Below are 57,671 nucleotides of genomic sequence, written 5' to 3'. Positions count from 1 at the left end.
AACCAGCGCTGTATCATCCAGCTCGCCTTGCAGCCACTGGCGTGACGGCTGGCCGAAGATGGTGCGGCCTACCGCGAAACCCTTCACCCACGGCGCTTGCGCTGCGGCGGCGAAACCGGCTTTCAGCGTCTCTTCCGGGGCATCGAGGCCCAGCAGCAGAATGCCGCGGCAGTGCGGGTCGTTCTGCTCGATCAACCCGCTGATCGCCTGCCAGCTTTCGGCAGACAGCGGCGGCAGTTTCCACCAGTCTGGCTGAATGCCAAGGCTGTAGAAGTGGCTCAGCATGTCGTAATAGTAGGATTCGTTACGGTCCGGATTGCTCTCCGGCAGAATCAGCTCCAGCAGCAGTTCGTGCCCGCTCTTGTTACAGCCATTCCACACATCGAGCACCAGCTCATCCTGCTCTTTGCGCAGTTCCGCGCTGTCGTGCGGATGGTAGAACACCAGACATTTCACCACGTGCTCGGCTGGCCAGTCGACCAGCTGTGAGCCGATGTTGCCGTGTTCAAGGCGCAGCGGACGTGAACTTGGCAGCTCAATTGGTCGCCCAATCCACCAGTTTTTACCGGTAATCGCGTTCAGCGCTTTCTGGCCGTAAGTGGTGTCCGCGAGGATGCCGCTCTTTTCATTCAGGCCGGCTTCATTGGCCGCTTCTTCTGCGGCACGCAGCAGCAGCAGTTTCAATTCTGGGATGCGCGCTTCGCTGACGCCCGCTTCGCGCGCCATATCAGCCAGCTGTTTGCGATGGTCGAAGGCGAACACATTCAGCTCTGGCCACTGCTGTTTACGCGTGGTGACGCGATGCAAGTGATTGAGACGTACATCAAGATCCGGACGTTTCACCTCTTTATCGCGGCTTAGGAAATCATCCAGCTCTTCTTTGGTCGGCATCGCCGGTGCACAGCCGTGGCGCGAAACCACCAGCGCGCCACAGGCGTTCGCGTAACGGCACGCTTGCTCCCAGCTTTCATCATTCAGCCAGCCGCGCAGCAGGCCCGACATAAAGGCATCGCCCGCACCCAGCACGTTCAGCACTTCAACGCGCACGCCGCTCTGCAGTTTGGTCTGTTCCCAGCTATCCGGGATCTCGCCCTCAAACACCACGCAACCCAGCGGACCGCGTTTGCACACTAATGTGGCCTGGCTCGATTTACGCACATTTTTCAGCGCGGTCAGCGTATCGGTGCTGCCACCAGCGATATGGAACTCTTCTTCCGTTCCGACCACCAAATCGAAATAGTGCAGCACTTCCTGCAGCTGTTGCGTCACTTCGCCCGATTCAATGAAACGCGTTTCGCCGTCGCCGAGTGAGGTCAATCCCCACAGTACCGGACGATAATCGATATCCAGCGCGGTGCGCAGGCCGTTGCGTTTGGCGATATCCAGCGCTTTCAGTACGGCGGCGCGGGTTTGCGGATGCGAAAGGTGCGTGCCGGTGACGGCGACCGCACGTGAAGAGGTGATGAAATCTTCGTTAATATCTTCCGGCACCAGCCCCATATCGGCGCAGTTGTCGCGGTAGAAGATCAGCGGGAAGCTCTCTTCATCTTTGATCCCAAGGATCACCAGCCCGGTCAGGCGCTGCTTATCGGTAATCAGGCCATCGGTATTGCAGCCCGCTCGTTGCAGCTCTTCACGCAAAAAGCGGCCGTTATGCTCGTCACCTACGCGCGCCAGCATCGCCGATTTCAGGCCCTGAATCGCCGTACCGTAGGCCACGTTGCCGGAAGACCCGCCGAGATATTTGTTGAAGCTGGTCATATCTTCCAGGCGTGATCCAATTTGCTGACCGTAGAGGTCGACGGCGATGCGTCCGATACAAATCACATCAAGCCGCTTCTGTTGTGTACTCATACCTATTGTTTCCTTCTGTGATAAGCAGACACTGCGGGCGCTGCCGCCCAACGTCGAGCGCTTTGCTTCCGGGTTCTCAAGGTGCCTGATTGGCTTTGGTCGCAGTATGAGGAATAAAAATTCCAAATTCAATATGAAATGAAACATCCATCACGATTTTGTGAGCCAGGTAAAACTCTGACCAGGCCGCAAAGCAGCGTTGGAATCTTTCGGAGTTTCAGTGATAGTCAGGCTTGTGAGCCAGGTCTCAGGAAATTGCTGGCGAATCAAGGAAGCTACTGAAGTGAAATGAAATTTCGTTATGACCTGCAAATGACCTGTTACTGTTCCACTTTTCCCCCTTTCGCGGCTTGCGCAGCCCACGTTTCATTGCTGAATTTGATCTCCATCGCAAAATGAAATGTTTCTTCTGTAATCGTGTTTAATGAAAAAAATATTTGTTTATAATCGCCTCACGTTTCACTTAATCCGCGGGCGCCGTGAACGGCAGTTTTTACCCGAACCGCGATGTACCTCGCCGCAGGTACCAGCATGTAAAGGAAGAAGCATATGGGCACAATCAGACTCACCACGGCACAGGCGCTGGTAAAATTTCTTGATAACCAATACCTGAACGTTGACGGCGTTGAAACCAAATTTGTGAAAGGCATTTTTGCCATTTTCGGTCACGGCAACGTGCTGGGATTGGGACAGGCGCTGGAGCAGGACAGCGGCGATCTGGTGGTGCATCAGGGCCGTAACGAGCAGGGCATGGCGCACGCTGCCATTGGCTTTGCCAAGCAGTCGCTGCGTCGTCAGATTATCGCCTGTACCTCATCGGTCGGTCCCGGCGCGGCCAACATGATTACCGCTGCTGCCACCGCGACCGCCAACCGCATTCCTTTACTGCTGCTGCCGGGCGATGTGTTCGCTACGCGCCAACCGGATCCGGTATTGCAGCAGATTGAACAGAGCCACGATCTCAGCATCAGCACCAACGACGCGTTCCGCGCGGTGAGCAAATACTGGGATCGCGTCAGCCGTCCAGAACAGCTGATGACTGCCTGCATCAACGCCTTGCGCGTGCTGACCGATCCGGCGGAAACCGGCGCGGTGACGATTGCGCTGCCGCAGGACGTGCAGGGCGAAGCCTGGGACTTCCCGGAATACTTTTTCCAGAAACGTGTGCATCGTCTGGATCGCCGCTTGCCAACTGCCGCGCAATTAGAAGATGCGCTGACGCTGATTGCGCGTAAACACAAGCCGCTGATCATTGTCGGCGGTGGCCTGAAATATTCCGATGCCGGGGATGCGCTGCTGAAATTTGCCGAGCGCTTCAACATTCCGTTTGCCGAAACTCAGGCCGGTAAAGGCACCATCGTTTCCGATCACCCGCTCAATGTCGGCGGCGTGGGCGAAACCGGCTGCCTGGCGGCCAACCTGCTGGCGAAAGAGGCCGATCTGGTGATTGGTATCGGTACGCGTTACACCGACTTCACCACCGCGTCGAAATGGATTTTCCAGAATCCGGACGTCAGTTATCTGAACCTCAACGTCAGCAACTTCGACAGCTACAAGCTGGATGCGGTGCAGCTGCTGGCGGATGCGCGTGAAGGTTTAACCGCGCTGGAAAGCGGGCTGCAAGGTTTCGAAAACCATTGGGGCGGCCAGATTGAGCTGTCGCAAAGCAAGCTGTTGAAAGAGACGCAGCGCGTCTATGCTGCCACCTATAACACCGACGATTTCATTCCGGAAATCGCCGACCACGCCGATCGCGAAGCGCTGTTTGCCGAGTTTGAGCGCCTGACGAAATCGGTGCTGACGCAGAGCAGCGTGCTGGGCACCTTAAACGAGCAGCTCCCAAAGGATGCGGTGATCGTCGCGGCAGCGGGCAGTCTGCCGGGCGACCTGCAGCGCGTGTGGCGCACCAAAGATTACAACTCGTACCACGTTGAGTACGGCTACTCCTGTATGGGTTATGAAGTGAACGCCGCGCTGGGCGTAAAGCTGGCGCAGCCGCAGCGTGAAGTCTACGTCATGGTTGGCGACGGTTCGTTCATGATGCTGCACTCCGAGCTGGTCACGTCGATTCAGGAAGGGGCGAAAATCAACGTGGTGCTGCTGGATAACATGACCAACGGTTGTATCAACAACCTGCAGATGGAACACGGCATGGACAGCTTCACCACCGAGTTCCGCTTCCGTAATCCGGAAGGGGGCAAGCTGGATGGCGGCTTTGTGCCGGTGGACTTCGCGGCGATCGCCGGCGGTTACGGCTGCAAAACCTACCGCATTACCACGCTGGAACAGCTGGAAGCCGCGTTGATCGACGCGCAGAAGCAGACCGTTTCCGTGCTGTTCGACATCAAAGTGCTGCCAAAAACCATGGTGCACAAATACTTCAGCTGGTGGCACGTCGGCGTGGCGCAAACCTCTACGTCAACGCGCACGCAAGAAGTGGCCGACAACCTTAACGTGCATATCGAACAAGCACGTAAGTATTAAAACCTCTTTTAGGCCGGAGCTCTCCGGCCTTGTTTTACCCTAACTTATCCGACTCTACAGGTGTAATTATGACGCTCAAACTCGGTGTAATTGGTACCGGTGCAATTGGTCAGGAACACATTCGTCGCTGCAATAACGTTTTGCAGGGTGCCAAAGTGGTGGCGGTTTCTGATATCAACATAGAAGGCGCGCGTGCTGCGCTGCAACGTCTGAATATCGAAGCCGAGGTGTATCAGGATGGTCATCAGGTGATCAACTCGCCGGAAGTCGATGCCATTCTGGTGACGTCCTGGGATCCGACCCACGAAGAGTTTACGCTAGCGGCAATCGCGGCCGGCAAACCGGTGTTCTGTGAAAAGCCGCTGGCGCTGAGCGCTGAAGGTTGCCGTCGCATTGTGGATGCCGAGATTAAACACGGTAAACGTCTGGTGCAGGTAGGCTTTATGCGCCCGTACGATGCCGGCTATCGCGCGCTGAAAAAAGTGATCACTGACGGTGAAATCGGCGAACCGCTGATGCTGCACTGCGCGCACCGCAACCAGAGCGTCGGCGAGAATTACACCACCGACATGGCGATCACTAACACCCTGATTCACGAGCTGGACGTGCTGCGCTGGCTGACCGAAGACGACTACAAAACCGTGCAGGTGGTGTTCCCGCGCACCACGTCGAAGTCTCATGCCAATTTGAAAGATCCGCAGATCGTGCTGTTCGAAACGCAGAAAGGCATCCGCATTGATGTGGAGATCTTCGTTAACTGCGCGTACGGCTACGACATTCAGTGTGAAGTGGTGGGCGAAGAGGGCATCGCTAAGCTGCCGGAGCCTTCGGCGATCCAAACGCGCAAAAACGCGCGTCTCGGCGTGCCGCTGCTGACCGACTGGAAAGACCGTTTCATTGATGCTTATGACGTTGAGCTGCAAGCGTTTATTAATGACGTGAAAGACGGTCAACTGACCGGACCTTCTGCCTGGGATGGTTTTGCTGCTTCCGTGGCCGCCGATGCCTGCCACAAAGCGCAGAACAGCGGTGCGATTGAGCCGGTAACCATGCCGCCGCGTCCGGATTTCTACGCCAAATAACTGAGCTGTGCGCTAAATACTCCTCGGCGGCTCAGCGGCCGCCTCTGTGAATCAGGGACAACACCATGAACAAAGACAACGTTAAACTGGCGATCGCGCCAATCGGCTGGACTAACGACGACATGCCAGAGCTGGGCAGCGAAAACACCTTCCAGCAAACCGTGAGTGAAATGGCGCTCGCGGGCTTTACCGGTAGCGAAGTGGGCAGCAAATATCCGCGCGATCCGGCGATTCTCAAGCCGATGCTAGATATCCGTGGCATTCAGATCTGCAACGCCTGGTTCAGCACCTTCTTCGCCAACGGCGACAAAGCGAAAACCATTGACGAATTCACCAATCACATGAACTTCCTGCATGCGATGGGCGCGCGCGTGATTGGTTGCTCCGAGCAGAGCAAAAGTATTCAGGGCACCACGCTGGCGGTGCTGGAGCAGAAGCCGATTTTCAGCGATGAAGAGTGGCGCTTAACCGCAGAAGGCTACAACGAGCTGGCGGAGATCGCCGCGAAGAAAGGCATGCGCGTCACGCTGCACCATCACATGGGCACCGGCATTCAGACGCCAGCCGAGATCGATCGCTTTATGGAATCGACCAATGAGAATGTTGGCCTGCTGTACGATACCGGCCACATCTACTATTCCGAAGGTTCACAGCAGGCGATGCTGGATGTGCTGACCAAATATCTGCCGCGTATTTTCCACGTGCATCTGAAAGACGTGCGCGACAGCGTGGTAGCCGAAGTGCGTGAGAAATCGCTGTCGTTCCTGGATGGCGTGAAGAAGGGCACTTTCACCGTGCCGGGCGATGGCGTGATCGATTTCAAACCGGTGTTCAAAATCCTCGACGATTACGGCTATAAAGGCTGGATGGTGGTGGAAGCGGAACAGGATCCGGCGCTGGCCAATCCGTTCGAATATGCGGTGAAAGCGCGTAAGTACATCCGCGAGAATGCGGGGTTATAAGGTCAAATTCGCGCAATAAATTGCGCCGCTACAGTGTGTGCACGCATTCGTAGCGGCGCGATTTATCGCGCTGTTTTCCATAAAAAAAGGCCGTTATCCCATCAGGATAACGGCCTTTTATTTGGCTGGGATTATGACGCTAACGACAACGCCGGTTTCTGTGCGTTGACCGCCAGCCACTCGGCAATGCGCGCCTGCTCAGCTTCGTTCAGCCACATACCTTGTTTGGTACGACGCCAAATCGCATCATCCAGCTCGCGTACCCATTCGTTTTTCACCAGGTAACGCAGCTCGGCTTCGTAGAACTCGTGACCGAAGTTTTCACCCAGATCGTCGATGCTCTTCGCGCCTGCCAGCAGCTCTTCGGTGCGGCTACCGTAAGTCCGCGCAAAGTGACGCGCCATACCTTCGCTAATAAACGGATAGCGACGACGCAGGCTGGCGGTGTAATCCTCGCGTGAACCGGAGAAATCCCCGCCCGGCAATACCGCGTTTTTGGTCCAGGCCGGGCCGATATTCGGGTAGTATTTAGTCAGTTTCTCCAGCGCATGTTCCGCCAGCTTACGATAGGTGGTCAGCTTGCCGCCGAACACGGACAGCAGCGGCGCCTGGCCATTGTCGTCATGCACATCCAGCGTGTAATCACGGGTGATGGCCTGCGGCGAATCCGATTCGTCATCGCACAGCGGACGTACGCCCGAGTAAGTCCAGACGATGTCATCTTTGCTCAGCTGCTGTTTGAAGTGTCCATTGAACACGTTCAACAGGTAGCTGATTTCGTTGTCATCGATCTTCACGTCTTTCGGATCGCCTTTGTACTCCACGTCGGTGGTGCCGATGATGGAGAACTCATCCATCCACGGAATCACAAACACGATACGGTTATCTTCGTTTTGCAGGATATACGCCTGCTTTTCGCGATGGACGCGCGGTACCACGATGTGGCTACCTTTGATCAGACGAATGCCGTACGGCGATTTCAGCTTCAGGCCATCGTCGAAGAACTCTTTTACCCACGGACCGGCCGCATTGACCAGACCTTTGGCACGCCAGGTGTAGGTTTTACCGCTGTCGATATCTTCGGCTTCCACCATCCACAAACCGGCTTCACGCCAGGCGCGGGTCACGCGCGTGCGGGTGCGTACTTCGCCGCCCTGTTTTTCCACTTCTTGCGCATTGAGTACCACCATGCGCGCATCATCAACCCAGCAGTCAGAATATTCGAATCCGCGCGTGATCTCAGGCTTGAGGGCCGAATCCGCGCCAAAACGCAGGCTCTTACTGCCCGGCAGCGTGGTGCGTTTGCCGAGGCGATCGTACATAAACAGGCCCATGCGGATCATCCACGCCGGACGCAGATGCGGACGGTGCGGCAGACGGAAGCGCATCGGGAAAGCGATGTGCGGGGCCATTTTCAGCAGCACTTCACGTTCTGCTAACGCTTCGCCCACCAGGCGGAATTCATAGTGTTCAAGGTAGCGCAGGCCGCCGTGAATCAATTTCGAGCTGTTGGAGGAGGTTGCACAGGCCAAATCCCGCGCCTCCAGCATCAGCACCGACAGTCCGCGTCCTGCAGCGTCCACTGCAATGCCGGCTCCGTTAATGCCGCCGCCGATCACGATCAGGTCTTTGGTTTCCACGTCATCTCCTCCGATGTTCGGAATAGTTCTAAAATGTTCGTTTTCGAGCGTAATAATAATCGGAAACCAACATCTACGCCAGCGGTTAACTGAATAAAAACATTTTTGCGTGATATAGCTAACATTCCGACAGGAAAAAAATCACATAACCACAGGACTTGTCAGGTTATCGCGGCGCGTTCTCAGGTTAAACTAGGCGCTAATTGTGATGAAGTAATGAGAGACACCATGGAAACCTTCGAGTGTATTAACGTCCTGCAGGCGCAAGAGCATCTGGCACAAGGTGCGCAGCTGGTGGATATCCGTGATCCGCAGAGCTTTATGATGGGCCACGCGGCGGGCGCGCAGCACCTGACCAACGACAATCTGGCGGATTTCATCGCCAACGCCAATCAGGCTTTGCCGGTGCTGGTGATGTGCTATCACGGCAACAGCAGCAAAGGCGCGGCTCAGTTCCTGCTGGGCCAGGGATTCAGCGCGGCGTACAGCATTGACGGCGGATTTGATGCCTGGCGCGCGGCATTCCCGGCGCAGGTTGCCCTCGGCGACGCCTGAGCCCATCGCATAAGGAAGGAGATCACCGCATGATGCGCATCACCCAGTTCAATAATCCGCGCATGGCGCAGGCGTTTGTCGACTACATGGCGACTCGCGGCGTGACGCTACGCATTGAGCGCGAAAGCCACTTTGTCATTATGTTGGATGACGAAAGCAAGCTGGAGAGGGTCGAAAACGAACTCGCGCAGTTCGTGCGCGATCCCAACCATCCGCGCTATCAGGCGGCCAGCTGGCATAGCGGCAACACCGAAAGTGGCTTGCGCTACGAGCGCACCCACATCTGGGCGAGCATTCGCGAACGCGCAGGTCCGCTCACCATGACCATCATGATCGCCTGCATCGCGGTGTTTATCCTGATGCAGATCGTCGGTGATGATGTGGCGCTGGAGTGGCTGGCTTGGCCGGCGGATTCCTCGCAATATTTCCAGGTGTGGCGCTGGTTTAGCCATGCGCTACTGCACTTCTCGCTGCTGCATATCCTGTTCAACCTGATGTGGTGGTGGTATCTCGGCGGTGCGGTCGAGAAGCGTCTCGGCAGCGGCAAGCTGTTTGTGATTATGCTGATCTCGGCGCTGCTAACCGGCTGGATGCAGGCCAAGTTCAGCGGCGTGCTGTTTGGTGGTTTGTCGGGCGTGGTTTACGCGTTGATGGGTTACTGCTGGCTGCGCGGCGAGCGCGATCCCGAAAGTGGTATTTATCTCGAGCGCGGCCTGATTGGCTTCGCGGTCGTATGGTTGGTGATTGGCTGGTACGGCGCATTTGGTCTGTCGATCGCCAACGCCGCGCACGTCACCGGCTTGCTGGTGGGTTTAGCGATGGCATTTGTTGATACGCGTAAGATTACGCGTCGTTAGCAGCACCAATAAAAGAAGCGGCCACGAGCCGAGGAGAGAGATGTGAAGCAGACGCAACGTCATGACGCCATTATCGATCTGGTCCGGCGTCAGGGATATGTCAGTACCGAAGAGCTGGTGGATCACTTTGAAGTCAGCCCGCAAACCATTCGGCGTGACCTGAACGACCTGGCCGATCAGAACAAAATCATGCGCCATCACGGCGGGGCGGCGCTGCCGTCCAGCTCAGAAAATACCGCATGGCAGGATCGTAAAATGATGTGGTCGGCGGAGAAAGCGCGCATCGCCGAGCGCGTGGCGAGCCAGATCCCTGATGGCGCCACGCTGTTTATTGATATCGGCACCACGCCGGAAGCGGTGGCGCATGCGCTGCTCAATCACAACAATCTGCGCGTTGTCACCAACAACCTCAACGTGGCGATTCTGCTGATGGCGAAAGCGGATTTCCGCGTGATTATCGCCGGTGGCGAAGTGCGCACGCGCGATGGCGGCATCATGGGCGAAGCGACGCTGGACTTCATTTCGCAGTTTCGCCTCGATTACGGCATTCTCGGCATCAGCGGCATTGATATGGATGGTTCGCTGCTGGAGTTCGATTATCACGAAGTGCGCACCAAACGCGCCATCATCGAAAACTCGCGCTGCGTGATGCTGGTGGTGGATCACTCGAAGTTTGGCCGTAATGCGATGGTCAACCTCGGCAATATGAGCCTGATTGATTACATGTATACCGATCAAAGCCCGCCGGCCAGCGTGCTGAAAGTGATTGAACAGCACGAAGTTCACCTCGAACTTTGCTAATGCCGTAGCGGCGCAATTTATTGCGCGATAAATCGCGCCGCTACAAAAATCAGCACCGATTTTTTTCACCGCACCTGCATTTCCCTGTCGCTTTTTTCTGCGCCCCCAGCTTTACTTATCCATTCACCTCTTGCGCTCGCCCGGCTTTACCGTTAACGGACTCGAAGGGATTGATATGTCGCAGCAAAAATTCAATAAAACACGTTTCGACGCCGCGCTCACCCGCCAATGGCAGCATCTCGGACTCACTTCCGCCCAGCAAATGACACCGCAGCAATGGTGGCAAGCGCTGAGCCGCGTGCTGGCAGAAATGCTGGCGACGCAGCCACCTGTGCCAGCCAAACACGGGCAGCGCCACGTCAACTATCTGTCGATGGAGTTTCTGCTGGGGCGTTTGACCGGCAACAATTTGCTCAATCTTGGCTGGTATAACGAAGTGCAAGCCGCGCTGGCGGAACATCAGGTTGAGCTGAGCGAACTGCTGGAAGAGGAGGTGGATCCGGCACTCGGTAACGGCGGATTGGGGCGTTTGGCCGCTTGCTATATGGATTCGATGGCGACCGTCGGCCAGGCTGCGATGGGCCACGGCCTCAACTATCAATACGGCCTGTTTCGTCAGACGTTTGCCGACGGACAGCAGCAGGAAGCGCCGGATGACTGGCAGCGCGATCGCTATCCGTGGTTCCGCTACAACGCCGCGCTGGATGTGCAGGTAGGCCTCGGCGGCAAGGTCAAAGAGAACCACGATGGTAGCCTCAGCTGGCGACCTAAAATTCACCTCAAAGGCGAAGCCTGGGATTTGCCGGTGGTGGGCTATCGCAACGGTATCACGCTGCCGCTACGCCTGTGGAAAGCCAGCAGCGCGCAGCCGTTCGATCTCACCGCGTTCAACAACGGCCAGTTCCTGCAGGCTGAGCAGCAAGGCATTGCAGCCGACAAGCTGACCAAAGTGCTCTATCCCAATGATAATCATGCCGAAGGTAAGCGGCTGCGCCTGATGCAGCAGTATTTCCAGTGCGCCTGCGCGGTGGGCGATATTCTGCGGCGTCATCATCTCGCCGGGCGCGCCATTCGCACTTTGCCAGATTTCGAAGTAATCCAGCTTAACGACACGCATCCCACCATCGCCATCCCGGAGATGCTGCGCGTGCTGCTGGATGAGCATCAACTGAGTTGGGACGATGCGTGGCATATCACCAGCCGCACTTTTGCTTACACTAACCACACGCTGATGCCGGAAGCGCTGGAGCGCTGGGATGAGAAGCTGGTGCGCGACCTGCTGCCGCGCCATATGTTGATCATCCGTGAGATTAATCGCCGCCTGAAAAAGGTGGTGAAGCAACGGTGGCCAGACGATAAAGCGATCTGGCACAAGCTGGCGGTGGTGGCTGATGGTCAGGTGCGTATGGCGAATCTGTGCGTGGTGAGCTGTTTCGCCGTCAACGGCGTGGCGGCGCTGCACTCCGAGCTGGTGGTGAAAGATCTGTTCCCGGAATATCACCTGCTGTGGCCGAACAAATTCCATAATGTGACCAACGGCATCACGCCGCGCCGCTGGTTGAAACAGTGTAATCCGCTGCTGGCGACGCTGATCGATGACAGCCTGCAGGTTGAGTGGGCCAACGATCTCGATGCGCTGGCGTGGCTGGCACCTTTCGCCCGCAAGAAGGCGTTTCGTCAGCAGTTTCGCGACATCAAGCAGCAAAACAAACAGCGGCTGACGCTCTACGTCAAGCGCGTGACCGGCATTGATATCAATCCGGATGCGCTGTTTGACGTGCAGATTAAGCGACTGCATGAGTACAAACGTCAGCACCTCAGTTTGCTGCATATGCTGCACTGCTATCGCCAGCTGCGCGACAACCCGGATAACCCCGACTTCGTGCCGCGCGTGTTCCTGTTTGGCGCCAAAGCCGCGCCCGGCTACTACCTCGCCAAAAATATCATCTATGCCATCAACAAAGTGGCGGAGGTGATTAACAACGATCCACTCGTCAGCGATCGCCTCAAAGTGGTGTTTATCCCGGATTACCGCATCACCGCCGCAGAGCTGATGATTCCGGCCGCCGATCTCTCCGAGCAGATTTCCACCGCCGGTTATGAGGCTTCCGGCACCGGCAATATGAAGCTGGCGCTGAATGGCGCGCTCACTATTGGCACGCTGGACGGCGCCAATGTGGAGATTGCTGAAGCGGTGGGCGCGAAGCATATCTTTATCTTCGGCAACAGCGTGGATGAGGTGAAAGCGCTGAAGGCGGGCGGCTACAGCCCGAAAAAGCTGCGTAAACAGAATCCTTATCTGGATGGTTTGCTGAAGGAGCTGGAGAAGGGCAAGTTCAGCGAGGGCGATAAGCATGCGTTTGATTTGATGCTGCAAAGCCTGACCAAAAATGGCGATCCCTGGCTGGTGCTGGCCGACTTTGATGCCTACATCGCCGCGCAGCAGCGGGTGGAAGCGTTGTGGAAAAACCCGGACGCCTGGACGCGCGCAGCGATCCTCAATACCGCTCACACCGGCCGCTTCAGCTCTGACCGTTCAATTCGCGATTATCAGCAGCGGATTTGGCAGGCGGCCCGATAAAGACACGATTGATGATTTTGGAGACACGATGACGCTCAACAAGCTGGACCAGGCGACACAGGATGCCGGCATTTCGCTGCGCTTTATCAATGCGCACGGCGAGCCGGAAACCATCAGCGATGAGACCAAACGCGCGTTGCTGGCAGTCATGGAAACGCCAACCGGTAAAGCGCCACCGCTGCCGCCGGTGCAGGTATTTGCCGCTCGCAGCAAGCGCCAACTGACGCCACAAGGCAGCGGCGCCTTTTCCTGGCAGCTACAAACCGAACAGGGCAAAAGCTTCAGCGGCGAAGTGCAGGGCGGAGAACCGCTCACACTGCCGCCGCGTCTGTCACAAGGTTATCATCAGCTCACGCTACGCAAAGGTCGCCAGCAGTGGCAAACCCGCATCATCATTGCGCCACGCCGTTGTTTTATCCCGGCATCAGTCGAGCAAGGAGAGAAACTGTGGGGCGCGTTAGTACAGCTTTACACGCTGCGATCGGATGACAATTGGGGCATTGGTGACTTCGGCGATTTGGCGCAAATGCTGGAGAACGTTGCCAATAATGGCGGTGACTTCGTTGGCCTTAATCCTTTGCATGCGCTTTATCCTGCACAGCCAGAACATGCCAGTCCTTACAGCCCAACCTCGCGTCGCTGGCTCAACGTGCTGTATATCGACGTTAATCGGCTGGAGGATTTTCAGCGTAGCGAGGCAGCGCAGCGTTGGTGGCAAAGGGCGAAAACACGCAAAGCGCTGGATCAGGCGCGCGCGGCTGAGTTTGTCGATTACAGCACGGTGGCCAAACTGAAATTGGCCGCGCTGCGCTTTGCCTGGCAGCGCTTCCAGCCGCGCGCCGCTGAAGATGCCGGATTCCAGCAATTTATCGTTGAGGGCGGCGACCATCTGCGTTATCAGGCGGCGTTTGATGGCATTCTCGCCGAACGCAGCCAGCAGCATCCTGATGAATGGGGTTGGACCAACTGGCCGCAAGGCTGGCGCAACGCTTTGCTGCCGGAGGTGCAGCAATGGTGTGCGGAACACGAAGAGGAGATTCAGTTCTGGAGTTGGTTGCAGTGGGTGGCGCAAGAGCAGTTTGCCATCTGCTGTCAAATTAGCCAGCAGCTTGGCATGGAAGTGGGATTATATCGCGACTTAGCGGTCGGCGTGGCGCAAGGCAGCGCCGAAACCTGGCAGGATCCGGAACTGTATAAACTCGGCGCTTCCGTTGGCGCACCGCCGGATCGCCTCGGTCCGCAGGGGCAAAACTGGTGTTTGCCGCCGCTCGATCCACATGTGATGCGCGCGCGCGGCTATCAGCCTTTTATCGACCTGCTGCGCGCCAATATGCGTGACTGCGGCGCTTTGCGTATCGATCACGTGATGGCGCTGCTGCGCTTGTGGTGGATTCCCTACGGCGAAAGCGCGGATAAAGGTGCTTACGTGGCCTATCCGGTTGAGGATCTGCTAGCGATCCTGGCGCTGGAGAGTCAGCGCCATCGCTGCATGGTCATTGGCGAAGATCTCGGCACGGTGCCAAAAGAGATCGTCAGCCTGCTGCGCAAAAGCGGCATTTTCTCGTGGAAAGTGTTGTTCTTCGAGCAGCACGGCGATGGCAGCTATCGTCAGCCGCACGAGTATCCCGTGCAGTCGATTGCCAGCGCCAGTACCCATGATTTGCCGACGTTGGCGGGATTCTGGAGATATGAGGATCTTTTTCTGGGTCACAAACTGGGCTTGTACCAGGAGAGCGTATACATGTCATTGCTAAGGCAAAGGGATAAACAAAAACAGGCGCTATTGGATGCGCTGCATCAGATGAATACGTTGCCTGCGCGCCACGGTACCGTTGCCAGCCGATTGTCCTTCACACCGATGCTCAATCGCGGCTTCCACCGCTATCTGGCGCGCACTAACAGCGCATTGCTGGGGCTGCAACCTGAAGACTGGCTTGCTATGACTTCACCGGTCAACGTGCCGGGTACGGTAGATGAATATCCAAACTGGCGGCGCAAGTTAAGCGTCACAATCGAAAAGATGTTTAGAGGAAACGTGCCGGGCTTATTGAATGCGGTAAATACCGGGCGCAGGAAGCGTTGAAGAACGCGCGGCAGCGTCGGGTCGCTGCCGCGTGCTTAATCAGTAGTACGAGTGCTCGCCGCGCTGGTGCTCGGTCAAATCGCGCACGCCTTTCAGCTCAGGGAAGGCTGCCAGCAGCTCTTTCTCGATGCCATCTTTCAGCGTGACGTCGATCATCGAACAACCGTTACAGCCGCCGCCAAATTGCAGAATGGCGATGCCGTCATCGGTGATTTCCATCAGCGATACGCGACCGCCGTGGCCAGCCAGTTGCGGGTTAATCTGCGCTTGCAGCAGATATTCCACGCGTTCCACCATTGGCGCATCGTCAGAGACTTTCCGCATTTTGGCGTTAGGCGCTTTCAGCGTCAGCTGCGAACCGAGGTTGTCGGTAACAAAGTCGATTTCTGCGTCATCGAGGTACGGTGCGCTCAGCTCATCAACAAAGGCTGACAGTTTTTCGAACTTAAATTCGGTATCAGTCGCTTCTACTGCATCGGGTGGGCAGTAAGAAACACCGCATTCTGCGGTTGGCGTACCCGGATTAATGACGAATACGCGAATCTGAGTGCCATCTTCTTGTTTGGACAGCAATTTTGAGAAGTGCTCTTGCGCAGCATCAGTAATAACGATCATGGCGATTGCTCAATAGTTGACTAAATTACTTGGTTATAATACGCCCAACACCGACGCTCTACAAGGTACGGCACAGGCAACCAATGTGTACGCTGGCCGCGCCTTGCGCCAGCAGGATGCGGCTAATTTCCGCCACGGTACTTCCGGTCGTCACAACATCGTCGATAAGCAGGATATGGCGTCCGCGCACCGGCATTTCAAGGCGAAACGCGCCGCGCAGGTTCTTTTTGCGCGCGCTGGCGCTCAATGAATGCTGAACTGCGCCCTGTCGCACCCGCTTTACCGCTTCGCGATATTCACAGCCCAGCCAGCGAGCCAGCGGTTTTGCTAGCAGCGCCGCCTGATTGTAGCCGCGTTGCCAGGCGCGCCGACGATGCAGCGGTACGCTCAGCACCAAATCTACACGCGGCAGCCGGTAATCACGACGCATTGTTAACAATTTTAACAAAATCAGCCGCGCCAGCATCACTCTGAGTGCGGTTACGCGAGAAAACTTCAGCTGCTGCACCCAATCGCTCAGCGGCGGCAGGTAATCGCTGACGCAGCTTAGGCTCTGCCACGGCGGCGGGCGGCGCAGGCAGCGCCCGCAGGGCTGCATTCCACTGGCCGGTAAACCGCAGCAGGGACAGAGTGCCGGTAGCCGCGGAATTTGCTGCACGCAGCGGCTGCACAAACCGTGGCTGGCAATCTGCAACGGCAGGCGGCATAGCCAACACAGGGCCGGGATTGGTAGCATAGCGACCTCCTTATCACTTTTCCGGAGTGTAACCGATGAGTTCGCTTTACTGGCACACCACAGGCACGGGCGATCGCGATCTTGTGCTGCTGCACGGCTGGGGTTTGAACGCCGAAGTGTGGCAAAACATCGTTCCGCGACTCAGCTCGCATTTTCGCCTGCATCTGGTGGATCTGCCGGGCTTCGGCCGCAGCCAGGGTTTTGCGCCGCTGACCTTAGCGGAAATGGCGCAACAGCTGTTGCCGCAGTTACCCGACCGCGCGGTGCTGCTCGGCTGGTCGCTGGGTGGATTGGTGGCCAGCCAGCTGGCGTTAACCCAGCCGGAGCGCGTTGCAGCGCTGATCACTGTTGCCTCATCGCCGTGTTTTACCGCGCGTGATGTATGGCCCGGCATCAAGCCCGAAACGCTGCAAAATTTTCAGCAGCAGTTGAGCACGGATTTCCAGCGCACCGTTGAGCGCTTTCTGGCGCTGCAAACCATGGGCACGGAGAACGCGCGACAGGATGCGCGTCAGTTGAAAGAGGTGGTGTTATCGCAGCCGATGCCGTCGGTTGCGGTGCTGGAAGGGGGATTAGAGATTTTGCGTCAGGACGATTTGCGTGCCGCGCTCGACGATCTACCGCTGCCGTTCCTGCGTATTTACGGCTATCTCGATGGGCTGGTGCCGCGTCGTGTCGCAGAAGAACTGGATTTACGCTGGCCAGCTTCATCCTCGGTGGTGATGGAGAAAGCCGCGCATGCGCCTTTCATTTCTCACCCCGATGAATTTACGCAGCTGATCATGACGTTTACCGCAGCCACATAAACTGCCACGCAGCCAGCGTTAAGGGCTGGCTGCCATCCAGCTTCTCCCCGCTAATCACATCCTGCATATGCCGCGCCAGCGGTAACTGTGTCGTCACCTCATGACGGCTGAGATTAAACACACACAGCAACCCCTCATCGCTATCCGGCTGATGGCGACGCAACACCAGCAGGCTATTTTCGCTTTCCAGCAGCGTCATCGGATTATCGGGATGAAACGCGGGTTGCCGCGTGCGCAGTTGAATCAGCGCGCTCAGGCGTTCATACACCTGTTGGCGCAGCGGGTTGCCGCCGCTGATCCACTGTTCCATTTCACGCAGGCTGTACTTCTCCCGGTTGATGGCACGGTTATGACCGGCGGCGCGCACGCCTTCATTGTCGTTGCGCGAGCCAAGAATACTTTGAATGTAAATCGCCGGTACGCCAGGAAACGACAGCAGAATCGCGTGCGCCAGCAGGAAGCGGCGCAAACGCGTGTCATCGTCATCGTCCTGCTGATTGAGCGCATCGAAATAGGTGACATTGATTTCGTAAGGGCTGGTGGTGCCATCGGCATTGTTCTTGTAGGAGACCAGCGCGCCTTCCAGCGCTAAATCACGCACCAGCGCCACAATCTCCACTTCCGACAAAATGCCGCGCGCCGGATTGAGTCCAATGCCGTCGTGCGAGGCGAGAAAGTTAAAGAAAGTAGTCGTGCCGCCGCCTAAATCCAGCGTGCTGGCCCATTGACGCAGCGCACGCGCCGATCCCGAATGAATGGCGTGCAGCACCAGCGGCGGCAGCGAAAACTGGTACACCATTTGCGCTTCATCTTTGCCGTTACCGAAATAGCTGATGTTGTCTTTGTGCGGCACGTTGGTTTCGGTGACGATCACCGTACCGGGTGCCACTTCATTGGCGATGGCGCGAAACAGCTTCACCAGCTGATGCGTTTTCGGCAGGTGAATGCAGTTGGTGCCCGGCGTTTTCCACATGTAGCCCACCGCGTCGAGCCGCACATAATCCGCGCCTTTGTTCAGGTAGTCGAGCAGCACATCGACCATGCGAATCAGCACTTCCGGATTGCCAAAGTTGAGGTCGATCTGGTCGGCGCTGAAGGTGGTCCAGATATAGCGCGTCTCGCCGTCGGCCATCGCAAACGGTGTGAGCAGCGGCGAGGTGCGTGGACGCGTCACCGCGCTGAGATCGGTCGCCGGCGGCATGCTGATAAAGAAATCATCCCAACCCGGATCCTGCGCCAGAAAGTGTTGAAACCAGCGGCTGTGCGCCGACATGTGGTTGCAGACAAAATCAAACATCAGCCGCGTTTCGCTGTGCAGCGCGCTGATGTGCTGCCAGTCGCCGCAGATCGGATTGACCTGGTGATAGTCGATAACCGAGAAGCCATCGTCGGAAGAGTAGGGAAAAAACGGTAACAGATGCACCAGGCTAAAAGTGGATTGCAGATGCTGCTGATAAAAACGCGAGAAGCTGGCAAGGGTTGGCTGTTCAGGTTCGCGGAATTGATCGGCATAGGTAATCAGCACCACATCTTTCTCATCCCAGTGCGCCTTGCGCGGCAGTTTTGCCGTATCGCGCGCGGCACGAATGTGTGAAAGCAGGCGTTCACGCGCCGCGACCGGAAAGCTGCCGTGATAAATCTCATCGATTAAGGCGTTGATAATATCCATTGGATCGCTGGGCCACGCGGAAGGTTATTTTTTCAGCGTAGTTGGATGAGGAGATTTATCAAGCTGATACGCGCGGAGACGAGGCTTTCTCCGCGCGTTATTTACGGCAGGAACTTAGCGTTTTTTACCGAATGCTGCGGCGAGCGCATCGCCCATCGCGCTATTGCCGGCAGACGAGCTGGCAGGTTTGCCGCGACCTTTGTTATTGGCCGCCGGGCGGGCGTTTTCTTTGCCTGCGCTGCGGTTGCTGCCGCGGGCATTACTTTCACCGGGCTGCTCGTCCAGACGCATGGTGAGCGCAATACGCTTACGCTGCATATCCACTTCCATCACCTTCACTTTGACGATATCGCCGGCTTTCACCACCTGATGGGGATCTTCAACGAACTTGTCGGAAAGGGAAGAGATGTGCACCAAACCATCCTGATGCACGCCGATATCGACGAAAGCACCGAAGTTGGTGACGTTGGTGACGGCGCCTTCCAGCACCATGCCCGGCAGCAGATCGTTGAGCGTTTCCACGCCTTCAGCAAATTGCGCGGTTTTAAACTCCGGACGTGGATCGCGGCCCGGTTTTTCCAGCTCTTTGATGATGTCTGTGACCGTTGGCAAGCCGAAGCGCTCATCGGTGAAGTCGCGGGCATTCAGATCACGCAGGCCGCCAGCATTGCCCATCAGCTCATTCAGCGCCTGCTCGGTGGCGGCCAGAATGCGCTCGACCAGCGGATAGGCTTCCGGGTGCACAGTTGAGGCATCCAGCGGGTTATCGCCGTGGTTGATGCGCAGGAAGCCCGCGCACTGCTCAAAGGCTTTCGGCCCGAGGCGGCTCACCTTTAGCAGTTGCTGACGATTCTGGAAGCGGCCATTTTCATCGCGCCAGCTAACAATATTCTGCGCCATCATGCGGGTTAAACCGGCCACGCGGGTCAGTAGCGCCACAGACGCGGTGTTGAGATCGACACCCACGGCGTTTACGCAGTCTTCCACTACCGCATCCAGCTTCTTCGCCAGCTGGCTTTGGCTGACGTCGTGCTGATATTGGCCTACGCCGATCGATTTCGGATCGATCTTCACTAGCTCGGCGAGCGGGTCCTGCAGGCGACGCGCGATGGAAACCGCGCCACGGATGGAAACGTCGAGATCCGGGAACTCCAGCGCCGCCAGCTCAGAGGCCGAATAGACCGATGCACCGGCTTCGCTGACGATTACTTTCTGCGCGTTGATTTGCGGGAACTGCTTCTGCACATCGAGGAAGAAGCGCTCGGTTTCGCGCGAGGCGGTACCGTTACCAATCGCCACCAGTTCAACCTGATGTTTGGCGCACAGCGCCGCCACAGCCGTGGCCGCTTTCGCCGCCTGGCCGGTGTGCGGATAAATGGTATCAGTGGCGACCAGCTTGCCGGTGGCATCTACCACCGCAACTTTCACGCCAGTACGTAAGCCTGGATCGAGGCCCATGGTGGCGCGCATGCCCGCAGGCGCGGCCATCAGCAGATCGTGCAGGTTACGGGCAAATACGTTGATGGCTTCATCTTCGGCGCGTTCACGAAGGGTGCCCATCAATTCAGTTTCGAGGTGCAGCAGCACTTTGATGCGCCAGGTCCAGCTCACCACCGCTTTACGCCAGCTATCCGCCGGCGCGTTATTCAGGCGCAGCTTGAGGTGTTCGGCGATCAGCGTTTCGCCATAGCTTTCACGCGGGGCTTCATCGAACTGCGGATCGGCATTCAGCGACAGCTGCAGCACGCCTTCATTGCGGCCGCGGAACATCGCCAGCGCACGATGCGACGGTACGCCGCTCAGCGCTTCGTGATGATCGAAGTAGTCGCGGAATTTCGCGCCTTCTTCCTCTTTACCTTCCACCACGCGCGAAACCACATGCGCGTTCTTCCACAGATATTCACGCACTTTCGCCAGCAGCGTCGCGTCTTCGGCAAAGCGCTCCATCAGGATGTAGCGCGCGCCATCCAGCGCAGCGCGCACGTCGGCGACACCTTTGTCGGCATCAACGTAGCTGGCGGCCAGCTGCTCGGGATCCTGCGATGGGTCCTGCCACAGCGTATCGGCCAGCGGTTCCAGACCGGCTTCAATAGCGATCTGTCCGCGCGTTCGACGCTTCTGTTTGTACGGCAGGTAAAGGTCTTCCAGCTCGGTTTTGTTCAGCGTGCTGTTGATGGCGGTGGCGAGTTCAGGCGTGAGTTTGCCCTGTTCGTCGATGGATTTCAGAATCGACTGGCGACGATCGTCCAGCTCGCGCAGGTAACTCAGACGGCTCTCCAGCAAACGCAGCTGGGTGTCGTCGAGTCCGCCGGTCACTTCCTTACGATAACGTGCGATAAACGGCACGGTGTTCCCTTCATCAAGTAAGCGAACGGCAGCATCAACCTGGTCGGCGCGTGCCTTCAGCTCACCTGCGATAATCTGGCTCAGTGAATCTTTCATCATCATTAACAATGCTTACACAGGGTTGGAAATAGCGGACAGTTATACGGAATGAGGCCGAAAATTGCCAGCCGGTGGCCCGTGAATCCGTCTTTTTCTGAATGCAGCGCGCGCAATCTTGCTGATGGTCAATCGGTCGCTTATTGTTAGCCTCTTTGCTGCGAAGAACCGCCGTCACCACGAGTTGAAGTCATGAAAACCCAACTGATTACCCGCGAAGGCTATAACAAGCTGCGTGCCGAACACGACCACTTGTGGAATGAAAAGCGTCCGGAAGTCACCAAAATCGTCTCCTGGGCGGCAAGCCTCGGCGATCGTTCGGAAAACGCGGATTACACCTACAACAAGCGTCTGCTGCGCCAGATCGATCGCCGGGTGCGCTATCTGCGCAAATGCCTCGCCGATCTGAAAATCGTCGATTACGCGCCGCAGCAGGAGGGCAAAGTGTTTTTCGGTGCCTGGGTGCAAGTGGAGAATGAGCAGGGCGACGTGAAGCGTTTCCGCATTGTTGGCCCGGATGAAATTTATGGCGAGACGATGAAAGAGTACATCTCGATCGACTCGCCGATGGCGCGCGCGCTGATCAAGAAAGAAGTGGATGACGAAGTGGTGGTCAACACGCCGGAAGGGCAGAAGCTGTGGTTCGTCAACAGCATCGACTATGTCAAAGAGACGCCCTGAAACGGGTAATCGCCGTTAGTGTCGTACTCAACACTCTTTCGCAAAACGCACACATCGTCGCGGCGCAATTGACTGCGCGATTAATCGCGCCGCGACGTAATGCGGTACTGGATAGCAGAGGTGAACTGAACGGCCGTGATGCGTTATTTACCGGCCTGGGTCGCGGTGGTGGTTGAGGTACCGCTGCCACCTTTGTCGCCGCCGCCCATGGTCGCCAGCGCCACGCCGAGCAGCGCGCCTACAGCGCCAACACCAATCGCGTCAGAGTTACCCTTCGCCGTCGTGGATGCCTGCGCGCCAGCCGCTTCGCCCGCGTTGGTGGCCGCCTGAACCTGAGTGAAGCTGGTCAGTACCAGTGCGCCCAGCAGAATTACCGTTTTTTTCATTTTTCTCTCTCCACATGAACTCAATAACAACAGGTACGAATCCAGTGTCGGAGATCGAGAGAAGCGAGGAAAGAGGAGATTACTGATTGATTTGTAGGAATTAATTTAACACTGGCCTTGTTTTTCATCGCTCGGGAATTGTTCCGAAAACAGATGCGCATTCCGCAAGAGAAATGCCCTATTTTATGCTGCCATCACTCCAACTCAGGCCTATTCTTCACCATCACCTTAAGTCAAATCGCCCTGAACGCCTCTCTGGCGGCGGGCTTTTTTGTCATGAACCAGTAACAGAAAGAAAATGCGCCAAATTTTCAGATAAGCGCTAAGCGGCTTGAAAGCACAGATAAAAAACGCGAAGCGAAGCGCATTTCAGGGTTAAAAATAAATATAAGCTGCTGTTTAATATGCTTTGTAACAATTTCGGCTAGAATATAAACCATTAATGACTGTCACACTGAGGCCTCTTTTTTTAACAATATTGGCTCAGGCAATGGCGCCTTTGGGAGTTGAACATGCAAGAGAACTACAAAATTCTGGTCGTCGATGATGATATGCGTTTGCGTGCGTTGCTGGAGCGCTATCTCACCGAGCAGGGCTTTCAGGTGCGTAGCGTTGCCAACGCCGAGCAAATGGACCGACTGTTAACCCGCGAATCCTTCCACTTGATGGTGCTCGACTTGATGCTGCCGGGCGAAGATGGTTTGTCTATCTGCCGCCGTTTGCGCAGTCAAAGCAACCCGATGCCGATCATCATGGTCACCGCGAAAGGCGAAGAAGTGGATCGTATCGTCGGTCTGGAAATCGGTGCGGATGACTACATTCCAAAACCGTTTAACCCGCGCGAACTGCTGGCGCGTATTCGTGCCGTATTGCGTCGTCAGGCCAATGAGTTGCCGGGCGCGCCTTCGCAGGAAGAAGCGGTTATCGCCTTCGGTAAGTTTAAGCTGAACCTCGGCACCCGCGAGATGTTCCGTGAAGATGAGCCAATGCCGCTGACCAGCGGTGAGTTTGCCGTGCTGAAAGCGCTGGTGAGCCATCCGCGTGAGCCGCTGTCACGCGATAAGCTGATGAACCTGGCGCGTGGCCGTGAATACAGCGCCATGGAACGCTCCATCGACGTGCAGATCTCGCGTCTGCGCCGCATGGTGGAAGAAGATCCGGCGCATCCACGTTACATTCAGACCGTTTGGGGTCTTGGCTACGTATTCGTTCCGGACGGCAGCAAAGCATGAGGCGATTGCGCTTCTCACCCCGCAGTTCGTTTGCCCGCACCTTGTTATTGATTGTTACCTTGCTGTTCGTCAGCCTGGTAACAACCTATTTGGTGGTGCTCAATTTCGCCATTCTTCCCAGCTTGCAGCAGTTCAATAAGGTCCTCGCGTACGAAGTGCGTATGTTGATGACCGATCGGCTGCAGCTGGAAGACGGAACGCAGTTGGAAGTGCCACCAGCCTTCCGACGCGAAATTTATCGTGAGCTGGGCATCTCGTTGTACACCAACGCGGCGGCGGAAGAGAGCGGTTTGCGCTGGGCGCAACATTACGAATTCCTCAGTGAGCAGATGGGCCAGCAGCTGGGCGGTCCTACCGATGTCCGTGTCGAGGTGAATAAAAACTCGCCGGTGGTGTGGCTGAAAACCTGGCTGTCGCCGGATATCTGGGTGCGCGTGCCGCTCACCGAAATCCATCAGGGCGACTTCTCACCGCTGTTCCGCTACACGCTGGCGATTATGCTGCTGGCGATTGGCGGCGCCTGGCTGTTTATCCGCATCCAGAACCGACCCCTGGTGGATCTGGAGCATGCGGCGTTGCAGGTCGGTAAAGGCATCATTCCACCGCCGCTGCGTGAATACGGCGCGTCGGAAGTGCGTTCGGTGACGCGGGCGTTTAACCAAATGGCGGCCGGTGTGAAGCAGTTGGCCGACGATCGTACCTTGTTAATGGCGGGTGTCAGCCACGATTTGCGTACGCCGCTGACGCGCATTCGTCTCGCTACTGAGATGATGGGCGAGCAGGATGGTTATCTGGCGGAGTCGATCAATAAAGATATCGAAGAGTGCAACGCGATTATCGAGCAGTTCATCGACTATCTGCGTACCGGTCAGGAGATGCAGACCGAGCGTGCCGACCTGAACAGCGTGCTGGGCGAAGTGGTGGCGGCAGAGAGCGGCTACGAGCGCGAGATTGAGAACGCGGTGATGTCCGAGGATTTGATGCTGGATATCAACCCGCTGTCCATCAAGCGCGCGCTGGCGAATCTGGTGGTCAACGCGGCGCGTTATGGCAATGGATGGATCAAGGTCAGCAGCGGCAAGGAGCTGAACCGCGCGTGGTTCCAGGTGGAAGATGATGGTCCGGGCATCAAGCCGGATCAGCTACAGCATCTGTTCCAGCCGTTTGTGCGCGGCGACAGCGCGCGCAGTACCAGCGGCACCGGTCTCGGTTTGGCGATTGTGCAGCGTATTATTGATGCGCATGAAGGCTCGCTGGAGATTGGTGACAGCGACCGGGGCGGATTGCGGATTCGTGCCTGGTTGCCGATTCCGGAAGGCAGCAGCGCTACGGCGGTGGCGAGTATCAATCACAGTGCGTGATACCCGGCGGGCATTTATGCCCACCGGGTTTTCACATCACAACTGCGGACCCGCCTGAACTAGCGCTTTACCCGCATCGTTATCGGTATATTTCTCAAAGTTAGTAATAAAGCGCTGCGCCAGATCCTGCGCGGCTTGCTGCCAGGCCGCTTCTGTTGGCCAGCTGCGGCGCGGATCGAGAATCGCGCTATCCACCTGCGGCAGAACTTTAGGCATCTGCAGGTTGAACACCGGCAAGGTGTCAGTCTCAACCTCATCCAGCTCACCGGCCAGAATCGCATTGATGATGGCGCGCGTGTCTTTCAACGAAATGCGCTTGCCGCTGCCGTTCCAGCCGGTATTCACCAGATACGCCTGCGCACCTGCCGCTTCCATGCGCTTCACCAGCACGTCGGAATATTGCGTTGGGTGCAGCGTCAGGAACGCCGCGCCAAAGCAGGCAGAGAAGGTGGGCGTTGGCTGCGTGACGCCGCGCTCGGTGCCGGCCAGTTTGGCGGTAAAGCCAGACAGGAAATGGTATTGCGTCTGTTCCGGCGTCAAGCGTGAAACCGGCGGCAGCACGCCAAAGGCATCGGCGGTAAGGAAAATCACCCGCTTCGCATGGCCCGCTTTCGACACCGGCTGCACGATGTTCTCGATATGCTCGATCGGATAAGAGACGCGGGTGTTCTCGGTCTTGCTGCCGTCGGCGTAATCCACGCTGCCATCGGCGCGCACCACCACATTTTCCAGCAGCGCATTGCGGCGAATCGCCCGGTAGATCTCCGGCTCCGCCTGCTCAGACAGATTGATGGTTTTGGCGTAGCAGCCGCCTTCAAAGTTGAACACGCCGTCGTCATCCCAGCCGTGTTCGTCATCGCCAATCAGCTGGCGATCCGGATCGGTGGACAACGTGGTTTTACCGGTGCCGGACAGGCCGAAGAACACCGCCACATCGCCCGCTTTGCCGACATTAGCCGAACAGTGCATTGAAGCGATGCCTTTCAGCGGCAGCAGGTAGTTCATGATGGCGAACAGCCCTTTCTTCATCTCGCCGCCGTACCAGGTGCCGCCAATCAGCTGCATGCGCTCGGTCAGGTTGAAGGCGACGAAGTTCTCGGAGTGCAGACCTTGCGCCTGCCAGTCTGGATTGGTGCACTGCGCGGCGTTCATCACCACGAAATCCGGTTTGAAGTCAGCCAGTTCGGCTTCGCTCGGGCGGATAAACATGTTTTTGACGAAGTGCGCCTGCCAGGCCACTTCCATCACGAAGCGCACGCTGAGGCGCGTGTCAGGATTGGCACCGCAGAACGCATCAATCACAAACAGGCGTTTGCCGGAAAGCTGCTGGGTGCAGCGATCTTTCAACGCCTGCCAGGTTTCCTGTGACAGCGGCTGGTTATCATTTTTGCCGTTGCCGACATCGTTCCACCACAGCGTGTCGCGCGTGGTGTCATCCCGAACGATGTACTTATCTTTTGGCGAGCGACCCGTGAAGATGCCGGTATCCACGGCAATAGCACCGCTCTGCGTCAGAATGCCTCGCGCATAACCTTCCAGCTCTGGGCGAGTTTCTTCCTGAAACAGGGTGTCGAAATCAGGGTTGTACACCACTTCGGTGGTGCCGCTGATGCCCATAGAGGCGAGATCTTGCGATGTCAGGCCGTTAACGCGCATGTGACTGCTCCTTTAATCGGTATCTGTTACTGCATATTTTTTATGAGGTGATTCTGCCGCCTGCCTGCATAGCCACGCAGGGCAGATCGCGCGCAGTGTACTCTTCTGAGCACGGCGGAAAAGAGAAGATAGTCAGAAATGCGAGCTGGAACGTGACAAGTAGAGAAATCTGCCACTTATGAAACTAAAGTCAGCGTTATTTAGCTAATAACCGTGATAAATGATAGGGATACGTTCAGCAGGAATGCGGGCGGATGAACCGCCCGGCAGGTAATTAATGCACGTGATCGCTGTTGTTGGTTGGCGCGTTACGAATAGCGGCAATATCCACTGCATCGAACACGTAATGCGATCCGCAATAGTCGCAATTCATATCGATTTCGCCATCCTCTGCGAGGATTTCGTCCACTTCCTCAACCGGCAACGTGCTCAGCACTTCACTGCAGCGCTCGCGTGAACAGGTGCACTTGAAGCTGACTGGCGACGGATCGAACACGGTGGCTTCTTCCTGATGATACAGGCGCCACAGCACGTCGGTGGCGGGCAGCTCAATCAGCTCTTCGCTCTTCACGGTTTCGGTCAGCGTGGCGAGGTGATTGAAATCATCCAGGCTCGGCTCTTGCGCTGGCAGCACCTGCAGCAGAATACCCGCTGCGCCTTTGTCGCTGGTGCGGATAAACAGGCGCGTTGGCAACTGCTCAGAACGCATGAAGTAATCTTCCAGACAACCCGCCAGCGTATCCGCTTCCAGGCCAACCACGCCCTGATAGCGCTCGCCTTTCTCTGGCGAAATGGTGATCACCAGATAGCCGTTGCCGACCATCTCTTTCAGGCTGCTGCCGGGTGCGATCTCCGCGTCTTCTTGCACGCGCGCCACGCCACGCAACTCCTGACGGTTGTTACCGTTGATCACCGCCAGCGTCAGCGGACCGTCGCCCTGTAACTGCACCGTGATATCACCGTCAAACTTCAGCGTTGCCGTTAGCAGGCTGGTGGCTACCAGCAGCTCGCCCAGCAAGGTTTTTACCGGCTCAACGTAGTTGTGATTTTCGACGATTTCACGCCAGGTTTCGCTCACATTGACCAGCTCGCCGCGCACGGCGACGTTTTCGAACAGGTAACGGTGCAGTTGATCGTTTGCAGACATAGTGTTTCTCTCGTTGGGGGCGCGTTATTTATCACCCGACAATTTAAATTTCATCAGATCGCGGCGCTCTTTCTTATCCGGGCGGCGATCGGGGTGCGGCATGGTTAAGGCATTCATCTTGCGTGCCAGCGCGGTTTTCTCGCGCTTGTCGATGCTGGCGGCGGTTTCGGCATACAGCGCCTGGGCTTCGCTGGCCGGACGACGCTGATCGGTCACGGCGGTGATCACCACGGTGCGCTCATCGTTGCCCTGACGCAGCGTCAATTCAGCATTGAGCTCCACCAGTTTGCTCGGCTTGCTGCGCTGACCGTTGTAATGCACTTTGCCGCCTTCGACCATTTCGCGTGCCAGCGCACGCGTTTTGTAGAAGCGCGCGGCCCACAGCCATTTGTCGAGGCGCACGCCTTCGCTCACTTTCTCTTTCATGGTATTGCGGCTCCTGCTTTAACGCAGCGTCTCACACAATTGGCGATAATCGCGTACCGCCGGATGACGCTGGAAAGATTGATCGGGCCGACCGGAATCCGGATTGCTGACGCCTAAGCACCAGCGGATGCCCCAGCGTGTTGCTGCATCCAGAATCGCTTCGCTGTCATCAATGAATAGCGTGCGCGCGCTGTCAAACGCAGTGTGTTGCTGAACGGCTTGCCAGAGACGCGGATCCTCTTTCGGATATCCAAAGGTATGGGTGGAAAGTAATAAATCAAGGTGGGCAGCTAATCCGGTCTGCTCCAGTTTCACATCCAGATTGTAAGGATGCGCATTGGTCAATAGAATCGTGCGCTTACCTGCGGCACGCAGCGCCTGCAATAGCGGCAGCGTATCTTCACGCATTGCCGCGCGGTGGCGCTTCTCCCACGTCATGGCGCGAATATCCAGCGCCAGTTCCTGCGACCAGTAATCGAGACAATACCAGTTTAGCGTATGCACCACGGCCTGGTATTTCTGCTCAATCAGCTGATGCGCTTCGCCCAGCGTGATGGCGCGTTCGCGGCTCAGGGTTTCCGGAACGTGTTCCAGCCAGAAGTGGCGATCAAAGGCGAGATCGAGCAAGGTGCCGTCCATATCCAGCAGCACGGTATCAATCTCTGACCAGTTAAGCGTAACCTGCATTGTCTTTCTCGCCGCAAAAAAGTGGGCGACAGGGTAGCACAGAAGGAGAGGGCTCAGAACAGCGAGCGCACGCTCTGCATAGTGTTCAGATTGTGGTTGAAGCACTTATCGTAATACTGCTGAATTTCCGCCATGCGCAGGCGATTGCGATGAATACGACGCAGCGCCAGCAAGCCGTTGATCACCGCGCTGGCAATCAGCACCAGCATCAACAGCGTGGTACCCAAATAGCGCCATTGCGCCATGGCATCCGGCTCGTTATGCAGCGCGATATGGCGTGTGCCGTTGGCATCGGTGGTAATACTGGTGATGATGCCGCTGGCGGCGAATGGCGTATGCAGCAGCATGCCAGACATGCGTTGCAGTTCGCGCCATTGCGAAGGCGCATCAAGATCGAACAGCGGTACCGACGGCTGCGGCTGCATCACCATCTGACGACCTTCATCACTGACAATCAGGAAGCCACCCGGCGGTGGACTATTGAGGTTTTCAGCCGCACGACGCGTTTCACGCGCGAAGAAGCTGGAAGTGGCGGTGTTCACCAGATTTTCCAGCGCTTCGGCACTCACCGGACGCAGCAGGACGTTCATGCCATTCAGCTTGCCAGAATCCGCACGGTGAATCAGTGAATCCCAATCTTTGGCGTTGCCGAGATTCACCAGCGCATTTTTCAGGCGTACGCAATCCTGCTGCTGGCTGCACAGATCCTGGGTTTTCAGCACCAAATCCGAGAAGTCATCCAGCAGAATCATGCCCGATTTCTGAATCGCCGAGGCGAGCTGCGGATTGAGTTTGGGGTCGGTATTGGTTTCCGGATGCAGCTGGCGCGTGGTGGTATCGAGCAGCGCCGAGGCTTTATCGATGATCTCCGATTGCGGCTGTGGCAGCGGCGCGGCGTTATTCCAGTAAATCGCCGAGCAGTCGAACGGCATGTAGGCGTAGCTGCGATTGCTTTGATAATTGCCCGGTACCGAACACATGCCGGTGCCGCCCACTTTCAAAATGTCGCCGATGTGCAGCGGCAGCGCATTCAGCTTATCCACGCTATTCACTTCAATGCTCTCGGTGCCTTTCACCCATGCAAGGCTGAGTTTGATCGGCATGCTGAGAGGAATCCAGGTGAATAGCATGACCAGCACCAGCAGCGAGCCGCACGCCAGCACCAGATTTTTACGCCAGCGCTGCACCGGGAAGTTACGCACTTCATCCTGCAGCGACAGGAAGCGCCCCTGACGCACTACCTGACGATTGAGGTACATATCGACGTCGGTGGTTTGGCCTAAATCGTGCGCTACATACGGCTGCCAGTGCGCGGGATAGATTAAATCAATAATGCCCAGCGAGATGTTGCTCTGCTCCTGATTGGATTCACCAAACAGGCCCCAGCGCTTGGGCGCACCGCGCAGGCAATGCACATCGCGCAAACCTTTGGCGCCAGGGAAGCGATAGAGGAACCACAGGCTAACGGCGATCATCAGGCAGCCGAGCAGCGCAATCCAGCCCATCAGGCTGCCGGGCAGCACCAGACTCAGGAAGAACAGCAGGAAAGCGAAACAGATGGCGACCGCTTCACGCGTGCCGTCGGCGCGAGACAGCTGATACTCTTCTGAGGTCTCTTTGCGTACCTGCAGCAGCTCAACATTCTCGCTTTCTTCTTTACGAATCGACGCGTTAGTGGACATCGGCCGCACCAGTGGCGGCAGCGCCGGTTGTTCTACCGCGTAATTCACCAGCGAATGTCCGTTAAGCGAAATCACCAGCGGCAGCGTTTGCGTGCGGATCAGCTCTACGTGGTTCTCTTCGGCTATGTACTGTTCCCAAAGCGGCGGAAGATGCACTTCGACTTCATCGAGATAGTAGCGCCACTTCTGCGGATCGTCGGTGGAGAGGCCATAGCGGGTGATGGAGCGGGTGACAGGATAAACATTGTTGCTTTGCGCGGTGAGCGTCAGCGCTTGAGGTTCGCGCGGCTTCTTTGCGGATCGCGCGCTGCTGTGTTGCTGCTGTTTCACTAGTAGCGCGATGTACTTTTCAACGGCAGCGCGTTCTTCGTCGGTGAGCTTGCGATTAGGCGGACTAATAAACGGCAGTGGTTTCGCCAACGGCGGACGATGCCGCATAGCGAACCAATAGCCGATACCTGCTAATAAGGAACAGGCGAGCATGACAGCCAGAATGACAATATAAGTGCTCATGCTTTGCTCAATCCAGCCAAAAAACTGCCTTCACGTTAACGAATTACTCCCGGTGAATCCATCAATACAAGTCAATTTTGGCGAGCAGATGTCATTCTGACAAGGGAAAAGTCAGATAAAATAACGCGCAAAATCATTTAATTATAGTTTGTTAGATCATTCCTTAACGGGATGTTAACCAGACATGACTCAACTAAATATCGGTATTTTCTGAATTTAACCCAACACCGTTGACTTATTGTGAATTTTTAACTGCATAGATAACAAGAAGTTGTTAGCAGCCATAAGTGAATGTGTGTCACCATAGTTTACTTACGCTGCGTGTCGCACAATAGTTCTGGCTTCGGTATGCTGGCGTCATCACGTTTCACAGGGTTGTGCTAAGTTTGAGGCTGATATGAAAACCCCAATGAAAAAACCTGACATCCTCAATGTGGCAGCGGTGGCCCGCTCCCGCCTGTTCACCATCGAAGCGGTCGATCTCGCTTTCAGCAATGGCGCGCGCCGCGTTTATGAGCGCATGAAACCTTCCGACCGTGAAGCGGTGATGATTGTGCCGATTATTGGCGATGACGTGATCCTGATTCAGGAGTATGCCGTCGGTCTGGAAAGCTATGAACTGGGCTTTCCTAAAGGGCTAATCGATCCTGGCGAAAGCGCCTTTGAAGCCGCCGATCGTGAACTGAAAGAAGAAGCGGGATTTGGTGCCACCAAACTGGAAGCGCTGGGCAAGCTGACCATGGCGCCCTCATATTTCTCCAGCAAGATGAACATCGTGGTGGCGGAAGGTTTGTACGAAGAGAAGCTGGAAGGTGATGAGCCGGAGCCGCTAATTGTCCATCGCTGGCCGCTAAATAATCTGCTGGCGCTGCTGGATGAACCCGACTTCCGCGAAGCGCGTAACGTCAGCGCGCTGTTTATGGTGCGTGAGTGGCTGGTGAAGCAGGGCCGTTTAAGCTACTAAATTGCATCATCATTAAAAAAAGAAAGCCGGCACATTTGCCGGCTTTTTTGATCAGAACAGTTCGTGGCTTTCGCCGTTGTCCATGAGGGTGGTGCCGACATCATGCACCGAATACTCGGTCGGCTGGGTGCCGTTGATGAAGTACTCCTGACGCGAGTTACCGCCGTTAGCCAACTTGCCGGTGCCGCGATCGATGTTAACGGTGACCACGCCATCTGGCGGTGTCAGCGGCTGTACCGGCACGCCTTCCAGCGCGGATTTCATATAGTCATCCCACGCTGGCTGTGCACTCTTCGCGCCGCCTTCGTAACCGGAGATTTGATCCGGTATCGCACCTGACATGGTGGAGCGACCCAACGCGCGCGAATCATCGAAACCAATCCACACCGACGTCACCACGCCCGGACCATAACCAGAGAACCACGCATCTTTCGAGCTGTTGGTGGTACCGGTTTTGCCGCCGATATCGTTACGCTTCAGGTCACGACCGGCACGCCAGCCCGTTCCCATCCAGCCCGGCTCGCCGAAGATGTTGGTGTTCAGCGCGCTCTTGATCAGGAATGACAGCGGCGTGTTGATCACGTGCGGAGCATACTGCTGCTCGCCACCCGGCTGTGCAGGCACTTGCTCCAGCTCCGGTTGCGGCACGGTTTGGTTCTGCGATTGATCGGAGGTCGCGACATTCTCGACGCTCTCTTCATTCAACGCGACCGACTTTTTGGTATCGCCATAGATCACCGGCAGGTTGCACTGCGGACAGGCAATCTTCGGTTTCTCTTCGAAGATCACGCCGCCTTGTTCATTCTCAATCTTCGCGATGAAGTACGGATCAACCAGGAAGCCGCCGTTTGCCATCACCGCGTAGCCGCGTACCACCTGCATTGGGGTAAAGGACGCCGCACCTAAGGCTAACGATTCGGTATGCACGATGTTCTGCGCCGGGAAGCCGAAACGCTGCAGATATTCCGCCGCGTAATCAACGCCCATCGCACGCATCGCACGTACCATCACCACGTTTTTCGACTCGCCTAAGCCCTGACGCAAACGGATTGGACCTGCATACGTTGGCGGTGAGTTCTTCGGACGCCAGTCAGCACCCGCACCGGCATCCCAGCGCGAAATCGGCACGTCGTTGAGAATCGATGCCAGCGTTAAACCGCGATCCATCGCTGCGGTATACAGGAAGGGTTTGATGTTGGAACCCACCTGACGCAGCGCCTGGGTTGCGCGGTTGAACATGCTCTGGTTGAAGTCGAAACCGCCGACCAGCGCGCGAACCGCACCATCTTCTGGATTGAGTGACACCAGCGCCGAGTTCACCGCCGGAACCTGGCCGAGCCACCAGTCGTCATTCACTTTACGCACCCAAATCTGCTGGCCGGTTTGCAGCACCTGCGTCACGCTGCGCGGCGTTGGGCCTTGCAGCGTGTCAGATTTGTAAGCGCGTGCCCAGCGTACGCCGGCCATATTCAGCGTAACGCTGCTGCCATCTTTCAGCATCGCCGTGGCGTGATCGGCGCTGGCGCTGGTGATCACCGCAGCATTCAGCGGTCCGTAAGTTGGCAGATTTTTCAGCGCATTCTGGATGCGGGTTTGATCCCAGCTCGCTTCGCCCACTTTCCACAGCACATTGGTTGGACCGCGATAGCCGTGGCGCATGTCATACGCCATCACATTGTTACGCACCGCCTGCTGTGCGGCTTCCTGCAGATGGCGGGTGACGGTGGTGTAGACCTTGTAACCATCTTCATAGGCTTTATCGCCATAACGCTTCACCATCTCCTGACGCACCATTTCACTTAAGTAAGGTGCAGAGAAGGCGATTTCCGGGCCGTGATAGCTGGCCGTCAGCGGCGAGTTACGCGCTTCGTTATATTGCTGCTGCGTGATGTAGTTTTGATCCAGCATACGCGCCAGCACCACATTACGACGCGCCAGCGCACGCGTATGAGAATAGAGCGGGTTGAACGTCGAAGGTGCTTTTGGCAACCCAGCAATCATCGCCATTTCACTCAGCGACAGTTGATCAATAGGTTTACCAAAGTAGACCTGCGCCGCCGCGCCCACGCCGTACGCGCGATAGCCGAGATAAATCTTGTTGAGATAGAGCTCAAGGATTTCATCTTTGCTCAGCAGCTGTTCGATACGGATCGCGAGGAACGCTTCCTTGATCTTACGCATCAAGGTGCGTTCCGGGCTGAGGAAGAAGTTACGCGCCAGCTGTTGAGTAATGGTACTGGCACCCTGCGAGGCGTGACCGGACATCAGCGCAATGCTGGCTGCACGGAAAATCCCCACCGGATCGACACCGTGATGCTCGTAGAAACGGCTATCTTCGGTGGCAATAAACGCTTTGATTAACTCAGGCGGCATCTGTTGTAGGGTCAGCGGGACACGGCGCTTCTCGCCGTACTGGGCGATTAGATCGCCATCCGCGCTGTAAACCTGCATAGGAGTTTGCAGGCGCACATCTTTCAATGTGTTCACATCAGGCAGCTGCGGCTCTATGTATTTGTACAAACCATAAACCGTGCCGGCTCCCAGCAAAATGCAACACACTGCAAGGATCAATAAATACTTTACGAACTTCACCTGAGAATTCCCATCTGTTGTCGTTTGAGCAGTTTATAAGCAACCGCGCGGTAGTATAAAGACAAGCCTGACGCATTCATATACCTGCCAGGCTTGAAGTTGCCGGGGTATCAGCACTCTGACCTTTTAATGATAAGGAGATCGCGCGTATGGCTTTTCAGCGCTGGCAAATTGGACTGGATATCCAAAACGGACAACTGTGTGCCCTTGGCATCGAACGCCGACGTCATGGTTGGCAGTTGCGACACTGGTGGCAACAAACGCTGCCGCAAGATACGTTAAGAAACGGCGTGCTGCAAACCACGCCTGCGTTACTGGATATGTTAGGGCGCTGGCAGCGCCATCTGCCGAAGCGCTATTCACTGCGCGTTGGCCTGCCGCCGCAGTTGGTATTGCAACGCACTTTGCAGCTGCCGGAAACCTCGCTGCGTGAACCCGCGCTGGGGCGCTATGTGGCGGCTTCTGCGCAGCGTCTGTTTCCCGTCGAACCCGCTTCGCTGTCGCTGGATTATCGCTCACCGGGCAAGGATGCACCGCTTTACGTTACCGCGGCACGGCGCGAGGTGATTACGCAATGGCTGACGCCGCTCAAGCAGGCAGGTCTGCGACCGGACGTATTCGAACTGAGTAGCCTGGCGCTGACGCAGATCGCCATGCGCCTGCCGTTACGCCACAACCACTTATTGATTCATCCGCTTAGCGATCATTGGCTATGGACGCTGGTGGGGGAAAGCACTACATCAGGCGCGGCCACCGAACCTCTCACCCTCGCACAGCTGCGCGAAACCTTCCCGCAGATGGAAAGCGTGTTCTGCACCTCAACTCAGGTTTTGCCTGAGGAGCAGGTTAGACGCTGCAAGCCGTTTTCGCTGCTGCACTATCTGCAACCGCCGTTGCCTGCACAGGAAGGTATTTTCGCCATCGCGCTTGGGCTGGCGCTGCGCCCGGAGGATATCTGATGCTGGCGGTCAACCTGCTTCCCTGGCGCATCCAGCAATCGCAGCGGCGGCGCCAGCAGAGTCTCTCGCTGCTGTCGCTCACGCTGGCCTGCACCTTGCTGATCCTCTCATTGCTGTGGTGGCGCGGCGTCATTGCACGGCAGCAACAAACGGATGCGCTGATGGATATTACTTCTCTCCTCAGCGCGCTGCAGCTACAGCTGGAACAGCAGCAATCGCTGTTGAAGCTGCGTGAATCACTTCTTCAGGCGCAGCTGGCACAGCTGCAACGGCAAGATCAGCATCAGCGCTGGCAGCATTTTTGGCAGCAACTGCCGGAGTTAATGCCAGACACCTTGTGGCTCAATCGCCTTGAACGTCGGCAAGGGCAACTGGTGCTGGAAGGGCGGGCGCAGAGCATGGCGGCGGTCAGTGATTTTCGTCATCAGCTCATGACTCAGCCGCTGTTCAGCAGCGTAAAGCAGGGCGGTGTGAAGCGCGAAGCGGGCGGCGACTATCGTTTTGCTTTGCATGCGCGTGTGCAGGAGGTAGCCGATGAATGAACTCCTGCAGCGCTGGCTGATGCTCACGCTGCCGCTGCGCATGCTGGGACTTTTGACGTTATCGTTGGGGCTGTTTGCGCTGACGTGGATCGTGCTGCTTCGGCCGCAGCAGCAGATGCGTGAAGCGCAAGCGCGGCAGCTGGAACAGATGCGTCAACAGCAGCAACAGCGGTTGCAACAGCTGGCTTCACTTCCGGCGATTGATGTGTTGCAGAGCGAAATTAGCCTGCTGCAGCAACCCACGAAGGATGCCGGCACTCAGCAAACGCTGGAGCGAATCGTGGCAGCGCGCGGCAATCAGCTGGAAGCCTGGCATCCGGATAGCCAGCCGCAGCAACTGCAATTAAGGCTTGCCTGGCCGCAATTTCTGCCGCTGTTTAGTGAACTAGCCAGCACCCGATTACCGGTGCCACAACGCTTTCAGCTGCAAGCCGAGCAAGGCGTATTGAACACGCAACTGTGGCTGGAGAGTGACGATGCGGAGTAGCGCCTTGCTGTTGTTACTCTGCAGCTCGCTGGCACTGGCGCGCGATCCTTTCCAGCCGCTGGCAGCAACGCTGTGTCAGACGAAGGTTGCTGCGCCAGAAGGCTGGCGCTTACAGGGCATTATTGGCACGGCGCCGCACTACGTGGCGTGGCTGGTGTCACCTCAAGGCAAAAGCCATCGGCTGGATAATCAAGCGCCTTTTCCCCAGCCGCCCTGGCAAGTCGTGCAGCTTACGTCGCGCATGCTGGTGTTGAGCGCAGCACAAAGCTGCACGCCACAGCAAATCACATGGGTAATAAAAGGAGGTTTTTATGAAATGGATGACGTTACTGATGCTGCTGTGTCTGAGCATGCCGCTGCGCGCTAACGACGACCGATTAAGTCTGACGTTTGATGATGCGCCGGTTGAACGCATTTTGCAGGCGCTGGCAGATTATCAGCAGACCAACCTGCTGATTGCGCCGGGCGTTGAAGGTCGGCTGTCGCTGCGATTAGACAATGTCGGCTGGGATCACGCGCTCGCGCTGGTGACGCAGCTGGCAAAACTCACCGTGGTGCAGGAAGAGGGCGTTTTGCTGGTCTATCCGGAAAGCTGGCAGCAGCAGCAGGCGCAACAGGAAAAGGTGGAGCGTGAGGAGGAGAAGCAGCAAACGCCGCTGGAACAACAAACCGTGACGCTGCATTACGCCAGCGCCAGCGATATTTACCGCAGCCTGCAAGCCGAACGCTCGTTGATGACGCCGCGCGGTAGCGTCACGGTCGATAGCCGCACCAACAGTTTACTGCTGCGCGATACGGCTGAGGCATTGCGTGACACCGAGCGCTGGTTAAAAGCGCTGGATTTGCCGCTCGAGCAGGTTGAGCTCGCGGCACATATCGTCACCATCAATGAAGAGCATCTGCGCGAGTTAGGTGTTAACTGGGGCACGTCACCGGCAGAAGTGGTAACGCAGGCGCTGCGCAACCCGCTGCTCGAGATTCCTCTTGCAGTGAGTAATCCGGCGTTTCGCGCGGGCGTGACGCTGGGCCAGGTCAGCGGCGAACTGCTCAACCTGGAACTGAGTGCGCTGGAGCAGGAGAACCAAATCGAAATCATCGCCAGTCCGCGCTTGTTTACCTCGCATCAGCAAACCGCCAGCATCAAACAGGGCACGGAAATCCCTTATGAGGTGAAATCGGGCAACAGCGGTGCCACCGCCATTGAATTTAAGGAAGCGGTTTTAGGCATGGAAGTGACGCCGGTGGTGCTGGGAAATGGCCGCATCCAGCTCAAACTGCGGCTGAGCCAGAACTTGCCAGGGCGCAGTGTAAACATTGGCGACAACCAGGTGCTGAGTATTGATAAGCAAGAGATTGAGACTCAGGTGACGCTGCGCGATGGCGAAACCTTAGCGCTGGGCGGCATTTTCCAGCAGCAGCGCACGCAGAGCGAAAAACGCGTGCCCTGGCTGGGCGATATGCCTTTATTAGGGAATTTGTTCCGTCAGCAAACTGATGAGCAGAAGAAAAAGGAGCTGGTGATCTTTATTACTCCCAGACTGGTCAGGGAAGCAGCGCTTACTGCCGGATAAAGCGGAAAATTCGTTCTGTGAGGCCAACTGCGTTGACGCAGGGCTGGAATTAGCTTACAAGGTTTAGCGATTTTCAAAACGGTGTAACGGAACGCGGCAGAATAACCTTCCGAATGACGTTGGTCACAAGCGATACTGACGTCAAAAGAAATATCGCCAAAATAATTCGAGCTCCAGTAAGACGTTAAATGAGTGAATGCACTGTGCTTACATCGGTAAGCGGTGACAGTGGATGACCCCGGCCAGCGTGCCTGTAGCACGAAATATAGCGGATCAGCGGAGGTGCGTTACCGTCTCGCGAACCACAGACCGGTCCTGTTAAGAGGTCGCCGGGGGCAATTTATTCGGTTGCCAAACGGCCATGAGTGTTGAGATAATTTTCCGTCTGACTCTTGTTAACGCTCATGAGGTCTCAGTTCCTGTCCCGCCAGCTATGCTGAACGCGGGGTATCATCAACGAATTCTTAGTAATACCGATAAAATGGCAGAGAAACGCAATATCTTTCTGGTTGGGCCGATGGGTGCCGGCAAAAGCACTATTGGTCGTCAGTTGGCTCAGCAACTCAATATGGAATTTTTCGATTCCGATCAGGAAATTGAGCGACGCACCGGAGCGGATGTAGGCTGGGTATTTGATGTGGAAGGCGAAGAAGGCTTCCGCGATCGTGAAGAAAAGATCATTAATGAGCTGACCGAGAAGCAAGGCATTGTCCTCGCGACCGGTGGCGGCTCAGTCAAATCCCGCGAGACCCGTAATCGTCTCTCCGCCCGCGGTGTGGTCGTATACCTTGAAACCACCATCGAAAAGCAACTTGCACGAACCCAGCGTGATAAAAAGCGTCCGCTGTTGCAGGTTGAATCACCGCCGCGCGAAGTACTGGAAGCGCTAGCTGGTGAACGTAATCCGCTTTATGAAGAGATCGCTGATGTCACTATTCGCACTGACGATCAGAGTGCAAAAGTGGTGGCCAATCAGATCATCAACATGCTGGAAAAGAACTAATCCAGCGCCCTGAGGGCTCAGCAATAGGTATCGGTCATCATGGAGAAGATCACTGTCTCACTCGGGGATCGCAGTTACCCCATCACCATCGCTGCCGGACTGTTTAACGATCCGGCTTCTTTTTGGCCGCTCAAAGCAGGCGACAATGCCATGCTGGTGACAAACCAGACCCTGGCGCCGATCTACCTTGAACCCCTGTCAGCGCTGCTCAGCAATGCCGGCATTAAGGTAGATCAGGTCATTTTGCCTGATGGTGAGCAGTACAAAACCCTGGCGGTCATGGACGAGGTGTTCACCGCGCTGCTGAAAAAGCCGCACGGTCGTGATACCACGTTGATTGCACTCGGTGGTGGCGTGATTGGTGACTTGACCGGATTTGCTGCAGCTAGCTATCAGCGTGGCGTGCGCTTTATTCAGGTGCCGACCACGTTGTTGTCTCAGGTTGACTCCTCCGTCGGTGGAAAAACCGCGGTAAACCATCCACTCGGCAAAAACATGATTGGGGCGTTTTATCAGCCCGCGTCTGTCGTAGTGGATACTCATTGCCTGGCCACTCTGCCACCGCGCGAATTAGCGTCCGGTCTGGCGGAAGTGATCAAATACGGCATTATCCTTGATGGCGAATTCTTCCAGTGGCTAGAGCAAAATCTTGATGCTCTGCTGGCGCTGGATGAAAAAGCCCTGGCTTACTGCATCCGTCGTTGCTGCGAGCTTAAAGCCGAAGTGGTTGCGGCTGATGAGCGCGAAACCGGCGTACGTGCACTGCTCAATCTGGGCCATACTTTTGGTCATGCGATTGAAGCGCACATGGGCTACGGCAACTGGCTGCACGGCGAAGCGGTGTCGGCTGGCATGGTGATGGCCGCACGTACCGCTGAACGTTTAGGGCAGTTCACCTCGGTTGAAACCGATCGCATTATCGCGCTGCTGTTGCGTGCTGGTTTGCCTGTACATGGCCCGGCGAGCATGGCGGCGGAAGATTATTTGCCACACATGATGCGCGATAAGAAAGTGCTGGCGGGCGAGCTGCGTCTGGTGCTGCCTCTCGCTATTGGCCGCTCTGAAGTGCGTGGCGGTGTGGCACATGATATGGTGCTGGCAGCAATCAACGATTGCCAGAAACCCTGATTATTAGAAGTGATGAGTGGTGATGCGGCGTGTGGGAAGCGCGTCGTTTTACGGAGGAGGCTAAATGGATGAGTTCAAACCGGAAGACGAGTTAAAACCTGACGCCAGTGACCGCCGTCCGACGCGGCCACGCAAATCGTCTTCTGCGCCGAAAGTGAAAGTACCGGTTTCGCGTCAACATATGATGATGGGCATTGGTATTTTGGTTCTGCTGTTGGTGGTGCTGGGGATTGGTTCAGCATTAACCGGCCCAGACGAGAAGAAACCCGCAACCAATACCGCAAATAATGGCGCGGCACCTTCTGCCGGTGGCAGCGAAAAGAACATCGACCTTTCGGGATCGACGTCCATGAGCGGCCAGCAAAACGCCACGCCTTCTGCTGAAGGCAGCGTAGCGCAAAACACCGCGGGCACAACTGCACCAGCGGGCAGCGATGGTCAAGCCATCTCGATGCCATCAGTCTCCTCGACGCCGACGCAAGCTGCGCCTGTGGATACGCCAGCTAATCAACAACGTGTCACGCTGCCTGGCGATCTCAATAGTGCGCTGAACAATCAGCAAGGTTCTGTCGATGCCGCAGCACAAGGCGCGCAGGGTAATAGCTCGCTGCCAACCGCGCCGGCCACAGTCAGCGGCAACGGTAAAGCGATCACGCCGCCAGCCATGCGTTCAGAAACCCCCGCGCGCACCAGCAACAACGGTACACGCGAGACGCACGCGTCGACGCCGCATAAAACACCGACCGCCACTAAACCAGCAGCTGTGAAAGAGAACAACACCCGCACCACCGCGACGCGTAATCCCGCGCCTGCCAGTGCGAGCGGTGCCAGCAAATCGTTGCCGTCGGGCGGGAACTACACGCTGCAGTTGAGCGGTGCGTCGAAAGAAGAGAGCCTGAACGCCTGGGCGAGAAAACAGAACCTGAGTGGTTATCACGTGTATAAAACCACGCGTAACGGCGAACCTTGGTATGTGTTGGTGAGCGGCGCTTACGCCACGCCAGCCGATGCGAAACGCGCCGTGGCATCGCTGCCAGCGGAAGTGCGTGCGGCCAATCCGTGGGTAAAACCGCTTAGCCAGGTGAAGAAAGAAAGCCAGTAATGAGATGTGGGGCCGCAAAAATGCGGCCCCGTTTAAAGCGCAGAGCTGCTGTCGGTTCCACCACAGCCAATAATTAAGATGTAATAACCACGACAGCATGAAAAAAAATCGCGCTTTCCTGAAATGGGCCGGAGGGAAATACCCGCTCCTCGATGACATCCGTCGTCATTTGCCACAAGGTGATTGTCTAATCGAACCCTTTGTCGGCGCCGGTTCCGTGTTCCTCAACACCGACTATGACCGCTATCACCTGGCGGACATCAACGGTGATCTCATCAATCTGTATAACATCGTCAAAACGCGTACCGCGGCTTTCATTGAAGACGCGCGACAGCTTTTCAACGCCGAAGGCAACACGGCAGAAACCTACTACGCGCAGCGCATCGCCTTTAATGCGAGCAAAGATGAATATCAGCGCGCGGTGCTGTTTCTGTATCTCAATCGACACGGTTATAACGGTCTGTGCCGCTACAATTTGCGCGGTGAGTTTAACGTGCCTTTTGGCCGGTATCGCAAGCCGTACTTCCCGGAAGCGGAGCTGCTCTGGTTTGCCGAACGGGCGCAAAAAGCGACCTTTGTCTGTGAATCGTACGATGTTACTCTGAACAACGCCGTTGAAGGCTCAGTGGTTTATTGCGATCCGCCGTATGCCCCGCTTTCGGCGACAGCAAATTTTACCGCTTACCACACCAACAGTTTTAGTCTGCGCGAGCAGCAGCATCTGGCTGAGTTAGCCAATAAGCTTTCGCAGCAAAATCGCATCCCGGTACTGATTTCTAACCACGATACGGTACTCACGCGTGAGTGGTATCAGAATGCGGATTTACACATAGTCAAAGCCCGGCGTTCCATCAGCCGAAGCATAAGTGGTCGCACGCAAGTCGACGAACTGCTAGCGCTTTTCCGCTAGCCTGTTTCGTCCGCGACCAAGGCATTACGCCAGCTCAGGCTGGCGCACAAAATTGGGAGAATCGGATGAAACAATTTTTACTGGCCCCATCAATTCTGGCTGCTGACTTCGCGCGTTTGGGTGAAGACACGGCCAAAGCGCTGGCGGCAGGTGGTGATGTGGTCCATTTCGATGTGATGGATAACCACTACGTTCCCAATCTGACGATGGGGCCGATGGTGCTTAAAGCGCTGCGCGATTACGGCATCACTGCACCTATTGATGTGCATCTGATGGTTAAACCTGTGGATGCATTGATCCCGGAATTCGCTAAAGCGGGCGCCACCTTCATCACTTTCCACCCGGAAGCCAGCGAGCATGTTGATCGCACGCTGCAGCTGATCAAAGAGCATGGTTGCAAAGCCGGTCTGGTGTTCAACCCTGCGACGCCGCTCCACTACCTCGATTATGTAATGGATAAGCTGGACATCATTCTGCTGATGTCAGTGAACCCAGGCTTTGGCGGTCAATCCTTCATTCCCGGTACGCTCGACAAACTGCGTCAGGCGCGTCGCCTGATTGATGAGAGTGGCTACAACATTCGTCTGGAAGTGGATGGCGGCGTGAAAATCGATAACATCGGCCAGATTGCTGCCGCCGGTGCCGATATGTTTGTTGCCGGTTCCGCGATCTTCGGTCATCCGGATTACAAAAAAGTGATCGATGAGATGCGTGGCGAACTGGAGAAAGTTAATGGCTCATTTCACTGATATCCGCGCGCTGGCGTTTGACCTCGACGGTACGCTGGTCGATAGCGCGCCGGGCCTGGCACAAGCCATCGATCATGCGCTGAGCGATCTGCAGCTGCCGCCGCCGGGTTTGGCATTGGCTTCTACCTGGATTGGTAACGGCGCTGACGTGATGATAACCCGCGCGCTGACCTGGGCGCTGGGACGCGAGCCGCATGCCGAAGAGCAACGCGATGCGCGTGCGCTGTTTGACAAATATTACGCGCAAACGGTAGAAGCGGGCAGTACGCTGTTCCCGCAGGTAGTAGAGACGCTGGCGGCCTTGCAGGCGAAAGGCCTGCCATTGGCGATCGTCACCAACAAGCCAACGCCATTTGTGGCGCCGCTGCTGAAGTCGCTCGGGATTGCTGAGTACTTCACGCAGATTATCGGCGGTGACGACGTAATTGTGAAAAAGCCCCATCCGGCGGCCATTTTCCTCGTCCTTGGCCATTTTGGCGTGCTTCCGGGACAATTGCTGTTTGTCGGCGATTCTCGCAATGATATTCTCGCGGCCCAGGCGGCAGGCGTACCGAACATCGGTATGACATTCGGCTACAACTACGGCGAGCCGATTGCTACCAGCCAACCCGATTTAACTCTCGACTCTTTTGACGAACTTTTGCCCGCTATCGGGCTGTGATTATCAGGACATAACATGAGCAAACCCATCGTTTTCAGCGGCGCCCAGCCTTCCGGTGAACTGACCATTGGCAACTATATGGGTGCGCTGCGTCAGTGGGTGCAGATGCAGGATGATTTTCACTGCATTTACTGCATCGTCGATCTGCACGCCATCACCGTACGTCAGGATCCAACCGCGCTGCGTAAAGCCACGCTGGATACCTTAGCGCTCTATCTTGCTTGCGGCATCGACCCGGCGAAGAGCACCATCTTTGTTCAGTCACACGTGCCAGAGCATGCGCAGCTGAGCTGGGTGCTGAACTGCTACGCCTATTTTGGCGAGCTGAGCCGCATGACGCAGTTCAAAGATAAATCCGCGCGCTACTCGGAAAACATCACCGCAGGCCTGTTTGATTATCCGGTGCTGATGGCGGCCGATATCCTGCTCTATCAGACCAATCAGGTGCCGGTTGGCGAAGATCAGAAGCAGCATCTGGAGCTGAGCCGCGATATCGCCCAGCGTTTCAATGCGCTATACGGCGATGTGTTCAAAGTGCCTGAACCGTTCATTCCGAAATCGGGTGCACGCGTGATGTCGCTGCTTGAGCCGACCAAAAAAATGTCCAAGTCAGACGACAACCGTAACAACGTGATTGGTCTGCTGGAAGACACCAAAGCGGTGGTGAAGAAGATCAAACGTGCGGTGACCGACTCCGCCGAGCCGCCAGTGGTGCGCTACGACGTCAAAGAGAAAGCCGGTGTATCAAACCTGCTGGATATTCTTGCGGGCGTGACCGGTAAAACCATTGCGCAGCTGGAGCAAGAGTTCGAAGGCAAAATGTACGGCCATCTGAAAGGTGAAGTGGCTGAAGCGGTTTCCGGCATGTTGACCGAGCTGCAGGAGCGCTATCATCGTTTCCGTAACGATGAAGAGTTGCTGAATCAGGTGATGCGCGATGGCGCAGCAAAAGCCCGCGCTCATGCGCAGGAAACGCTGAAGAAAGTGTATGAAGCGGTAGGTTTTGTCGCACAGCCGTAAGCGGTGTGCGGAATAGAACAGAACGGCGGGTCATTTGACCCGCCGTTTTTTATTTGATGCGATGTAACGCCAGTTCCGCGCCATCCCAGAACAGGCGGGCATTACCGTCAGCCAGCACGCTGATCACCGCGCCCGGCGCAGGTCCCCACGCCTGGTTGCCACAACTCACATTGAAGCCGTAGCGGAAGGTGAAATCACGATCCTGCCCCGCGCCATTGGCGGCGCTCAGGCGCGGTTTAGCGTTGCAGTTATCGACGGAAGGATTGATGCTGCGCTCAGCAGTGCCGCGCGTCCAGGTGATCGCATTCAGCTTAAACGCCACGCGCGCGCCCATAAACTGTGGATCATTCTTGATATACAGCTGACCGACTTCCTTCTTAGGCGTTACCGCCACCACCTGCCATTCACCCACCACGTTCGACCAGGTAACCGGTGCGGCGGTAGCAACCGCGCTTAACGGCAATAACAACGCGCAAACCCGTGAAGCAACGCGCATGGAAACTCCTTATTGACAAGAAAGATGGCCCATAGTCTGGCGACAAAGCGCAGCGCTGTACAGTTTTTTGCCGTGTCAGAACCAGCGTAACTGAGAACGCAGTTCCACCACGCGACCAACAATAATCAGAGCCGGACTGGCAAACTGCTGCGCCAGCGTGGCCAGTTCCGCCAGCGTTGCGGTCTCAACGCGCTGCTGCGGCGTGGTGCCGTTCTGCACGATCGCCACCGGCATCGCAGCATCCATGCCGTGTTGCAACAGCTGCTGCTGAATTTCCGGCGCCTGCGCCAGCCCCATATAGAACACCAGCGTTTGCTGTTCAGCCGCCAGCTTGCGCCACTCGATTTCGCCATGCTGCTGCAAATGGCCGGTGACGAAACGTACGCTCTGCGCGTGGTCGCGATGCGTCAGCGGAATACCGCTGTAAGCAGAACAGCCCGAGGCGGCGGTGATGCCCGGCACCACGCTAAACGGGATGTTGTGCTGCGCCAGCAGTTCCAGCTCTTCACCGCCGCGGCCGAAGATAAAGGGATCGCCACCTTTTAGTCGCACCACGCGCTTGCCGCTCTGCGCCTGCTCAAGTAAAACCTGGTTGATCTGCGATTGCGGTACGCAGTGACTGCCGGCTTGTTTGCCGACAAAGATGCGCTCCGCATCGCGGCGGACCAGATTGAGAATCGGCGCCGAGACCAGGCGGTCATACACCACCACATCGGCCTGCTGGATATGCTGCAAGCCTTTCAGCGTCAGCAGCCCCGCATCGCCCGGCCCGGCGCCCACTAGCACCACTTCGCCTTGCTGCGATAGCGGCGCATCGAATAAGGTCTCGACGATGTGCTCGGCGCGTGGTCGATCACCATTCGCCAGGGTTTGCGCCAGACGATCGCTCACGAAGAAGCGCTCCCAGAAAGCGCGCCGCTGCGCCATGCTGTTAAAGCTACGCTTCACACGATTGCGCAACGATCCGGCTAAGGACGCTAACTCACCCAGATGTTGTGGCAGCATCGCTTCAAGTTTTTCACGCAGCAAACGCGCCAGCACCGGCGCGCGACCGCCAGATGACACGGCGATCATCAGCGGCGAACGATCGATAATTGACGGCATAATCGCGCTGGCTTCCTGCGGCGCATCCACCAGGTTACAAAAGATGCGCCGCCGCTCAGCCGCATCGCCAACCTGCTGATTCACCGCATCATCATCGGTGGCGGCAATCACCAGCCAACAATCCTCAAGCCAGCGCTCGTCAAACGCGCCGGGTAGTAAGGTCAACTTTCCCTGTTGTGCCCACTGCTGAAAAGCGGGGGAGAAATCCAGCGCGCCAACCTGCAAATTGGCACCGGCGTCCAGCAGTAAACGCGCTTTGCGTTCTGCTACATCGCCACCGCCCACCAGCAAACAGCGCTTGCCTTGCAGGCGGCAAAACAGCGGAAAGTAGTCCATAGCTCATCCTGAAAAAAGCCCGCGCAAGGCGGGCTGAAAAAAGTGTTATGCCGTTTTGAGCGGCGCGGCTTGCGCTTCGGCCTGCGGGCGCTGCGCCTGAGGTGTGGCGTACCAGTAACCGAGGCCCATCAGTACCATGCCGGAGAACATATTGCCCAGCGTCACCCACAGCAGGTTGTGGCCGATGCCGCTTAGCGTGAAGTCGGCATTATGCTGACCAAACCACGACAGCGCAAAGACCGTCATGTTGGCAATCGAGTGTTCGTAGCCGGAAGCGATAAACGCCAGCAAACACCACCAGATGGCGATGAACTTCGCCGTGCCTTCGGTACGCACCGCCATCCAAATCGCCAGGCAGACCAGCCAGTTACAGAGCGCGCCTTTAAAGAACAGCGCCATGGCTGGCTGCGTGGTTTTTGCCAGCGCCGCGCTGTGCAGCAGCGATCCGGCATTTGGCAGCAGCGGACCCGCCGCATAGTAATAAGTCAGCGCGACGAATACTGAACCGACAAGATTACCCAGCCAGGTTTGCGGCAGCACGCACCACATCTGGCCTTGCTTGATGCTGCCGGCTTTGACGCCGATGGTCAGGAACATGGTGTGGCCGGTGAACAACTCGGAACCAGCGATGATCACCAGCGTTAAAGCGATACCGAAAGTCGCGCCCATCAGCAGCGGACGATAAGCCGGATCGACCAGATTGCCGAGCGTGAAGATCAGGATAATCGCCAGGCCAACGTAAGCGCCCGCCATCGCCGAGCTGATCCAGAAGGCCAGCGGGCTGTGCTGCGCCGTACGCACAATGCGCGCCGCGTTGGCGGCGCATTTATTCAGGGTGTCAGTAAACATAGTGACGTCTCATAAAGTGAAGGAATGCTGTCAGGCGCAGATCTCGACCTTGCCATCGCGAACGCGCACCGGATAGCTCGCCACCGAGCACGCTTCGTCTTCCAGACACAAGCCATCGCTCAGGCGGAAGCGCTGTTTCTTCAGTGGACTTGCCACCCACAGCGCCTGCTGGTGCTCCGCAATCAGACCGCGTGACAACACGCTGGCCTGGGCGAAAGGATCGATATTGCTCAAGGCGTAGAGTTGCTCATCGTCGTGCGGACGGAAGAGGGCAATCTGTTGGCCGTTGATCAGCGCGCATACGCCGGTCGCAGGTAAAATTTGGCTGAGTTCACACACCGAATGCCACTGGCTCATGCGTCGATCTCCTCAATCAGAGTCACCGCAATGCGCTCGGCGGGTTGCGCCGGACGATGCTGATCGCGTTGGTTGATATGCTGCACCAGCGGATCGCGCCGATCGCTGTTGATAAAGGTGCGGAAGTGGCGCTGCTGCTGCGGATCCTGCAGCGTTGCGGCCCACTCACATTCCACCGCCGCGCGCAGACGCGTCAGCTCCGTTTCCAGCTGTGAATTCAGGCCGAGTTTGTCATCGATAATCACGCTGCGTAGATAGTCAATGCCGCCTTCCATGCTTTCCAGCCACAGCGAGGTGCGCTGCAGGCGATCGCCGGTGCGGATGTAGAACATCATGAAGCGGTCGAGATAGTGCAGCAGCGTATCGCGATCAAGATCGGCAGCCAGCAAATCGGCGTGACGTGGCTTCATGCCGCCATTGCCGCACACATACAGGTTCCAGCCTTTCTCGGTGGCGATGATACCCACGTCTTTGCCCTGCGCTTCGGCGCATTCGCGCGTGCAGCCGGAGACGCCAAACTTCATCTTGTGCGGGGTACGAATGCCTTTGTAGCGATGCTCCAGCTCAATGCCGAAGCCGAGGCTATCGCCTACGCCAAAGCGGCACCAGACGCTGCCGACGCAGGTTTTCGCCATGCGCAGCGCTTTGGCATACGCTTGTCCGGTTTCAAAACCGGCATCAATCAGCTGCGTCCAGATCGCCGGCAGATCGTCGCGCTGTGCGCCAAACAGGCCAATACGCTGCGAGCCAGTGATTTTGGTGTAGAGATTGTACTGGCGCGCCACGGCGCCAATCGCCATCAATCCTTCCGGCGTGATTTCGCCTCCGGCCGAGCGCGGGATCACCGAGTAAGTACCGTCTTTTTGAATATTGCCGAGGAACAGATCGTTGCTGTCCTGCAGCGGTGCGAGCTGTGGCTTCAGCACATATTCGTTCCAGCAGGAAGCCAGCAGTGAACCAACCGTCGGTTTACACACCTCGCAGCCGTAGCCCTGACCATATTTCGCCAGCAGCGCGTCGAACGATGTGATCTCTTCCACGCGAATCAGGTGATAAAGCTCCTGACGCGAATAGGGGAAGTGCGCACACAAATGATTGTTCACTTCGATGCCCTGACGGCTCAATTCAGCGTTCAGCACCTGAGTAATCAACGGAATACAGCCGCCGCAGCCGGTGCCGGCGCGGGTTTCGGTTTTCAGCGCTGCGACGGTGTGGCAACCGCCTTGCACCGCTTTGACGATATCGCCTTTGCTGACGTCGAAGCAGGAGCAGATTTGCGCGCTGTCCGGCAGTGCATCAGCGCCCATTACCGGTTTCTCGCCGCTGCCCGCAGGCAGGATCAGCAACGCCGGATTTTCCGGTAGCGCGATGTTATTCAGCGCCAGCTGCAGCAGATTGCCGTAATCGCTGGTGTCACCGACCAGCACCGCGCCCAGCAGCGTGCGGTTATCTTCGCTGACGATCAGGCGCTTATAGATATTTTTCTGCTCATCAAGCCACACGAAGCTGCGCGCGCCCGGCGTGCGGCCATGCGCATCACCAATGCCACCGACATCAACGCCCAGCAGTTTCAGCTTGGCGCTCATATCTGCTCCGGCAAACGCGTTGTCGCGGCCAACCAGCCGATCGCTGGCGACCTGCGCCATTTTGTAGCCCGGCGCGACTAAGCCATAAATACGGTTCTGCCAGGCGGCACACTCACCAATGGCGAAGATATCCGCATCGCTGGTCTGGCAATGATCGTCAATGGCGATACCGCCGCGCGCGCCCAGCTGCAGGCCGCACTGTTTGGCCAGCTTGTCTTGCGGGCGAATGCCGGTGGAGAAGACGATGAAATCGACATCCAGCGCGCTGCCGTCAGCAAACTCCAGCGTTTTACCGCCTTGCGCGTGATGGACGATCTGCTGGGTGTTTTTGCCGGTGTGAACGCACACGCCCATCTGCTCGATCTTACGACGCAGTTGCTCGCCGCCTTGCGGATCGAGCTGTTCTGCCATCAGCACCGGCGCGAACTCAATGACGTGGGTTTCGACGCCGAGGTTTTTCAGCGCGCCTGCCGCTTCCAGTCCCAACAGGCCGCCGCCAATTACCGCGCCGCGTTTGCTGCGGCGTGAACAGGCTTCAATGGCGTTGAGATCTTCAATGGTGCGATAGACATAGCAATCACTGCCTTCCGCGCCGGTAATCGGCGGAATCCACGGATAAGAGCCGGTGGCAAAAATCAGCGTGTCGTAATGCACCGCGCGACCGTTATTCGAGTGAATCAGTTTTTCGTCACGGTTAATGGTGATAGCACGTTCGCCGAGCAGCAGCTTTACCTGATGCTTTTCGTAATACCCTTCGCGAACCAGTGAAAGTTCTTCGGCGGTGTGATGGGAAAAATAGGCGGAAAGGTGGACGCGGTCATAGGCGACGCGAGGTTCTTCACAGAAAACGGTTATCGCAAACTGATTAGATTCATCTTTGTCGATAAGTTCTTCTATAAAGCGGTGGCCGACCATGCCGTTGCCAATAATAACGACACTGTGCTTGCTCATGCTTGCCTCAAAAATTGCGGTATCTGTGCCTACCTTAGCGCGGCGCTTTTGGAGCTTATTGATATACATCAAGCGCACCCTTATATACCTATTTCGAGTTATGTAACTGATTTTGAACGAATTAGTTAAGTGGCTTATTTGGTTGATAATTACCTAATCATTTCTTCGCCGTACATTCCGTAGCGGCACGATTCATCGCGCAATAAATTGCACCGCTACGGAATGTGCCCGCGGTGACAGGGGTTTTCATGCTAGCTTTAGGTTTTGTGTTTTACAGGAGTACGGCATGGCCAACCCGTCACTGAAGTGGATCAACAACCTGCGCTTAGCGGGCCAGCAAGGCTTGTGGCAGATCGAAATCGCCAACGGCAAGATTGCGCAAATTCGCCCACAGCCGCCGCAAACCGCAGCCCAGCCTGACGCGCTGGATGCGGAGGGCGGACTGGCGAGCGCGCCGTTTATCGAGCCGCATATTCACCTCGATACCACGCAAACCGCTGGCGAACCCGCCTGGAACCAATCCGGCACGCTGTTTGAAGGCATCGAGCGCTGGGCGGAGCGCAAAGCGCTACTGAGCCATGACGATGTGAAACAGCGCGCGCAGCAAACTTTGAAGTGGCAAATCGCCAACGGGATTCAGCATGTGCGGACTCACGTCGATGTCTCCGATCCCACGCTGACCGCGTTAACAGCGATGCTGGAGGTGAAAGCGGAAATGGCGCCGTGGATCGACATCCAGATTGTGGCGTTTCCGCAGGAAGGGATTCTCTCTTATCCGAACGGCGAAGCGTTGCTGGAAGAGGCGCTGCGCATGGGCGCGGATGTGGTGGGCGCGATTCCGCACTACGAATTCACCCGCGAATACGGCGTGGAGTCGCTGCATAAAACCTTTGCGCTGGCTAATCGCTACGATCGGCTGGTGGATGTGCACTGCGACGAGATCGACGATGAGCAGTCGCGCTTTGTCGAAACCGTGGCGGCGCTGGCACACCGCGATGGCAACGGCGAGCGCGTCACCGCCAGCCACACTACGGCGATGCACTCCTACAATAATGCCTACACGTCGCGGCTGTTCCGTCTGCTTAAGCTCTCGAATATCAACTTTGTCGCCAATCCGCTGGTGAATATCCATCTGCAAGGGCGCTTTGATAGCTATCCGAAACGTCGCGGCATCACGCGGGTGAAAGAGCTGCTGGAAGCGAATATCAACGTCTGCTTTGGCCACGATGATGTGTTCGATCCCTGGTATCCGCTCGGCACTGCCAGCATGCTGCAGGTGCTGCACATGGGATTGCATGTCTGTCAGCTGATGGGTTACGAGCAGATTGATAATGGATTGCAGCTGATTACCGCCAACAGCGCCAAAACCCTGCAGCTGACGAATTACGGTATTGAGGCAGGTAATGATGCCAGTCTGATTATTCTGCCGGCGGAGAGTGGATTTGATGCGGTGCGGCGTCAGGTGCCGGTGCGTTATTCAGTACGTAAAGGTGTGTTGGTCGCTGCGACGCAGCCCGCCAGCAGCGAGATCTATTTAGCGGGAAAAGAAGCGGTAACCTTCAAACGTTGAAGTGCAGGGCGGACCGCGGTCCGCCCGTCAAACTTAGTGGGTGACGTGACCGTGCTGGCGATGTTTGGTCACAAAGCCGAGCAGAACACACATCACAAACACCACGGCGTACAAACCGTTAGCCGTTGAGAGCGCAGCATGTGCGCCACCTTGCGCCACGATTGGGCCGGTTACCACGAAGGTCAACATGGTGCCGACGGTGCCGCAGGTCAGGATGAAGTTCACCAGCTTCGGTGAAGAGACCTTGGTTTGCAGCGATCCCAGCGTGATGATGGTGGTGTAAATCGCGCTTGAGCTGAAGCCCAGCGTCATGATGATCCAGTGCAGCATGCTGGCGTCTTTAGAAGTGACGAACCAGTACATCAAACCGGTTGCCAGCGCCGCCAGTACCATCAGGATGCGCTGCAGATCGAAGAAGCGCAGCACGAAGCTGAACACCCACATGCCGACCATGTACGCGGTCCAGAAGTTACCCACCAGCTGACCGGCAGCGGCGATATCCATGCCCATCGATTTGGTGGCGTATTCCGGCACCCACGAGATGAAGCCGAGCTGGCCGAGGATATAGCAGAGTGCTGCAATCGACAGGAACAGCACGCCGATGCCCCATTTCTCTTTCTCAACGCCTGGCTTAGCGGCTTCGCTTTTCAGCACCGGGAACTCAATGAACAGCGTCAGCACAAAGATCGCGACATAAATGATGCCGATGCAGGCGTAAACCCAATACCACGGCAACGCGCGCGCCAGTAAGATACCGGCGATGATCGGAAAGATGGTGCCCGCCATGCTGAAGAACGAATCGGTAAACAGCAGACGTGCGCCGCGCTGACGGCCATCGTACAGATGGGTGATCAGGAAGGTACCGATCGACATCGTGATGCCGCTGACGACGCCGAGGATGAACATGCACAGCGAGAAGACGGTGAGATCGTGGCTGGTCATCAGGCCGGCAACGGCGAGGATCATCAGCACAAAGCCAAAGATCAGCTGGCGCTTCAACGGCACAATCACCATCAGCCAGGCGTTCAGGAACACCGACACCAAAATGCCCGCATTGAGGAATGTGAAAGTGTTGCTCATTTCTGAAATAGGGCGCTGGAAATACTGCGCGATATTGTCCAGCACCATACCGGTAACGATCACCAGTGCGCCGGTGAGCGCATAGGAGAAATAGCTAATCCAGGTAAGGCCAATGCGATTACGGTTTGTCATGTTCTGAACCTGTTAAGCGACGAAGTTGGCAAAAAGTGTCATGAATTGTAAGTGTTGCTGTGATCTTAATAAACAACGAGTGTAACAAGGCGGAAATATTTCATTGAGAGTGTGATTTTCATCACGCAAATGATTGCGTGGCGGCAAAAGTATGACAATAGCAACATCCACGTAAATATCGGTAAAACGCTGGCTCTTGGATCACATGCTCTTTACAATCAATCTCGTTTTTGAGCTAGCTCTCCATGGTAAGGAATCTTTCATGCTTAAACGTACTTTGACAGCGGCGGTTGCCCTGTTAGCGCTCTCTTCCGTATCGTCTGCCGCGCTCGCCGCAAAAGGCGATCCACATGTGCTGCTCACCACCTCTGCGGGCAATATTGAACTCGAACTGAACAACCAGAAAGCCCCGGTTTCGGTGAAAAACTTTGTTGATTACGTCAACAATGGTTTCTACAACAACACCATTTTCCACCGCGTTATTCCTGGCTTTATGATTCAGGGCGGCGGTTTCACTACCGACATGCAGCAGAAGCAAACGGTAGCGCCGATCAAAAACGAAGCCGACAACGGCTTGCGTAATCTGCGCGGCACCATTTCGATGGCGCGTACCGCAGATAAAGACAGCGCCACCAGCCAGTTTTTCCTCAACGTAGCCGATAATGCGTTCCTCGATCACGGTCAGCGTGATTTCGGCTATGCGGTATTTGGTAAAGTTGTGAAAGGCCAGGATGTGATCGACAAGATTGCGCAGGTCCCTACCAAAGATGTGGGACCGTACCAAAATGTGCCGTCAAAACCGATTGTTATCCTCTCCGCCAAAGTCCTGCCTTAATTCTGAAACGCGCCATTTTCGCATGGCGCATCATTGGCTCTCCGGCAAAGCAAAAAATTGCTGCTTATACTTAGGGCTCATTGCTTGCCGGAGGCGCTATGACTAGCAAACTCACTGAGAAACAGAAAGCCACTTTGTGGCAGCAGCGCCGAGCTGCGAGCTACCAGGCCAGCTGTCGACTGGCCGGATATACCTATAGCGAAGCTCTTATCGATGCCGAACATGCTGAGGGGCGACTCGAGTCGCTGAGGAGGCAATATGGTGGATAACAGCTTAGCGGTACGCGATCCCTATTTGTGGCACAACGACAATGTGTTGAAGAATCGCCTCGATATTCATGATGAAGCCCAGCTGCGCAAAGCGGAACTGGCTTTCAGCACCGCGCGCCTGGCGACGTTAGAACTTGGCCAGCGCAGCATCGGTTTGCCACGTCTTTGCCATATTCATCGCACGCTGTTTCAGGATCTCTACAGCTGGGCGGGAGAATTGCGCACCATTGATATCTGGCGCGATGAAACGCCGTATTGTCATTGCGAATACATCGAGAAAGAGGGCAACACGCTGATGCAGGCGCTGGAGGAAGAGCGCGGCCTGGCTGACCTTGAGCAGGAAGCGTTCGTGGCGCGTATCGCACATTACTATTGTGAGATCTTCGTGCTGCATCCGTTCCGCGCCGGCAATGGCCGCGCGCAGCGCATCTTCTTCGAGCAGTTGGCACTGCATGCCGGGTATCAGCTTTCGTGGGAAACACTCGAACGTGATGCGTGGCGCGCTGCGATCTCGGCGGGCGTCGCCGGCGATCTGGCACCGCTTACCGCGCAGTTTGCGAAAGTGGTAAGCCCGGCGAAGTAAAATGGGTAGAATAGCGCCGCTTTTACTGGCCTGAGGGCGCTATGCTGCTGCTAATCGATAACTACGACTCCTTCACCTGGAATCTCTACCAATACTTCTGCGAGCTGGGCGCGGATGTGCGTGTGGTGCGTAACGACGCCATTACGCTGGATGAGATGGCAGCGCTGCCGCTGACGCATCTGGTGATTTCGCCGGGCCCATGTACGCCGGATCAATCTGGCATCTCGCTCGCGGCTATTCGCCATTTTGCCGGGCGCTTGCCAATCCTCGGCGTTTGCCTTGGACATCAGGCGATTGCGCAAGCCTATGGCGCGCAGGTGGTACGCGCGCGGCAGGTGATGCATGGCAAAACCTCGCTGATTCAGCACACCAACCAAGGTGTGTTTCGTGATCTGAATAATCCGCTTACCGTGACCCGCTATCACTCATTGATTGTGGCGCGCGATACGCTGCCCGCTGAGTTTGAAGTCACCGCGTGGAGCCTGCGCGACGGCCAGCCGGATGAGATCATGGGTTTCCGCCATCGCAGCTTGCCGCTGGAAGGCGTGCAGTTCCATCCGGAAAGCATCCTCAGTGAGCAAGGGCATCAGCTACTGGCTAATTTCCTCAACGCGTAACTTATGTTTGCCTTCGTGTGACTTTTTATGCATATTTTGTGATTATAATTTCACATCAGCTCAACAAATAACCCGATGAGGTCGTCAATGGCAGCGGAAAAACTAGCGGTAACCCGGGAAACGTTCGATAACGTAATTTTGCCTGTTTATGCACCTGCGCAGTTTGTGCCGGTAAAAGGCAAAGGCAGCCGAGTGTGGGATCAGCAGGGCAAAGAGTATATCGATTTCTCTGGCGGTATCGCGGTGACTGCATTGGGCCATTGTCATCCGGCGCTGGTGGAAACGCTGAAAACCCAGGGCGAAACGCTGTGGCACACCAGCAACGTGTTCACCAACGAACCGGCGCTGCGTCTGGCGAGTAAACTGATTGCCGCGACCTTTGCCGATCGGGTGTTTTTCGGTAATTCCGGCGCGGAAGCCAATGAAGCGGCATTCAAGCTGGCGCGTTATTACGCCTGCAAAAAACACAGCCCGTTCAAAAGTAAAATCATCGCCTTCCATAACGCCTTCCACGGTCGCACGCTGTTCACCGTGTCGGTGGGTGGCCAGCCGAAATATTCTGATGGCTTCGGTCCAAAACCGGCGGATATCGTGCATGTGCCGTTCAACGATCTCGATGCGGTGAAAGCGGTGATTGACGACCATACCTGCGCCATCGTGGTCGAGCCGATTCAGGGCGAAGGCGGCGTAATGCCGGCTACGCCAGAATTTATGCAAGGCCTGCGCGCACTCTGTGATGAACATCATGCGCTGTTGGTGCTGGATGAAGTGCAGAGCGGCATGGGACGCAGCGGCAAACTCTTTGCGTATGAACATTACGGTATCAAGCCCGATATCCTCACCACCGCCAAAGCGCTGGGCGGCGGTTTCCCGGTGAGTGCGATGTTGACCACCAACGAAATCGCCTCAGTAATGGCGCCGGGCGTGCACGGCACCACTTACGGCGGCAATCCGCTGGCGTGTGCTATCGCTGAAACCGCGCTGGATATTATCAACACGCCAGAAGTGCTGGAAGGTGTGGAAGCGCGTCGTCAGCAGTTTGTTGAAGCGCTGCAAGCCATCGACAGCAAATTCGCTATCTTCAGCGAGATTCGCGGCAAAGGTCTGTTGATTGGTGCCGCGCTGAGGCCGCAGTTCGCCAGCAAAGCGCGTGACATCCTCAACGCTTCCGCCGCGGAAGGGCTGATGATTCTCACCGCCGGTACTGACGTGATCCGTTTTGTGCCGTCGCTGGTGATTGAACCAACCGATATCGCCGAAGGCATGACGCGTTTCGCCAGCGCGATTGAAAAGGTGCTGACCGCTTAATCCGCTTTCGGACGTAACACTTTGAGCCAGCGGCCATGATGCGGTCGCTGGCTCCACGCCAGCGAAGAGATGGTGTGCATTACGCTGAGGTGCTGCAATATCCGCTTCACATGCTGTTCGACAATCGTCACCGGCCCTTCATTAAGATTCTCCGGCGCTTCCAGAATATTGCTGTCGTTACCCGGACCGTCATACGCCAGCCGCTGCTGACAACGCTGCAGCGCGATTTCACAGGATTGCAGATAACGTTCTGCCAGCTTCGATGTCAGCATGGTGTGCTCGCGCGCCAGAATCGTCATGGCATTAATATGCTCGACGATGAACTGACTGTGCGTAACCCACATGCGCATATCTTTCAGATATTGCAGGTTAAAGCCCGGCTCGCTCGATGCCTGGTTCAATGAGTTGAACAGCGCGTTGTGCGCCTGATTAACCTTTATGCGCTGATAAGCCAGTTTATCGGGCGACTGTTCCGGCCCCAGCAGCAGTTGCAGCGCCTCCTGATAGGCTTCCAGCGCATCGTGAGCGTTCTTGCGCAGCAGCCCGCTTTGCCACTGCGGCCACAGCCAAATCATCCCGGCGAAGGCAATTAAACAGCCCATCAAGGTATCCATCATACGCGGCAGCAGAAACTGCGCGCCGTTCAGCGACAGCAATTGCAGCGAATACACCGCCGTGACGGTAAAGCCAATCATCGACCAGCCATAATATTTCCGCGTGATCAGATAGCTCGCCAGCGTAATCCCCAGCATAAACAGCAGCGTGATCGATTCCGGCACCGCCAGCTGCAGTGACGCGGCGGCGATCAGCAATCCGGCGAAAGTGCCCAGCGCACGGTGCTGAATACGCACGCGCGTGGCGTTGTAACCGTTCTGGCTGACGAACATGATGGTCATCAGAATCCAGTAAGGTTTGGGGATGTTGAAGAACAGCGCCAGCGAGCTGCCAAACATCAGCATCACAGCGAAGCGG

The 57,671-nt window shown here is 56.5% G+C and carries 51 protein-coding genes (2 of these 51 running past the window's edge); 31 read left to right on the top strand and 20 right to left on the bottom strand.

The features are described from left to right. Positions 1–1,854, bottom strand: the 5' portion of a protein-coding gene (iolC, locus tag FCN45_RS18090) for a 5-dehydro-2-deoxygluconokinase (RefSeq protein WP_137386672.1). 60 nt of this gene lie to the left of the window's left edge; 1,854 of the gene's 1,914 nt are visible here — the first part of the coding sequence; the start codon lies at positions 1,852–1,854; the stop codon falls past the left edge of the window. A gap of 549 nt (positions 1,855–2,403) precedes the next feature. Here iolC and iolD point away from each other — a divergent pair. The 3 genes from iolD to iolE all read left to right on the top strand — a co-directional run bounded on the left by iolD (position 2,404) and on the right by iolE (position 6,382). After that, positions 2,404–4,338: a 3D-(3,5/4)-trihydroxycyclohexane-1,2-dione acylhydrolase (decyclizing) gene (gene iolD, locus FCN45_RS18085; protein WP_137386671.1), complete on the top strand. Its 1,935-nt coding sequence runs from the start codon at positions 2,404–2,406 to the stop codon at positions 4,336–4,338. 68 nt (positions 4,339–4,406) lie between these two features. After that, positions 4,407–5,420 (top strand): Gfo/Idh/MocA family protein, encoded by a 1,014-nt coding sequence (locus FCN45_RS18080; protein ID WP_137386670.1) that lies wholly within the window; start codon positions 4,407–4,409, stop codon positions 5,418–5,420. 65 nt (positions 5,421–5,485) lie between these two features. Continuing rightward, positions 5,486–6,382 (top strand): myo-inosose-2 dehydratase, encoded by an 897-nt coding sequence (gene iolE, locus FCN45_RS18075; RefSeq protein ID WP_137386669.1) that lies wholly within the window; start codon positions 5,486–5,488, stop codon positions 6,380–6,382. A gap of 131 nt (positions 6,383–6,513) precedes the next feature. Here iolE and glpD read toward each other — a convergent pair whose 3' ends face one another. Continuing rightward, positions 6,514–8,022: a glycerol-3-phosphate dehydrogenase gene (glpD, locus tag FCN45_RS18070; protein WP_110867634.1), complete on the bottom strand. Its 1,509-nt coding sequence runs from the start codon at positions 8,020–8,022 to the stop codon at positions 6,514–6,516. Positions 8,023–8,250: 228 nt separating this feature from the next. Between glpD and glpE the strand changes: the two genes are divergently transcribed. The 5 genes from glpE to malQ all read left to right on the top strand — a co-directional run bounded on the left by glpE (position 8,251) and on the right by malQ (position 14,899). Continuing rightward, positions 8,251–8,577, top strand: a complete 327-nt coding sequence (glpE, locus tag FCN45_RS18065; RefSeq protein ID WP_008107933.1) for a thiosulfate sulfurtransferase GlpE — start codon at positions 8,251–8,253, stop codon at positions 8,575–8,577. Positions 8,578–8,609: 32 nt separating this feature from the next. Further along, positions 8,610–9,434 (top strand): rhomboid family intramembrane serine protease GlpG, encoded by an 825-nt coding sequence (glpG, locus tag FCN45_RS18060; RefSeq protein ID WP_137386916.1) that lies wholly within the window; start codon positions 8,610–8,612, stop codon positions 9,432–9,434. Positions 9,435–9,476: 42 nt separating this feature from the next. Beyond that, positions 9,477–10,235 (top strand): DeoR/GlpR family transcriptional regulator, encoded by a 759-nt coding sequence (locus FCN45_RS18055; RefSeq protein ID WP_101762688.1) that lies wholly within the window; start codon positions 9,477–9,479, stop codon positions 10,233–10,235. Positions 10,236–10,410: 175 nt separating this feature from the next. After that, the gene (gene malP, locus FCN45_RS18050) at positions 10,411–12,816 is read left to right on the top strand and encodes a maltodextrin phosphorylase (protein ID WP_137386668.1); all 2,406 of its coding nucleotides are present in this window, start codon (positions 10,411–10,413) and stop codon (positions 12,814–12,816) included. A gap of 28 nt (positions 12,817–12,844) precedes the next feature. Continuing rightward, on the top strand, positions 12,845–14,899 hold the full coding sequence (malQ, locus tag FCN45_RS18045) for a 4-alpha-glucanotransferase (protein WP_137386667.1): 2,055 nt from the start codon (positions 12,845–12,847) through the stop codon (positions 14,897–14,899). 39 nt (positions 14,900–14,938) lie between these two features. Here malQ and nfuA read toward each other — a convergent pair whose 3' ends face one another. Together nfuA and gntX are read right to left on the bottom strand one after the other, a co-directional pair. Next, positions 14,939–15,514 carry a Fe-S biogenesis protein NfuA gene (gene nfuA / locus FCN45_RS18040; RefSeq protein ID WP_064741235.1) on the bottom strand — a complete coding sequence of 192 codons (576 nt, stop codon included), beginning with the start codon at positions 15,512–15,514 and terminating at the stop codon, positions 14,939–14,941. Between the two features lie 58 nt (positions 15,515–15,572). After that, complete coding sequence (gene gntX, locus FCN45_RS18035; protein ID WP_101762685.1) at positions 15,573–16,250, bottom strand: DNA utilization protein GntX; 678 nt, start codon at positions 16,248–16,250, stop codon at positions 15,573–15,575. A 35-nt stretch (positions 16,251–16,285) separates the two neighbouring features. On the opposite strand from gntX, the gene bioH reads away from it, so the two are divergent. Next, a complete protein-coding gene (bioH, locus tag FCN45_RS18030) occupies positions 16,286–17,056 on the top strand; it encodes a pimeloyl-ACP methyl ester esterase BioH (RefSeq protein WP_137386666.1) in 771 nt (256 codons plus the stop codon). Here the strand turns inward: bioH and FCN45_RS18025 are convergent. Both FCN45_RS18025 and FCN45_RS18020 read right to left on the bottom strand, forming a co-directional pair. Beyond that, positions 17,040–18,725 (bottom strand): alpha-amylase family glycosyl hydrolase, encoded by a 1,686-nt coding sequence (locus tag FCN45_RS18025; RefSeq protein ID WP_101762683.1) that lies wholly within the window; start codon positions 18,723–18,725, stop codon positions 17,040–17,042. The two genes, bioH and FCN45_RS18025, sit on opposite strands and share 17 nt — an antisense overlap. A 114-nt stretch (positions 18,726–18,839) precedes the next feature. Then, entirely contained in the window at positions 18,840–21,167 is a 2,328-nt protein-coding gene (locus tag FCN45_RS18020) for a Tex family protein (protein ID WP_110867721.1), read from the bottom strand. A 192-nt stretch (positions 21,168–21,359) separates the two neighbouring features. On the opposite strand from FCN45_RS18020, the gene greB reads away from it, so the two are divergent. Next, the gene (greB, locus tag FCN45_RS18015; protein WP_101762682.1) at positions 21,360–21,848 is read left to right on the top strand and encodes a transcription elongation factor GreB; all 489 of its coding nucleotides are present in this window, start codon (positions 21,360–21,362) and stop codon (positions 21,846–21,848) included. A 143-nt stretch (positions 21,849–21,991) separates the two neighbouring features. Here the strand turns inward: greB and yjbE are convergent, their stop codons facing one another. Beyond that, positions 21,992–22,234, bottom strand: coding sequence for an exopolysaccharide production protein YjbE (gene yjbE, locus FCN45_RS18010; RefSeq protein WP_137386665.1), 243 nt, complete (start codon positions 22,232–22,234; stop codon positions 21,992–21,994). A gap of 512 nt (positions 22,235–22,746) precedes the next feature. Here yjbE and ompR point away from each other — a divergent pair. Further along, positions 22,747–23,466 (top strand): two-component system response regulator OmpR, encoded by a 720-nt coding sequence (gene ompR / locus FCN45_RS18005; protein ID WP_001157751.1) that lies wholly within the window; start codon positions 22,747–22,749, stop codon positions 23,464–23,466. Further along, positions 23,463–24,827 (top strand): two-component system sensor histidine kinase EnvZ, encoded by a 1,365-nt coding sequence (gene envZ, locus FCN45_RS18000; protein ID WP_101762680.1) that lies wholly within the window; start codon positions 23,463–23,465, stop codon positions 24,825–24,827. Before ompR ends, envZ begins: the two co-directional genes overlap by 4 nt. Positions 24,828–24,863: 36 nt before the next feature. Here envZ and pckA read toward each other — a convergent pair whose 3' ends face one another. The 5 genes from pckA to FCN45_RS17975 form a co-directional block, all read right to left on the bottom strand. Beyond that, a complete protein-coding gene (pckA, locus tag FCN45_RS17995; protein WP_101762679.1) occupies positions 24,864–26,483 on the bottom strand; it encodes a phosphoenolpyruvate carboxykinase (ATP) in 1,620 nt (539 codons plus the stop codon). Between the two features lie 274 nt (positions 26,484–26,757). After that, positions 26,758–27,630 (bottom strand): Hsp33 family molecular chaperone HslO, encoded by an 873-nt coding sequence (hslO, locus tag FCN45_RS17990; RefSeq protein WP_137386664.1) that lies wholly within the window; start codon positions 27,628–27,630, stop codon positions 26,758–26,760. 24 nt (positions 27,631–27,654) lie between these two features. After that, positions 27,655–28,056: a ribosome-associated heat shock protein Hsp15 gene (hslR, locus tag FCN45_RS17985; protein WP_101762677.1), complete on the bottom strand. Its 402-nt coding sequence runs from the start codon at positions 28,054–28,056 to the stop codon at positions 27,655–27,657. Positions 28,057–28,074: 18 nt separating this feature from the next. Continuing rightward, positions 28,075–28,743 (bottom strand): GMP/IMP nucleotidase, encoded by a 669-nt coding sequence (gene yrfG / locus FCN45_RS17980; RefSeq protein ID WP_101762676.1) that lies wholly within the window; start codon positions 28,741–28,743, stop codon positions 28,075–28,077. A 53-nt stretch (positions 28,744–28,796) separates the two neighbouring features. Then, the gene (locus tag FCN45_RS17975) at positions 28,797–30,938 is read right to left on the bottom strand and encodes an intracellular growth attenuator family protein (protein WP_137386663.1); all 2,142 of its coding nucleotides are present in this window, start codon (positions 30,936–30,938) and stop codon (positions 28,797–28,799) included. A 397-nt stretch (positions 30,939–31,335) separates the two neighbouring features. Here FCN45_RS17975 and nudE point away from each other — a divergent pair, with 397 nt between their 5' ends. Further along, positions 31,336–31,902, top strand: a complete 567-nt coding sequence (gene nudE, locus FCN45_RS17970) for an ADP compounds hydrolase NudE (RefSeq protein ID WP_101762674.1) — start codon at positions 31,336–31,338, stop codon at positions 31,900–31,902. A gap of 51 nt (positions 31,903–31,953) precedes the next feature. Here the strand turns inward: nudE and mrcA are convergent, their stop codons facing one another. Further along, positions 31,954–34,494: a peptidoglycan glycosyltransferase/peptidoglycan DD-transpeptidase MrcA gene (mrcA, locus tag FCN45_RS17965; protein WP_110867624.1), complete on the bottom strand. Its 2,541-nt coding sequence runs from the start codon at positions 34,492–34,494 to the stop codon at positions 31,954–31,956. A gap of 149 nt (positions 34,495–34,643) precedes the next feature. Between mrcA and pilM the strand changes: the two genes are divergently transcribed. The 12 genes from pilM (at position 34,644) to trpS (ending at position 44,626) form a co-directional block, all read left to right on the top strand. Further along, on the top strand, positions 34,644–35,453 hold the full coding sequence (gene pilM, locus FCN45_RS17960) for a pilus assembly protein PilM (protein WP_137386662.1): 810 nt from the start codon (positions 34,644–34,646) through the stop codon (positions 35,451–35,453). Continuing rightward, a complete protein-coding gene (locus FCN45_RS17955; RefSeq protein ID WP_137386661.1) occupies positions 35,453–35,995 on the top strand; it encodes a PilN domain-containing protein in 543 nt (180 codons plus the stop codon). The genes pilM and FCN45_RS17955 overlap by 1 nt, the downstream gene beginning before the upstream one ends. Continuing rightward, entirely contained in the window at positions 35,988–36,482 is a 495-nt protein-coding gene (locus FCN45_RS17950; RefSeq protein ID WP_137386660.1) for a hypothetical protein, read from the top strand. The genes FCN45_RS17955 and FCN45_RS17950 overlap by 8 nt, the downstream gene beginning before the upstream one ends. Beyond that, positions 36,472–36,849 (top strand): HofP DNA utilization family protein, encoded by a 378-nt coding sequence (locus FCN45_RS17945; RefSeq protein ID WP_137386659.1) that lies wholly within the window; start codon positions 36,472–36,474, stop codon positions 36,847–36,849. Before FCN45_RS17950 ends, FCN45_RS17945 begins: the two co-directional genes overlap by 11 nt. After that, the gene (gene hofQ / locus FCN45_RS17940) at positions 36,794–38,053 is read left to right on the top strand and encodes a DNA uptake porin HofQ (protein WP_137386658.1); all 1,260 of its coding nucleotides are present in this window, start codon (positions 36,794–36,796) and stop codon (positions 38,051–38,053) included. Before FCN45_RS17945 ends, hofQ begins: the two co-directional genes overlap by 56 nt. 481 nt (positions 38,054–38,534) lie before the next feature. Further along, positions 38,535–39,056: a shikimate kinase AroK gene (gene aroK, locus FCN45_RS17935; protein WP_008107887.1), complete on the top strand. Its 522-nt coding sequence runs from the start codon at positions 38,535–38,537 to the stop codon at positions 39,054–39,056. Between the two features lie 39 nt (positions 39,057–39,095). Beyond that, positions 39,096–40,184 carry a 3-dehydroquinate synthase gene (gene aroB / locus FCN45_RS17930; RefSeq protein ID WP_101762667.1) on the top strand — a complete coding sequence of 363 codons (1,089 nt, stop codon included), beginning with the start codon at positions 39,096–39,098 and terminating at the stop codon, positions 40,182–40,184. Between the two features lie 64 nt (positions 40,185–40,248). Continuing rightward, positions 40,249–41,286 carry an SPOR domain-containing protein gene (locus FCN45_RS17925; protein ID WP_137386657.1) on the top strand — a complete coding sequence of 346 codons (1,038 nt, stop codon included), beginning with the start codon at positions 40,249–40,251 and terminating at the stop codon, positions 41,284–41,286. Between the two features lie 97 nt (positions 41,287–41,383). After that, entirely contained in the window at positions 41,384–42,196 is an 813-nt protein-coding gene (gene dam / locus FCN45_RS17920) for an adenine-specific DNA-methyltransferase (protein WP_101762665.1), read from the top strand. 65 nt (positions 42,197–42,261) lie between these two features. Continuing rightward, a complete protein-coding gene (gene rpe / locus FCN45_RS17915; protein ID WP_101762664.1) occupies positions 42,262–42,945 on the top strand; it encodes a ribulose-phosphate 3-epimerase in 684 nt (227 codons plus the stop codon). Further along, positions 42,929–43,606, top strand: a complete 678-nt coding sequence (locus tag FCN45_RS17910) for a phosphoglycolate phosphatase (protein ID WP_137386656.1) — start codon at positions 42,929–42,931, stop codon at positions 43,604–43,606. Before rpe ends, FCN45_RS17910 begins: the two co-directional genes overlap by 17 nt. Positions 43,607–43,621: 15 nt before the next feature. Continuing rightward, positions 43,622–44,626, top strand: a complete 1,005-nt coding sequence (gene trpS, locus FCN45_RS17905; protein WP_101762662.1) for a tryptophan--tRNA ligase — start codon at positions 43,622–43,624, stop codon at positions 44,624–44,626. A gap of 49 nt (positions 44,627–44,675) precedes the next feature. On the opposite strand, the gene FCN45_RS17900 is transcribed toward trpS, so the two are convergent. From FCN45_RS17900 to nirB, 5 genes are all read right to left on the bottom strand, one after another. Beyond that, positions 44,676–45,122 (bottom strand): hypothetical protein, encoded by a 447-nt coding sequence (locus FCN45_RS17900; RefSeq protein ID WP_137386655.1) that lies wholly within the window; start codon positions 45,120–45,122, stop codon positions 44,676–44,678. A gap of 75 nt (positions 45,123–45,197) precedes the next feature. Then, positions 45,198–46,562, bottom strand: a complete 1,365-nt coding sequence (gene cysG, locus FCN45_RS17895) for a siroheme synthase CysG (RefSeq protein ID WP_137386654.1) — start codon at positions 46,560–46,562, stop codon at positions 45,198–45,200. A gap of 45 nt (positions 46,563–46,607) precedes the next feature. Beyond that, on the bottom strand, positions 46,608–47,411 hold the full coding sequence (gene nirC, locus FCN45_RS17890) for a nitrite transporter NirC (protein ID WP_137386653.1): 804 nt from the start codon (positions 47,409–47,411) through the stop codon (positions 46,608–46,610). Between the two features lie 30 nt (positions 47,412–47,441). Further along, positions 47,442–47,768: a nitrite reductase small subunit NirD gene (gene nirD / locus FCN45_RS17885; RefSeq protein ID WP_137386652.1), complete on the bottom strand. Its 327-nt coding sequence runs from the start codon at positions 47,766–47,768 to the stop codon at positions 47,442–47,444. Next, positions 47,765–50,305, bottom strand: coding sequence for a nitrite reductase large subunit NirB (gene nirB, locus FCN45_RS17880; RefSeq protein ID WP_137386651.1), 2,541 nt, complete (start codon positions 50,303–50,305; stop codon positions 47,765–47,767). Before nirB ends, nirD begins: the two co-directional genes overlap by 4 nt. Before the next feature lie 286 nt (positions 50,306–50,591). Here nirB and FCN45_RS17875 point away from each other — a divergent pair, with 286 nt between their 5' ends. Further along, on the top strand, positions 50,592–51,875 hold the full coding sequence (locus FCN45_RS17875; protein ID WP_137386650.1) for a cytosine deaminase: 1,284 nt from the start codon (positions 50,592–50,594) through the stop codon (positions 51,873–51,875). Positions 51,876–51,908: 33 nt separating this feature from the next. Here FCN45_RS17875 and tsgA read toward each other — a convergent pair whose 3' ends face one another. After that, on the bottom strand, positions 51,909–53,087 hold the full coding sequence (gene tsgA, locus FCN45_RS17870; RefSeq protein WP_008101801.1) for an MFS transporter TsgA: 1,179 nt from the start codon (positions 53,085–53,087) through the stop codon (positions 51,909–51,911). Between the two features lie 262 nt (positions 53,088–53,349). On the opposite strand from tsgA, the gene ppiA reads away from it, so the two are divergent. The 5 genes from ppiA (at position 53,350) to FCN45_RS17845 (ending at position 56,699) form a co-directional block, all read left to right on the top strand. Beyond that, complete coding sequence (gene ppiA, locus FCN45_RS17865) at positions 53,350–53,922, top strand: peptidylprolyl isomerase A (protein WP_008101803.1); 573 nt, start codon at positions 53,350–53,352, stop codon at positions 53,920–53,922. Between the two features lie 98 nt (positions 53,923–54,020). Continuing rightward, on the top strand, positions 54,021–54,191 hold the full coding sequence (locus FCN45_RS17860) for a YhfG family protein (protein ID WP_137386649.1): 171 nt from the start codon (positions 54,021–54,023) through the stop codon (positions 54,189–54,191). Beyond that, positions 54,181–54,774: a putative adenosine monophosphate-protein transferase Fic gene (locus FCN45_RS17855; protein WP_101762653.1), complete on the top strand. Its 594-nt coding sequence runs from the start codon at positions 54,181–54,183 to the stop codon at positions 54,772–54,774. Before FCN45_RS17860 ends, FCN45_RS17855 begins: the two co-directional genes overlap by 11 nt. Positions 54,775–54,815: 41 nt before the next feature. Continuing rightward, the gene (locus FCN45_RS17850; RefSeq protein ID WP_137386648.1) at positions 54,816–55,391 is read left to right on the top strand and encodes an aminodeoxychorismate synthase component II; all 576 of its coding nucleotides are present in this window, start codon (positions 54,816–54,818) and stop codon (positions 55,389–55,391) included. Positions 55,392–55,478: 87 nt separating this feature from the next. Beyond that, positions 55,479–56,699 carry an aspartate aminotransferase family protein gene (locus FCN45_RS17845; protein ID WP_137386647.1) on the top strand — a complete coding sequence of 407 codons (1,221 nt, stop codon included), beginning with the start codon at positions 55,479–55,481 and terminating at the stop codon, positions 56,697–56,699. On the opposite strand, the gene FCN45_RS17840 is transcribed toward FCN45_RS17845, so the two are convergent. Further along, a protein-coding gene (locus FCN45_RS17840) for a YccS/YhfK family putative transporter (RefSeq protein WP_137386646.1) crosses the window boundary here: on the bottom strand, positions 56,696–57,671 show its end. 1,103 nt of this gene lie beyond the right edge of the window; 976 of the gene's 2,079 nt are visible here — the last part of the coding sequence; the start codon falls outside the window, past its right edge; its stop codon occupies positions 56,696–56,698. The two genes, FCN45_RS17845 and FCN45_RS17840, sit on opposite strands and share 4 nt — an antisense overlap.

The sequence above is a fragment of the Pantoea sp. SO10 genome (genome assembly GCF_005281435.1).
Classification (GTDB): domain Bacteria; phylum Pseudomonadota; class Gammaproteobacteria; order Enterobacterales; family Enterobacteriaceae; genus Pantoea; species Pantoea leporis.
This window is presented reverse-complemented; position numbering and strand designations above follow the sequence as displayed.

Coding starts and splice junctions, on each gene's coding strand:
- iolD (WP_137386671.1), top strand. CDS start 2,404: ATGGGCACAATCAGACTCACCACGGCACAGGCGCTGGTAAAATTTCTT.
- FCN45_RS18080 (WP_137386670.1), top strand. CDS start 4,407: ATGACGCTCAAACTCGGTGTAATTGGTACCGGTGCAATTGGTCAGGAA.
- iolE (WP_137386669.1), top strand. CDS start 5,486: ATGAACAAAGACAACGTTAAACTGGCGATCGCGCCAATCGGCTGGACT.
- glpE (WP_008107933.1), top strand. CDS start 8,251: ATGGAAACCTTCGAGTGTATTAACGTCCTGCAGGCGCAAGAGCATCTG.
- glpG (WP_137386916.1), top strand. CDS start 8,610: ATGCGCATCACCCAGTTCAATAATCCGCGCATGGCGCAGGCGTTTGTC.
- malP (WP_137386668.1), top strand. CDS start 10,411: ATGTCGCAGCAAAAATTCAATAAAACACGTTTCGACGCCGCGCTCACC.
- malQ (WP_137386667.1), top strand. CDS start 12,845: ATGACGCTCAACAAGCTGGACCAGGCGACACAGGATGCCGGCATTTCG.
- nfuA (WP_064741235.1), bottom strand. CDS start 15,514: ATGATCGTTATTACTGATGCTGCGCAAGAGCACTTCTCAAAATTGCTG.
- gntX (WP_101762685.1), bottom strand. CDS start 16,250: ATGCTACCAATCCCGGCCCTGTGTTGGCTATGCCGCCTGCCGTTGCAG.
- bioH (WP_137386666.1), top strand. CDS start 16,286: ATGAGTTCGCTTTACTGGCACACCACAGGCACGGGCGATCGCGATCTT.
- FCN45_RS18025 (WP_101762683.1), bottom strand. CDS start 18,725: ATGGATATTATCAACGCCTTAATCGATGAGATTTATCACGGCAGCTTT.
- FCN45_RS18020 (WP_110867721.1), bottom strand. CDS start 21,167: ATGAAAGATTCACTGAGCCAGATTATCGCAGGTGAGCTGAAGGCACGC.
- greB (WP_101762682.1), top strand. CDS start 21,360: ATGAAAACCCAACTGATTACCCGCGAAGGCTATAACAAGCTGCGTGCC.
- yjbE (WP_137386665.1), bottom strand. CDS start 22,234: ATGAAAAAAACGGTAATTCTGCTGGGCGCACTGGTACTGACCAGCTTC.
- ompR (WP_001157751.1), top strand. CDS start 22,747: ATGCAAGAGAACTACAAAATTCTGGTCGTCGATGATGATATGCGTTTG.
- envZ (WP_101762680.1), top strand. CDS start 23,463: ATGAGGCGATTGCGCTTCTCACCCCGCAGTTCGTTTGCCCGCACCTTG.
- pckA (WP_101762679.1), bottom strand. CDS start 26,483: ATGCGCGTTAACGGCCTGACATCGCAAGATCTCGCCTCTATGGGCATC.
- hslO (WP_137386664.1), bottom strand. CDS start 27,630: ATGTCTGCAAACGATCAACTGCACCGTTACCTGTTCGAAAACGTCGCC.
- hslR (WP_101762677.1), bottom strand. CDS start 28,056: ATGAAAGAGAAAGTGAGCGAAGGCGTGCGCCTCGACAAATGGCTGTGG.
- yrfG (WP_101762676.1), bottom strand. CDS start 28,743: ATGCAGGTTACGCTTAACTGGTCAGAGATTGATACCGTGCTGCTGGAT.
- FCN45_RS17975 (WP_137386663.1), bottom strand. CDS start 30,938: ATGAGCACTTATATTGTCATTCTGGCTGTCATGCTCGCCTGTTCCTTA.
- nudE (WP_101762674.1), top strand. CDS start 31,336: ATGAAAACCCCAATGAAAAAACCTGACATCCTCAATGTGGCAGCGGTG.
- pilM (WP_137386662.1), top strand. CDS start 34,644: ATGGCTTTTCAGCGCTGGCAAATTGGACTGGATATCCAAAACGGACAA.
- FCN45_RS17955 (WP_137386661.1), top strand. CDS start 35,453: ATGCTGGCGGTCAACCTGCTTCCCTGGCGCATCCAGCAATCGCAGCGG.
- FCN45_RS17950 (WP_137386660.1), top strand. CDS start 35,988: ATGAATGAACTCCTGCAGCGCTGGCTGATGCTCACGCTGCCGCTGCGC.
- FCN45_RS17945 (WP_137386659.1), top strand. CDS start 36,472: ATGCGGAGTAGCGCCTTGCTGTTGTTACTCTGCAGCTCGCTGGCACTG.
- hofQ (WP_137386658.1), top strand. CDS start 36,794: ATGAAATGGATGACGTTACTGATGCTGCTGTGTCTGAGCATGCCGCTG.
- aroK (WP_008107887.1), top strand. CDS start 38,535: ATGGCAGAGAAACGCAATATCTTTCTGGTTGGGCCGATGGGTGCCGGC.
- aroB (WP_101762667.1), top strand. CDS start 39,096: ATGGAGAAGATCACTGTCTCACTCGGGGATCGCAGTTACCCCATCACC.
- FCN45_RS17925 (WP_137386657.1), top strand. CDS start 40,249: ATGGATGAGTTCAAACCGGAAGACGAGTTAAAACCTGACGCCAGTGAC.
- dam (WP_101762665.1), top strand. CDS start 41,384: ATGAAAAAAAATCGCGCTTTCCTGAAATGGGCCGGAGGGAAATACCCG.
- rpe (WP_101762664.1), top strand. CDS start 42,262: ATGAAACAATTTTTACTGGCCCCATCAATTCTGGCTGCTGACTTCGCG.
- FCN45_RS17910 (WP_137386656.1), top strand. CDS start 42,929: ATGGCTCATTTCACTGATATCCGCGCGCTGGCGTTTGACCTCGACGGT.
- trpS (WP_101762662.1), top strand. CDS start 43,622: ATGAGCAAACCCATCGTTTTCAGCGGCGCCCAGCCTTCCGGTGAACTG.
- FCN45_RS17900 (WP_137386655.1), bottom strand. CDS start 45,122: ATGCGCGTTGCTTCACGGGTTTGCGCGTTGTTATTGCCGTTAAGCGCG.
- cysG (WP_137386654.1), bottom strand. CDS start 46,562: ATGGACTACTTTCCGCTGTTTTGCCGCCTGCAAGGCAAGCGCTGTTTG.
- nirC (WP_137386653.1), bottom strand. CDS start 47,411: ATGTTTACTGACACCCTGAATAAATGCGCCGCCAACGCGGCGCGCATT.
- nirD (WP_137386652.1), bottom strand. CDS start 47,768: ATGAGCCAGTGGCATTCGGTGTGTGAACTCAGCCAAATTTTACCTGCG.
- nirB (WP_137386651.1), bottom strand. CDS start 50,305: ATGAGCAAGCACAGTGTCGTTATTATTGGCAACGGCATGGTCGGCCAC.
- FCN45_RS17875 (WP_137386650.1), top strand. CDS start 50,592: ATGGCCAACCCGTCACTGAAGTGGATCAACAACCTGCGCTTAGCGGGC.
- tsgA (WP_008101801.1), bottom strand. CDS start 53,087: ATGACAAACCGTAATCGCATTGGCCTTACCTGGATTAGCTATTTCTCC.
- ppiA (WP_008101803.1), top strand. CDS start 53,350: ATGCTTAAACGTACTTTGACAGCGGCGGTTGCCCTGTTAGCGCTCTCT.
- FCN45_RS17860 (WP_137386649.1), top strand. CDS start 54,021: ATGACTAGCAAACTCACTGAGAAACAGAAAGCCACTTTGTGGCAGCAG.
- FCN45_RS17855 (WP_101762653.1), top strand. CDS start 54,181: ATGGTGGATAACAGCTTAGCGGTACGCGATCCCTATTTGTGGCACAAC.
- FCN45_RS17850 (WP_137386648.1), top strand. CDS start 54,816: ATGCTGCTGCTAATCGATAACTACGACTCCTTCACCTGGAATCTCTAC.
- FCN45_RS17845 (WP_137386647.1), top strand. CDS start 55,479: ATGGCAGCGGAAAAACTAGCGGTAACCCGGGAAACGTTCGATAACGTA.